59 protein-coding genes (1 of these 59 running past the window's edge) are annotated in these 57,091 nt (G+C 43.4%); 30 read left to right on the plus strand and 29 right to left on the minus strand.

Features of this window, described 5'->3' with window-relative positions; all coding sequences use genetic code 11:
- Positions 1-153, minus strand: partial view of a 4a-hydroxytetrahydrobiopterin dehydratase gene (locus ALT761_RS11370; RefSeq protein ID WP_129738787.1) — the beginning only. It extends 153 nt beyond the left edge of the window; only the first 153 of its 306 coding nucleotides appear in the window; the start codon lies at positions 151-153; its stop codon lies off the left edge, out of view.
- 197 nt (positions 154-350) lie between these two features.
- A complete protein-coding gene (locus ALT761_RS11375) occupies positions 351-3,062 on the minus strand; it encodes a TonB-dependent receptor plug domain-containing protein (protein ID WP_129738789.1) in 2,712 nt (903 codons plus the stop codon).
- 404 nt (positions 3,063-3,466) lie between these two features.
- Here ALT761_RS11375 and ALT761_RS11380 point away from each other — a divergent pair, with 404 nt between their 5' ends.
- Positions 3,467-4,441, plus strand: coding sequence for a mechanosensitive ion channel family protein (locus ALT761_RS11380; RefSeq protein WP_129738791.1), 975 nt, complete (start codon positions 3,467-3,469; stop codon positions 4,439-4,441).
- Between the two features lie 42 nt (positions 4,442-4,483).
- Positions 4,484-4,666: an entericidin A/B family lipoprotein gene (locus ALT761_RS11385; protein ID WP_013783805.1), complete on the plus strand. Its 183-nt coding sequence runs from the start codon at positions 4,484-4,486 to the stop codon at positions 4,664-4,666.
- Between the two features lie 100 nt (positions 4,667-4,766).
- Here ALT761_RS11385 and ALT761_RS11390 read toward each other — a convergent pair whose 3' ends face one another.
- On the minus strand, positions 4,767-5,075 hold the full coding sequence (locus ALT761_RS11390) for a hypothetical protein (RefSeq protein WP_129738793.1): 309 nt from the start codon (positions 5,073-5,075) through the stop codon (positions 4,767-4,769).
- Between the two features lie 239 nt (positions 5,076-5,314).
- Here ALT761_RS11390 and ALT761_RS11395 point away from each other — a divergent pair, with 239 nt between their 5' ends.
- Both ALT761_RS11395 and ALT761_RS11400 read left to right on the plus strand, forming a co-directional pair.
- Complete coding sequence (locus tag ALT761_RS11395; RefSeq protein WP_129738795.1) at positions 5,315-5,782, plus strand: hypothetical protein; 468 nt, start codon at positions 5,315-5,317, stop codon at positions 5,780-5,782.
- A gap of 357 nt (positions 5,783-6,139) precedes the next feature.
- Positions 6,140-7,258, plus strand: coding sequence for a mechanosensitive ion channel family protein (locus tag ALT761_RS11400; RefSeq protein WP_197724976.1), 1,119 nt, complete (start codon positions 6,140-6,142; stop codon positions 7,256-7,258).
- Between the two features lie 43 nt (positions 7,259-7,301).
- Here the strand turns inward: ALT761_RS11400 and ALT761_RS11405 are convergent, their stop codons facing one another.
- Positions 7,302-7,754, minus strand: a complete 453-nt coding sequence (locus ALT761_RS11405) for a MaoC family dehydratase (protein ID WP_129738797.1) — start codon at positions 7,752-7,754, stop codon at positions 7,302-7,304.
- Positions 7,755-7,944: 190 nt separating this feature from the next.
- On the opposite strand from ALT761_RS11405, the gene ALT761_RS11410 reads away from it, so the two are divergent.
- Positions 7,945-8,847, plus strand: coding sequence for a LysR family transcriptional regulator (locus ALT761_RS11410; RefSeq protein WP_013783800.1), 903 nt, complete (start codon positions 7,945-7,947; stop codon positions 8,845-8,847).
- Positions 8,848-9,038: 191 nt separating this feature from the next.
- Positions 9,039-9,431: a DUF3718 domain-containing protein gene (locus ALT761_RS11415; RefSeq protein WP_129738799.1), complete on the plus strand. Its 393-nt coding sequence runs from the start codon at positions 9,039-9,041 to the stop codon at positions 9,429-9,431.
- Between the two features lie 206 nt (positions 9,432-9,637).
- On the opposite strand, the gene ALT761_RS11420 is transcribed toward ALT761_RS11415, so the two are convergent.
- Together ALT761_RS11420 and ALT761_RS11425 are read right to left on the minus strand one after the other, a co-directional pair.
- Positions 9,638-11,152: a mannitol dehydrogenase family protein gene (locus tag ALT761_RS11420; RefSeq protein ID WP_129738801.1), complete on the minus strand. Its 1,515-nt coding sequence runs from the start codon at positions 11,150-11,152 to the stop codon at positions 9,638-9,640.
- A gap of 9 nt (positions 11,153-11,161) precedes the next feature.
- Positions 11,162-12,877, minus strand: a complete 1,716-nt coding sequence (locus ALT761_RS11425) for a purine-cytosine permease family protein (protein ID WP_129738803.1) — start codon at positions 12,875-12,877, stop codon at positions 11,162-11,164.
- Positions 12,878-13,663: 786 nt separating this feature from the next.
- Between ALT761_RS11425 and ALT761_RS11430 the strand changes: the two genes are divergently transcribed.
- The 3 genes from ALT761_RS11430 (at position 13,664) to ALT761_RS11440 (ending at position 16,165) form a co-directional block, all read left to right on the plus strand.
- The gene (locus ALT761_RS11430) at positions 13,664-14,320 is read left to right on the plus strand and encodes an HAD family hydrolase (protein ID WP_129738805.1); all 657 of its coding nucleotides are present in this window, start codon (positions 13,664-13,666) and stop codon (positions 14,318-14,320) included.
- Positions 14,321-14,334: 14 nt separating this feature from the next.
- Entirely contained in the window at positions 14,335-15,291 is a 957-nt protein-coding gene (locus tag ALT761_RS11435) for a sugar-binding transcriptional regulator (RefSeq protein ID WP_129738807.1), read from the plus strand.
- A 478-nt stretch (positions 15,292-15,769) separates the two neighbouring features.
- Positions 15,770-16,165 carry a DUF3718 domain-containing protein gene (locus tag ALT761_RS11440; protein ID WP_013783794.1) on the plus strand — a complete coding sequence of 132 codons (396 nt, stop codon included), beginning with the start codon at positions 15,770-15,772 and terminating at the stop codon, positions 16,163-16,165.
- Positions 16,166-16,300: 135 nt separating this feature from the next.
- Here ALT761_RS11440 and ALT761_RS11445 read toward each other — a convergent pair whose 3' ends face one another.
- From ALT761_RS11445 to ALT761_RS11460, 4 genes are all read right to left on the minus strand, one after another.
- Positions 16,301-17,242 carry an alpha/beta fold hydrolase gene (locus tag ALT761_RS11445; RefSeq protein ID WP_129738809.1) on the minus strand — a complete coding sequence of 314 codons (942 nt, stop codon included), beginning with the start codon at positions 17,240-17,242 and terminating at the stop codon, positions 16,301-16,303.
- A gap of 66 nt (positions 17,243-17,308) precedes the next feature.
- Positions 17,309-19,108, minus strand: coding sequence for an acyl-CoA dehydrogenase C-terminal domain-containing protein (locus tag ALT761_RS11450; RefSeq protein ID WP_129738811.1), 1,800 nt, complete (start codon positions 19,106-19,108; stop codon positions 17,309-17,311).
- Between the two features lie 9 nt (positions 19,109-19,117).
- Positions 19,118-20,299: an acetyl-CoA C-acyltransferase gene (locus ALT761_RS11455; RefSeq protein WP_129738813.1), complete on the minus strand. Its 1,182-nt coding sequence runs from the start codon at positions 20,297-20,299 to the stop codon at positions 19,118-19,120.
- A gap of 10 nt (positions 20,300-20,309) precedes the next feature.
- On the minus strand, positions 20,310-22,430 hold the full coding sequence (locus tag ALT761_RS11460; protein WP_129738815.1) for a 3-hydroxyacyl-CoA dehydrogenase NAD-binding domain-containing protein: 2,121 nt from the start codon (positions 22,428-22,430) through the stop codon (positions 20,310-20,312).
- Positions 22,431-22,675: 245 nt separating this feature from the next.
- Here ALT761_RS11460 and ALT761_RS11465 point away from each other — a divergent pair, with 245 nt between their 5' ends.
- The 4 genes from ALT761_RS11465 to ALT761_RS11480 all read left to right on the plus strand — a co-directional run bounded on the left by ALT761_RS11465 (position 22,676) and on the right by ALT761_RS11480 (position 25,494).
- Entirely contained in the window at positions 22,676-23,590 is a 915-nt protein-coding gene (locus ALT761_RS11465) for a haloalkane dehalogenase (RefSeq protein ID WP_129738817.1), read from the plus strand.
- 9 nt (positions 23,591-23,599) lie between these two features.
- The gene (locus ALT761_RS11470) at positions 23,600-24,364 is read left to right on the plus strand and encodes an SDR family NAD(P)-dependent oxidoreductase (RefSeq protein ID WP_129738819.1); all 765 of its coding nucleotides are present in this window, start codon (positions 23,600-23,602) and stop codon (positions 24,362-24,364) included.
- A 211-nt stretch (positions 24,365-24,575) separates the two neighbouring features.
- Positions 24,576-24,881 carry a hypothetical protein gene (locus tag ALT761_RS11475; RefSeq protein ID WP_129738821.1) on the plus strand — a complete coding sequence of 102 codons (306 nt, stop codon included), beginning with the start codon at positions 24,576-24,578 and terminating at the stop codon, positions 24,879-24,881.
- 265 nt (positions 24,882-25,146) lie between these two features.
- Entirely contained in the window at positions 25,147-25,494 is a 348-nt protein-coding gene (locus ALT761_RS11480) for a lactoylglutathione lyase (RefSeq protein ID WP_129738823.1), read from the plus strand.
- Between the two features lie 176 nt (positions 25,495-25,670).
- On the opposite strand, the gene ALT761_RS11485 is transcribed toward ALT761_RS11480, so the two are convergent.
- The 4 genes from ALT761_RS11485 to ALT761_RS11500 are packed head-to-tail and all read right to left on the minus strand — an operon-like array spanning position 25,671 to position 29,672.
- A complete protein-coding gene (locus ALT761_RS11485; protein ID WP_129738825.1) occupies positions 25,671-26,645 on the minus strand; it encodes an NADPH:quinone oxidoreductase family protein in 975 nt (324 codons plus the stop codon).
- Positions 26,646-26,704: 59 nt separating this feature from the next.
- Positions 26,705-27,745 (minus strand): phosphotransferase family protein, encoded by a 1,041-nt coding sequence (locus ALT761_RS11490; protein ID WP_129738827.1) that lies wholly within the window; start codon positions 27,743-27,745, stop codon positions 26,705-26,707.
- 9 nt (positions 27,746-27,754) lie between these two features.
- Entirely contained in the window at positions 27,755-28,969 is a 1,215-nt protein-coding gene (locus ALT761_RS11495; RefSeq protein ID WP_129738829.1) for an acyl-CoA dehydrogenase family protein, read from the minus strand.
- Positions 28,970-28,997: 28 nt separating this feature from the next.
- Complete coding sequence (locus tag ALT761_RS11500) at positions 28,998-29,672, minus strand: histidine phosphatase family protein (RefSeq protein WP_129738831.1); 675 nt, start codon at positions 29,670-29,672, stop codon at positions 28,998-29,000.
- A gap of 316 nt (positions 29,673-29,988) precedes the next feature.
- Between ALT761_RS11500 and ALT761_RS11505 the strand changes: the two genes are divergently transcribed.
- Entirely contained in the window at positions 29,989-32,538 is a 2,550-nt protein-coding gene (locus ALT761_RS11505; RefSeq protein WP_129738833.1) for a TonB-dependent receptor, read from the plus strand.
- Positions 32,539-32,738: 200 nt separating this feature from the next.
- On the opposite strand, the gene ALT761_RS11510 is transcribed toward ALT761_RS11505, so the two are convergent.
- From ALT761_RS11510 to ALT761_RS11520, 3 genes are all read right to left on the minus strand, one after another.
- Positions 32,739-33,779, minus strand: a complete 1,041-nt coding sequence (locus ALT761_RS11510) for an XdhC family protein (protein WP_129738835.1) — start codon at positions 33,777-33,779, stop codon at positions 32,739-32,741.
- Entirely contained in the window at positions 33,776-34,414 is a 639-nt protein-coding gene (locus ALT761_RS11515) for a DsbA family oxidoreductase (protein ID WP_129738837.1), read from the minus strand. The genes ALT761_RS11510 and ALT761_RS11515 overlap by 4 nt, the downstream gene beginning before the upstream one ends.
- An 88-nt stretch (positions 34,415-34,502) precedes the next feature.
- Complete coding sequence (locus ALT761_RS11520; RefSeq protein ID WP_129738839.1) at positions 34,503-35,225, minus strand: SGNH/GDSL hydrolase family protein; 723 nt, start codon at positions 35,223-35,225, stop codon at positions 34,503-34,505.
- A 330-nt stretch (positions 35,226-35,555) separates the two neighbouring features.
- On the opposite strand from ALT761_RS11520, the gene hemN reads away from it, so the two are divergent.
- Positions 35,556-36,923, plus strand: a complete 1,368-nt coding sequence (gene hemN, locus ALT761_RS11525) for an oxygen-independent coproporphyrinogen III oxidase (RefSeq protein WP_129738841.1) — start codon at positions 35,556-35,558, stop codon at positions 36,921-36,923.
- A gap of 132 nt (positions 36,924-37,055) precedes the next feature.
- Here the strand turns inward: hemN and ALT761_RS11530 are convergent, their stop codons facing one another.
- From ALT761_RS11530 to moaB, 7 genes are read right to left on the minus strand one after another with little or no spacing between them, the layout of a single operon-like run.
- Positions 37,056-38,225, minus strand: coding sequence for an ATP-binding cassette domain-containing protein (locus ALT761_RS11530; RefSeq protein WP_129738843.1), 1,170 nt, complete (start codon positions 38,223-38,225; stop codon positions 37,056-37,058).
- Entirely contained in the window at positions 38,204-38,896 is a 693-nt protein-coding gene (modB, locus tag ALT761_RS11535; protein ID WP_129738845.1) for a molybdate ABC transporter permease subunit, read from the minus strand. The genes ALT761_RS11530 and modB overlap by 22 nt, the downstream gene beginning before the upstream one ends.
- The gene (gene modA / locus ALT761_RS11540; protein ID WP_129738847.1) at positions 38,897-39,877 is read right to left on the minus strand and encodes a molybdate ABC transporter substrate-binding protein; all 981 of its coding nucleotides are present in this window, start codon (positions 39,875-39,877) and stop codon (positions 38,897-38,899) included. It abuts the gene before it with no gap.
- Between the two features lie 2 nt (positions 39,878-39,879).
- Positions 39,880-40,353: a molybdenum cofactor biosynthesis protein MoaE gene (locus ALT761_RS11545; protein ID WP_129738849.1), complete on the minus strand. Its 474-nt coding sequence runs from the start codon at positions 40,351-40,353 to the stop codon at positions 39,880-39,882.
- A gap of 3 nt (positions 40,354-40,356) precedes the next feature.
- Positions 40,357-40,629 carry a MoaD/ThiS family protein gene (locus tag ALT761_RS11550; protein ID WP_129738851.1) on the minus strand — a complete coding sequence of 91 codons (273 nt, stop codon included), beginning with the start codon at positions 40,627-40,629 and terminating at the stop codon, positions 40,357-40,359.
- Between the two features lie 21 nt (positions 40,630-40,650).
- On the minus strand, positions 40,651-41,175 hold the full coding sequence (gene moaC / locus ALT761_RS11555) for a cyclic pyranopterin monophosphate synthase MoaC (RefSeq protein ID WP_129738853.1): 525 nt from the start codon (positions 41,173-41,175) through the stop codon (positions 40,651-40,653).
- On the minus strand, positions 41,175-41,678 hold the full coding sequence (gene moaB / locus ALT761_RS11560) for a molybdenum cofactor biosynthesis protein B (protein ID WP_129738855.1): 504 nt from the start codon (positions 41,676-41,678) through the stop codon (positions 41,175-41,177). The genes moaC and moaB overlap by 1 nt, the downstream gene beginning before the upstream one ends.
- A gap of 413 nt (positions 41,679-42,091) precedes the next feature.
- Here moaB and ALT761_RS11565 point away from each other — a divergent pair, with 413 nt between their 5' ends.
- Both ALT761_RS11565 and ALT761_RS11570 read left to right on the plus strand, forming a co-directional pair.
- The gene (locus ALT761_RS11565; protein WP_129738857.1) at positions 42,092-42,976 is read left to right on the plus strand and encodes a HesA/MoeB/ThiF family protein; all 885 of its coding nucleotides are present in this window, start codon (positions 42,092-42,094) and stop codon (positions 42,974-42,976) included.
- A 153-nt stretch (positions 42,977-43,129) separates the two neighbouring features.
- Entirely contained in the window at positions 43,130-44,251 is a 1,122-nt protein-coding gene (locus ALT761_RS11570; RefSeq protein WP_129738859.1) for a succinylglutamate desuccinylase/aspartoacylase domain-containing protein, read from the plus strand.
- Between the two features lie 20 nt (positions 44,252-44,271).
- Here ALT761_RS11570 and ALT761_RS11575 read toward each other — a convergent pair whose 3' ends face one another.
- Genes ALT761_RS11575 through ALT761_RS11585 form a run of 3 tightly spaced genes read right to left on the minus strand, consistent with a single transcriptional unit; the run spans position 44,272 to position 46,736 of the window.
- Complete coding sequence (locus tag ALT761_RS11575; RefSeq protein ID WP_232043442.1) at positions 44,272-45,012, minus strand: lipase family alpha/beta hydrolase; 741 nt, start codon at positions 45,010-45,012, stop codon at positions 44,272-44,274.
- Between the two features lie 8 nt (positions 45,013-45,020).
- Positions 45,021-45,749: a fibrobacter succinogenes major paralogous domain-containing protein gene (locus ALT761_RS11580; protein WP_129738863.1), complete on the minus strand. Its 729-nt coding sequence runs from the start codon at positions 45,747-45,749 to the stop codon at positions 45,021-45,023.
- Between the two features lie 36 nt (positions 45,750-45,785).
- Positions 45,786-46,736 (minus strand): SDR family oxidoreductase, encoded by a 951-nt coding sequence (locus ALT761_RS11585; protein WP_129738865.1) that lies wholly within the window; start codon positions 46,734-46,736, stop codon positions 45,786-45,788.
- 473 nt (positions 46,737-47,209) lie between these two features.
- Between ALT761_RS11585 and ALT761_RS11590 the strand changes: the two genes are divergently transcribed.
- On the plus strand, positions 47,210-47,605 hold the full coding sequence (locus tag ALT761_RS11590; RefSeq protein ID WP_032096110.1) for a DUF6228 family protein: 396 nt from the start codon (positions 47,210-47,212) through the stop codon (positions 47,603-47,605).
- 306 nt (positions 47,606-47,911) lie between these two features.
- Here ALT761_RS11590 and ALT761_RS11595 read toward each other — a convergent pair whose 3' ends face one another.
- Complete coding sequence (locus ALT761_RS11595; RefSeq protein WP_129738867.1) at positions 47,912-48,130, minus strand: hypothetical protein; 219 nt, start codon at positions 48,128-48,130, stop codon at positions 47,912-47,914.
- Between the two features lie 413 nt (positions 48,131-48,543).
- Between ALT761_RS11595 and ALT761_RS11600 the strand changes: the two genes are divergently transcribed.
- Positions 48,544-48,951: a hypothetical protein gene (locus ALT761_RS11600; protein WP_129738869.1), complete on the plus strand. Its 408-nt coding sequence runs from the start codon at positions 48,544-48,546 to the stop codon at positions 48,949-48,951.
- A gap of 135 nt (positions 48,952-49,086) precedes the next feature.
- On the plus strand, positions 49,087-49,473 hold the full coding sequence (locus ALT761_RS11605) for a hypothetical protein (RefSeq protein WP_129738871.1): 387 nt from the start codon (positions 49,087-49,089) through the stop codon (positions 49,471-49,473).
- Between the two features lie 317 nt (positions 49,474-49,790).
- On the opposite strand, the gene ALT761_RS20620 is transcribed toward ALT761_RS11605, so the two are convergent.
- Positions 49,791-49,973 carry a hypothetical protein gene (locus ALT761_RS20620; RefSeq protein WP_172602879.1) on the minus strand — a complete coding sequence of 61 codons (183 nt, stop codon included), beginning with the start codon at positions 49,971-49,973 and terminating at the stop codon, positions 49,791-49,793.
- A 466-nt stretch (positions 49,974-50,439) separates the two neighbouring features.
- On the opposite strand from ALT761_RS20620, the gene ALT761_RS11620 reads away from it, so the two are divergent.
- From ALT761_RS11620 to ALT761_RS11670, 10 genes are all read left to right on the plus strand, one after another.
- On the plus strand, positions 50,440-50,946 hold the full coding sequence (locus ALT761_RS11620; protein ID WP_126874083.1) for a GNAT family N-acetyltransferase: 507 nt from the start codon (positions 50,440-50,442) through the stop codon (positions 50,944-50,946).
- 115 nt (positions 50,947-51,061) lie between these two features.
- Complete coding sequence (locus ALT761_RS11625; RefSeq protein ID WP_126872739.1) at positions 51,062-51,457, plus strand: hypothetical protein; 396 nt, start codon at positions 51,062-51,064, stop codon at positions 51,455-51,457.
- Between the two features lie 125 nt (positions 51,458-51,582).
- A complete protein-coding gene (locus ALT761_RS11630; protein WP_129738873.1) occupies positions 51,583-51,870 on the plus strand; it encodes a hypothetical protein in 288 nt (95 codons plus the stop codon).
- A 562-nt stretch (positions 51,871-52,432) separates the two neighbouring features.
- Positions 52,433-52,699: a hypothetical protein gene (locus ALT761_RS11635; protein WP_129738875.1), complete on the plus strand. Its 267-nt coding sequence runs from the start codon at positions 52,433-52,435 to the stop codon at positions 52,697-52,699.
- A gap of 150 nt (positions 52,700-52,849) precedes the next feature.
- Positions 52,850-53,365 carry a hypothetical protein gene (locus tag ALT761_RS11640; protein ID WP_129738877.1) on the plus strand — a complete coding sequence of 172 codons (516 nt, stop codon included), beginning with the start codon at positions 52,850-52,852 and terminating at the stop codon, positions 53,363-53,365.
- 541 nt (positions 53,366-53,906) lie between these two features.
- A complete protein-coding gene (locus ALT761_RS11645; protein WP_129738879.1) occupies positions 53,907-54,191 on the plus strand; it encodes a hypothetical protein in 285 nt (94 codons plus the stop codon).
- Between the two features lie 131 nt (positions 54,192-54,322).
- Positions 54,323-54,619 (plus strand): hypothetical protein, encoded by a 297-nt coding sequence (locus ALT761_RS11650; RefSeq protein ID WP_044056461.1) that lies wholly within the window; start codon positions 54,323-54,325, stop codon positions 54,617-54,619.
- Positions 54,620-54,751: 132 nt separating this feature from the next.
- Positions 54,752-55,138: a tautomerase family protein gene (locus ALT761_RS11655; protein WP_129738881.1), complete on the plus strand. Its 387-nt coding sequence runs from the start codon at positions 54,752-54,754 to the stop codon at positions 55,136-55,138.
- Positions 55,139-55,253: 115 nt separating this feature from the next.
- Positions 55,254-55,745 carry a hypothetical protein gene (locus tag ALT761_RS11660; RefSeq protein WP_129738883.1) on the plus strand — a complete coding sequence of 164 codons (492 nt, stop codon included), beginning with the start codon at positions 55,254-55,256 and terminating at the stop codon, positions 55,743-55,745.
- 546 nt (positions 55,746-56,291) lie between these two features.
- Positions 56,292-56,603 carry a hypothetical protein gene (locus ALT761_RS11670; RefSeq protein ID WP_129736221.1) on the plus strand — a complete coding sequence of 104 codons (312 nt, stop codon included), beginning with the start codon at positions 56,292-56,294 and terminating at the stop codon, positions 56,601-56,603.
- The last annotated feature ends 488 nt before the right edge of the window (positions 56,604-57,091 follow it).

The following is a 57,091-nucleotide window of genomic DNA, read 5'->3' on the forward strand; positions in this document are numbered from 1 at the left end:
TGACATCCAACCAAATGCACGAATGAAACTTTTAAAGGTAAATGTCTTTTCAATAGCATTATCGCTTAATGCCCACCGCTCGTTTTCCTCTAAACCTTCATTTAAAGTATCAAGGTTGTCTTGAATTTGTTCACCGGTTAATAGCGTACTCATATAAGCCTCCTTCATTATAAGTAAACAATGTAAACAATACGCGTTATGAATTCAGCTTTTTAGATAAGAAAGTGATGAAGTAAAATTGCAAATGTTGGCGAGAATTCTTTACATAAAAAAGCGGCCTAAGCGAATGCGCATTGTCATGAGCATTCAGCATAGGCCGCTGGGTTTATTCAGGCTAAAAAGGTTGAGTGTTAAAACTCTACCGCTAACCGAGCATAAATTTGACGCCCACGGGGGTCATGCACTTTTGAATCAAAACCGCTGTTGGTAAACAACTGAGGAGGATCTTCATCAAACAAGTTCAATCCGCCTAGGGTGACAACATAACTTTGTTCGGTCTCAAACAGCGAGCCTAAGTCGATGTTGTACTGAGCATCTACTGTGACATGGCTGTCTACTTCGTATAAACCATTTGTACATGCACCTAAGTTGGTGGTGCCATCTGCGCAGTTTTGGTCATCATCATACGAAGAAATGTAACGAACAAATAAGTTCGCTGCGTGCACGTCATTTTTCCACGCAAGACCAAAGTTCATTCTAAGTTCAGGTGAAGACACCCCGATATTGTTGAAGTTTCTGCGCCCAGCCCCGTCAATATTACCCGCTTGAGGATCCATCAGGTCATATTTCATGGTGTAAGTACCGTTTAAAGACGGCGTGAAAATACCAAACTCAGTTTCAATCTTGTAACTAGTCACAAAATCGATGCCTGATGTTTCCATCTCACTAGCATTTACGTAGGTATTGTTAACTTGCAACACAGGGCCATTTAATGGGTCACCAGCACGAATAATGCGATCGGTATCGGTTGGATCAAGATTCAACACTGCTTGCGCATTTTCCTGAATAATCAAGTCTTCAAACTTGAAGTTCCAATAGTCCAGCTCTACAGAGAAGTCTCTGAAAGGCTCGTATGAAAAACCGATATTATATGCAGTAGATTCTTCTGGTTTAAGATCTTCGTTACCTGAAGTCCTCACCGCAACAAACGCCGTAGCACCTTGTACTGGGTCGATAAGCTGCTGTAGTGACGTAGCCCCACCTTGTGCTAAGAACACGGTAGGCGCTCTAAACGACGTAGATATCGAGCCCCGTAGCGAGAATTCATCAGTTGCACGATAGGAAACCGCAAGTTTAGGGTCTACTGTACTGCCAATGCTACCACCGTAATCTTCATACCGAACGGCGAGTTGCACATCTAAATCTTCACTTAATGGTAACGCAAGTTCACCAAAGGCAGCCCATACGTCTTGGCTTCCATCAATATCTGGATTACCAATAACAAAGGTGAAGCTGTCTTGGTTAGCCAAATCGTCATAATCTTGGCTTAATTGCTCTTCACGATACTGCACACCTACTGCTAATGCGGCAAATCCACTACTCATTTCAAAAATATCAAATGAGGTAAAGGCTTCGAACACTTCAAGGTCAGCTTTTGAATCTATGATTTCCGTGCCCGTGAACGAGTCAACTACATAATCAGAGTTAGGTGCTGACGAATAAGAAGTAGCAAAAGGGTTGAAGAATTCACAATTCCCTTCGCCAGGTGTTCCCGCAATAGGATCACATGCCGAGCCACCTAAACCATACAACGCTAGCTGGAATTCAGTGTTTAATACATCAGGTACTTTGAATAAGAAATCATTCACTGCACGGGTATAACTCACCTCCCAGAAACCGCTGTCAGTCACTCCTTGTAAGTTGGTGCTGAATCTAAAGGTATCTGATTCTGTGTTTGCCGGATCACCATCGAAGCCATTTCCTTCAGCGCGGCCAAAGAAGGCAACAGACTGACCGAATGGATTTTGAGGGTGGTAATCAGGAACAATCGGTGATGTTAAAATAGGAAAACTTGGCGCCCCACCACGTTCAGCTCGGTTACGCGCCATGCTAAGTTCAGCTGTCCATGTAATATCATTAGCAAACTCATAGTCTGCTCTTACATAGGAATTTATTCGACTTTCATCGGCAACATAAGAATAGAACTTACCAAAATCGAAGCCGCAGAAGCCAACCTCTAAACCTGGAATTGTGCCACTTGGAGCAAGCAAGTTTGGTGCACCACCAAATTCCTCACACCCATAAGGGTCGATGATAGGTAATGGTCCAGCGCCTGGAATAGTCACAAAGTATGATGCAGGGTTACCTAACGCACTGGTGTCATCTTCAGGACGACTTAGACGTCGGTCACTTAGAAATAGCGGTGAACGGTTGGTGTAGCTTATTGCTGCTAGTACACTGCCCTTGTCACCTGTAGCTCCCCATAGACCTTGAAATATATATTCTTTGTTATCGCCATGGGCGCCGTCTTGATAATCAACACTGACCATCGCACCATCATAATTGCGTTTGGTGATGAAGTTAACCACCCCTGCAACCGCATCAGAACCATATAAGGCTGATGCACCGTCTTTCACGACTTCCATTCTATCAATGGCAATCATGGGCACGAGTGAGCTTGTATCTACGAAATTTAAACCTTCGTTTGTAGGTTGTGCTGTAACGACTTGGCGTTTGTTATTTAATAGTACCAAGGTAGAAGCAACCCCTAACCCGCGAAGGTTAATATTTGAGGTACCTGCGGTGGCATTTTGCGTAAAGGCATCAGGGTTGTTCTCTGCGCCAGTATTAATTGTTAATGTTTGCGTAATATCCGCAATGTTTTTTGCACCTATTGAATCGATCGCAACACTGTCTACTACCGCTAACGGTGAAGGTGACTCAAAGTTCTCACTGCGACGAACAAAGCTCCCTGTAACGAGAATTAACTCTACATCTTTTTTATTTTTAGATTCAGCTTCAACTTCTTCGTTAGCATCTTGCGCATAGGCTAAAAAAGGAGAACAAAATAAGGCAGAGCTGACTAAGGCAGCTACTGCAGTCTTACGCGTTTTAAATTTCATAGTGTGATTCCAAATCTGGGCGCATCACTACCGGTAAAACCCACACTTTCCGCTAGCAACAGGCTGGACGATTTCTCATTGTTATTGTGAAAGGTCAATGAACAATCTTTGACCTGCAACAATGATGTTAAGCGTCATCACACACTTTGTAAATTTATTGTGAATAATATATTTACATTAATTTTACACATGGTCAGACCACTCAAACTTTTGTCTAACACCTATAAAAATGCGTTTAATCACTGCGTAGTTATTTCCCACCCTTGTATTTTTTTCTTAGCGCCTTTTTGCTACAAGTGATTACTCACACACCTTTTATAAATAAATCAAGGACTTATAAAATGACAGCAAAGGAATAAATCTTGAATAGTCACTGCATATTGTTTAATAAATGAATGAGTTCTATGGATTTTCCTAATATTGATGACTTTTATCAGCTAATAAACCAGAAGCTTGAGGGTTGGATCGAGAGCGGAATTAAGCACTTACCCAACTTTGTGGTGGCGATATTAATCGCTATTGTTTTCGGAATACTGGCAAAAGTAGTAGGAAATATTGTCGGAAAGGTAATGCGAAGAGCATTTGAGTCTCGACAAATCGCTAAATTACTCACCTCTATTATCAAATCACTCATTGTTGTTTTCGGTATTTTCATTGCACTGGATTTCGTTGGACTCAAGGGCACGGTGACATCATTACTTGCCGGTGCCGGTATTGTGGGTTTAGCCATCGGCTTTGCGTTTCAAGATATGACGGAAAACCTCATTGCGGGTATTGCAATGGGTATCCGTAAACCTTTCGAGATTGGTGATGTGGTTGAAGCCGAAGGTGTTTTCGGAACGGTTGAAGAAATTAACCTGCGAAACACCTTGGTAGCTACTTTTTATGGGCAGCGTGAAATCATTCCCAATAAAATCCTCTTTAGAAATATTCTAACTAATTATTCAGTTGAAGGTGTTAGACGTATTGAGGTTCCTGTTGGCATTTCCTACGCCGATGATGTTGAAAAAGCCGCCGAACTCATTACCGACGCGATGAATAAAAAAGACTACGTAATAAAGAAAGACGAAACTGCGGTTTACGCTGCGTCATTCGGTGATTCAAGCATTAATCTTTTGCTTTGGTTTTGGATACGTTACCCAGGCGACCCTGGCTTTATGGTAGTGCGTCACGAAGCAATATGTACTGTTAAACGTGTATTAGAAGAAAACGACATCTTAATTCCCTTCCCTATTCGTACGTTGGATTTTAATTCCAAGGGAAGCGATAAGCTTAACACTATGCTTGAAAAGAAAGAGACCACTACTGAAAGCGAATCATCCCCAACGCGCAATTCTGGCGATCAAGTAAATGGGGATAGCGAAGCGAGTGATGAATAAAGTAACCAAATAACGTTAATTACTAATATCAGGAGATATGCCATGAAAAAGTCAGTTTTGTCGTCACTATTAAATTCAAAATTACTTAGGGGTAGTTTCACCGCGCTATTGTTTTCATCTGCTGTTGTAGGTATGAATGGGTGCGCGACGGTTGAAGGTGCAGGAGAAGATATACAAAGCGCTGGTGAAGCCATTGAAGAAGGTGCTGAAGACGCATCTAATTAACTTCATCACTGTGTTGTTCTGTGTAATAAGCCACGCTGTAGACTTCTATAGTCGTGGCTTACAACAGTGAGCTAAATTATGATTGCTCAAGTCTACTAGCTCAACGCCTTTCTATCGCGGGAATTGCAATATAGGCATCTGGATCAGATTCCTTTAATGCCTCCAGTTTATTTTTTCTTTTCGCTCTCTCGTCAATGGTTTCACCAAAAACCTGCAAGTGTAAGTCAGCAATAAGCATTTGCCCTTGAGCTTTACTTATTACGCCAAGTAATTCGCCTGCATGCATAAACCCTTGCACTCGGTATTTATCCGCATCTACATTTTTCCCCTCTTTACTTGCCATATACAAATTAACAAGCTGAGTAGTACAAGCCTGTAGAAACTTGTTCGTTTCTTCTGCTGCATTCATCACAGCGCTCCCTAAATTCACTTACCATTTCCTCTACATTAGCTTTTAGTTTTTTCTCAAGCCAACATCCCTACCCACGAGTTTACCTATTTAAACAATCAATGTGGATTGCCTTATTTATCTGTTTCATGTGCGTTTCAACTAAAGTTCATTGGTAAGGTTTCAATATCTTACCTACGATTAAGGGAGTGCTAGAAGATTTTTTCTAGGGATACACTATAAAAGTAAGTGAGCACATCATGCGAATACACATAGCGATAGGGTTGATTACAGCCTTGGCATTTATCCCGACGGTTGCTGCAAAAGGCAATGCTCATCATTGGCAAACATCACCTCATCATCTTTCAGCCCTTATCGGCACAACGTACACAGAAGATTACGGTAACGCGTTTACCTTAGGTATCGATTATGAATATCGTGTTAGCGAATTTTTGGGGCTTGGCTTCGTGGCCGAATACGCATTTGAAGATGTAGACGCCTACACGTATTTACTGGTTGCCGACCTTCACATTACTAACCACTTTATCGCCCAGATTGGCCCGGGGGTAGAATTTCACGGTAGCCATAAAATGGAAGTTGCACGATTAGGTTTTTTATATGAGTTCGAGATGTCTGGTATCACAGTCTCGCCACAACTGCATTACGACTATCATAGAAACCACGAAAGCGCCGTTGTTGCCGGTCTTGCCATTGGTATGTCTTTTTAGTTTTTTAAAGACAAACGACAAAATGATTTGCACTAATTTAATGCATTTGTTTAGCATCGTATCAAATGCGCTCTTTGCTTACTTCTTTTTAGCCCTAAACTTACGTTCCCATTAATTAGCATCATAAACATACCGCTACGGCGCGTTTTCAAAGGCCTGTGGCGATAATATTCAACAAGCTTACAGATACAATTTGACCCCGTTGCTCCTCATCATCCTCTTAATTCATTCGAGTAAATTTTGCTGGAACGTTAATTGCTGCACAATTAAATATTGGTATTCATGCTTTGGTTTTAAAACCTTTTTAGTGTGAATGACTTTGTTGCAAATTCGTATGTTATTGGTCAAAGGAAAGTCATGCCAGAAGTTAACTTTGCAGGCTTAATGTTAGTGCCTGAATTAGTTATCACCGTTGCTGTGATACTTGCTAACCTTTTCATGTTCTTAATTAAGCGCATCTTTCTACGAAAGTTTTTGTTGCTTACTGATCGCACTTCATATTTTTACGACTCTTTATTGGCGCACTCGTTAAACCTGCCGCTCACTATCCTTATTTTCGTTATCGATATTTGGATTTTAAATTGGCTGTTCGAGAAGTACGATATTGTCAATGAGTCCTATACGAACTCAATTACCCTAGCGTCTAAAATATTACTGATCACTGCCGCTATTCTTTTCTTAAATCGTTTTGCCGTGGGATTACTTGCTAACCAAACACAGCGCTCAGACTCACTTCGAAGTAGTACGGGTATAATCAAAGGCATAGTGAAAGGTCTTATCGTAGGTATTGGCCTATTGATTATGCTGGGTACGTTAGGCATATCAATTACCCCCATTATTGCATCGTTAGGCATTACGTCACTGGCTGTTGCCCTTGCCCTTCAACCCACCTTGGAAAACTTCTTTTCAGGGGTTCAACTGGTTATGGACAAGCCCATTAGAGTGGGCGACTTTATTGAATTAGAGAGTAAAGAACAAGGTTTTGTAGAGCGTATTGGTTGGCGCTCAACGTGGATAAAAATGTTACCCAATAACACCATTATTGTGCCAAATAGCGTATTAGCTGAATCTAAAATAATTAATTATTTTTACCCAAGCAAGGAGTTATCCGTACCGGTTGATGTAGGCGTGCATTATAATTCAGACCTTGAACACGTGGAGAGGGTTACCCTTGAGGTTGCCAGAGAAATATTGGTTTCTCACGAATGGGGCATAGACGATTACGATACCTTCGTGGTGTACCATACCTTTGATAATTCCAGCATCAATTTCACAGTGATGTTAAGAGCAAAAGAATACTTCCATCGTTTCTTTATAAAATCAGCATTTATAAAAGCATTACATAAACGATATGCCGCAGAAGGTATTATTATTCCCTACCCAATACGCGCCATTAATACCGACCAAGAGAACCCGCGTATTGATGTTCAAACTACCAACATCCCTAACAACGCAAATGAGCCTCCTAGCCGGTAGAATGCAGAGTACAACATATAGAATACTCAGCGCTAATTGCTTACTAGCTAGGTTGCATTACTGCTAACATCAGAAACGTCCCTACCAGTGCAGGTTTGCCTGACGAGGCTAGCACACAGCTTGATTCCATTTTGAATAGTTTCCCCGAAGGCTTATTAACGACTTCTACCAATTTGAAGTGATATTTGATCGCATCGCCTGATTTAACGGGCTCTAAAAAGCGTAATGAATCGATACCATAGTTAATGGTTGATGCAATTTTGTCAGAAACAGCAAGCACACCTTCAAAAGCCTTAGGCATAACCGACGCAGTGAGAAAACCATGAGCAATAGTGGTTTTAAACGGGCTCTCTTTTTCACACCGTTCAGTATCAAGATGTATCCATTGATAATCACCTGTAGCTTCAGCAAACTGATTAATCATGTCTTGTGAGATGGTGAGCCATTCAGCTTGTACAAGGGTTTCCCCAACCTCTAAGTCGATGAGTGTTTTCATAATTTTTGACCAATGGTAGTTAATTTAAGATGAACAGTACTATTGATGTATTGAATAATTCAATTAACTTTTAATAATAGGTATTTATAAATAACCTTGTTACAATAAGGTAAAAATAATATTAACCAAAGAATTCGCCAGTTACTTTTTGGTATTTTCATACTGGCACTCGCCAGACAAGGATTGCGCAATGAATCTTAATAGAATTGATTTAAACCTTTTCGCCGTATTCGACGCCATATATACAGCGGGGAGCCTAACAAAAGCAGCCGATGTGCTATGTATTACACAACCTGCGGTGAGTAATTCACTGGCTCGGTTGCGGGAAATGTTGAATGATCCTTTGTTCGTAAGAACAGGTCATAGCATGACACCCACCCCGGTTGCTCAGAATATTATTGTACCTGCGAGACAAGCCTTAGCATTGCTAAGAAAAAGCGTGCAAGAAAGTCATACGTTCGACCCTTTAACGGCAGAAAAAGCGTTTAACTTTGCCAGCAGAGATTTGCTAGAAGTTAGCATTATGCCAAGGCTAGTTTCGCGGTTACAGAACCTAGCGCCCAACATTAGCCTCACTAATTATGAAATTCCTCGTAGCCAGATAGTATCTGCGATGGCTAGCGGTACCTTGGATTTCTTTGCCGACGCATCTACATTTAGCGACCCGCATTTGTGCAAAGAAAAAATAGCGCAAGACAGATTTGTGGTATTAGCACGAAAGAATCACCCTGCTTTAAAGAACGGTTTAGATTTAGACACCTTTCTACGCCTTGGTCACATCAATGTGTCTCAACGTAAATCAGGAGCAGGCCCTATTGATGTAGCACTAGATAGAATGGGTAAACGCCGTAAAGAAGTCATGCGAAGCCAACACTTCTTGACCGTGCCAAGTACAATCGTGAAAACCGACCTTATTGCTTGTTTGCCATTTCATTTAGCTAAGCACTACGACTTAGCCATTTATGAATTACCCTTCGACTTACCTACCGTTGAATACTTCTTGTACTGGCACGTGAGTGCAGATCATGATTACGCTCATATGTGGATGCGTGAACAGATTATGGAAGTGTCGAGCCATTTTAAAAGCCACTAAGTTTGACTCGCTATTCCCGAAGGCACACCTTTTTCTGGTGTGCCTTTTTATTTGTGCGCTTCTTTTCAACTCCACTAAGATATTAAACTATATACCTTAGTATTAGACCCAGTCTTTCTAACCTCAATCATTTTGCGTTTAATAGCACCCAACGAACGAACATACTTTTAAATTAAACCGAGGAATTGACCATGTTGAAAATCGTTAAAACTTCGCTAGTTATCGCAGCAACTTTGGGTGTATCTGGCATGGCGCAAGCCAACGTAAACGAAGCATTAGCAAATATTTGTACTATCGTACAAGCAGATGATAAAGGTGAGTTACGCAAGAAAATGCGTTCTGTAGAATCAGATTATCGCCTCAAATTGAAAGATTATTACTCAGGTGTTAGCTGTAGCGGTAACAGCCTGATACGCACAGCAATGCTGAGCAACGCTGTAGAAGCTGGTTCACTTCTTGTTAAGAAAATGCCAAAGAGTGATTTATCAGCACCAGAAGCTGATGGTAAGACGTTGCAAGCCTGGGTTTCTGAAAATGGCTTGGAAGGCAACGAAATTGCCACAGTCTTGAGCGGAAGATTGTAGAAAGCCTTGAGCTAATAAGCAGCCTTGAGCTAATAAACAGCCTTGAGCGGAAGATTGTAGAAAGCCTTGAGCGGAAGATTGTAAGACGGACTTAAAAAAATTCACATACCATGTGAAAAGATTCAACATGGTTGCAGAGCAATCTGCACTTAAAGAGGCGACCATAAGGTCGCCTCTTTTCTTTGTACCTGTTAAATTTGTACCTGTTAAACGAGCGCTGGCTCGCTTGGTGCATTCGTTAACGATTTGGCTATTTCTAAAATAGACTCACCGCTATAAATACGGCTCAAGTAATCTTCATACACAGACGTAAAGCCTGACTCATCACTTAAATCACCGAAAACACTGGTCACTTGTAAGAAAGACAAAGCATCATCTTGGTAACGTGAAGCCGCTTGGTGCAATTCATCGGCAAGTTGATCTTGAATAACTAGCGGCGTACCTTTTTGCGACGTTTGTTTGTCTGAATAAAAACTCCACGCTGCAAGTATTAAGGCGCTAATATCAACTTTTCCACCATTGGCTAAGTTCTCACGAATGGTAGGTAACAAAAATACAGGAATTTTTGCTGAGCTTTCTAAACAAATTCTAGAAAGCGAATCTTTAATATACGGATTCGCAAATCGTGCTAGCAAAATATTTTTGTAGTCGTGAACATCTATACCAGCCACCGGATCTAGGGTTGGCATGACTTCATCTACCATGAAAGTTGCAAGTAAAGAACGAAGTTCAGTTTGCGCTACGCTTTCATGAATTGTATCAAGATCGGCAAGTGAACCTGTTAAGCCCAACACAGAATGACCCGCGTTTAGCATTCTGAGCTTCAATTTTTCGTAAGGCGCCACATTATCAACAAACTGAGCGCCAACATCTTCAAACGCTGGACGTTCATTACAAAATTTATCAGCAATAATCCATTGATCAAACGGTTCACATACTACAGGCCAGCTGTCTTCAATACCTGATTCAACTAATGCCGCTTTGTCTTCATCTGTTGTTGCTGGGGTAATACGATCGACCATCGAATTAGGAAAGCTTACGTTTTCCTCTACCCAATTAGCAAAATCGGTATCCGCAAGACGAATATAAGACAGCAACATGGCTTTAAGTACATCGCCATTATGTTGAATGTTGTCGCACGACATGACGGTAAAAGGTGCAATACCCATTTGTTTACGCTTTTTAAGCGCCGCCGTTAAATAACCAAAAACTAATTTCGGCGATTCTGGGTTCGCTAAGTCATGCTGTACATCAGGATTTTGTGCAATAAACTCACCGGTAGTTGGGTCGAAGTTGTACCCGCCTTCCGTGATAGTCAGCGAAACAATTTTAATTGCCTCGGACGCCATTTTATCAATGATGGCCACAGGGCTGTCGCCCGCAATCAAAAAGTCGGTTAGGGCACCAATAACACGAGCTTTGCGGTCACCATTGGCGTGCTTTTCTACCAATGTGTAAAGGTAGTCTTGCTCTTTTAATAGTGATTGCATATGGCGGTCGGCTTCACGCAGCCCTACTCCACAAATACCCCATGACGTGTCACCTGTTACGTTCATATACGCATCTACGTACATGGCTTCGTGGGCACGGTGGAAGCCGCCCACGCCAACATGAACAATACCGGCTTCTACACGAGATACATCGTACTGAGGTACAGCGATGCTCTCGTCAAGAGAAGATAACGCAGTACGGTTCAAACGCATGTTAGTTGCTGGTTGCATAAAAAACCTCTATTTCGCAAGTGCTTTGTGGCGACGCATTGACCAGTAAGCAGTAGTAAAGTAAATAATTGTGCACACGAAAGCCAAGTTAAAGAACAGCTCTCTGTTGCCTTCGTAATTCGCTACATCAGGGCTTAGCGAAAACGTATTAATGGCTAATAACGTCGTAACCAACAGGCTACCCCAAGACACAACTTGTAATAATTTCGATAACAATGATGTGTCAATTGCAGGTGCTGGAATCTCAGCGCCTTGACGCTCCTGCTGAATTTCAACTTCTTTATCGAAAGCATCCATTTCTGCTTTTTCTTCAACGTATTGACGTTTTGCACCGTATTTTGCTGCCAACAAGGTGTAGACAATGATGGTGAATATCCACGTTGGAATAAACAGGTAGTAGAATGAAATAATATCTAGTGCGTTTAGACCGAAGCCAAATACAAGCCCTAATCCCCAGGTCGCCACTGCAGGCGTACTGTGCGTTAAGTTTTGAAAATGAGCCCAATAACGGGTGTATCCAATACGCGGGAAGATAACGTGTTCAGCGAATACAATGCCGCCAACAGGAACCACTAACAATCCAGCATACGTTAATAACGGAAGTAGCTTAGTAAAGACAAAAGGGAAACACGCGATAACAACGGTAACCATACCTACGGTGGCGGTCGTTTTAATTCGAGATTTATCTTTGAAAATAGCTTGAGCTGCTAAGCCTGCTCGGTACAAGTTAGCATTTGCTGTTGTCCAACCAGCAACGATAACGATGACCAATCCAGATAAACCTAATGCGTGGAAGGCTACATCACCTGGGTCTAATTCTGTAATAGATTTCTGGACGATAATGGCAGTACCTGCCCCCATAATCCCTGCAGAAATCCATGCCACATAGTGACCGAAAAGCATACCAGCAGAAGTAGTAAGGCCGTAAACTTTACGTTTAGCAAAACGAAGCATAGCCATGTCAATCAACCCGAAGTGGGTGATTGTATTTGCAGCCCAAGAAAAACCAATAACTTCAAGTAAGCCAATGCCCTGCTCACCTGAGGGGGTTAAACCAGTCCATACCGACACAGACCCGATGTGCATGAAGTCAGCCCAACTTGTTAGGAATGTTTGACCAATTACTGCATCAGCCAATGCTGGCATTAGCACCAATGGACCACACACAAACATCGTGAATAACCATGGAGCACAAATACGAGAAAAATCAGACACCGCGTTGAAGCCGTACATGGCAACAAACACCACAATAACGCCAACCGCTGCAACAACACCGACAAAGGCAAGGTTCGTTGGATACCAATCTAGTTGCGCAGGTATATTCAATGCGAATCTAACCGCGGTAGCTGATACCGTGATCATGGCGGCAGATATAACGGTAAATATAATGACGTTAGCCCAGTTATAAAGCTTGGTCATCGAATCACCCGCAATTTTGTGCAAGTAAGTATATAAACTTAGGCGTGTATCTACGGCGATGGGCGTAGTGATTAGCGTCCAACTCAGAACCGCTAAGATGTTACCGATTAGTAAACCAAACAGAATGTCGGTCATGGTTGCGCCAAGGGCAACAAAGGTAGCACCAAACACGAACTCGGTGGCTGCAACGTGCTCACCAGCATAAAGCCCCATGAAGTGCTTCCAGCCCTTCAACTGGTGTTTAGCAACTGGGAGCTGCTCGTCACCTATCTGTGCAATATCGACATTGCGTGAATCTGTTTTCATTTTTTATCTCGCTACTTTATTCACCGCTTTGGTATGACTTACTGTGCATTTTACTGCTAGGTACCAAAGCTACACTTGTTATGAATATTATTATCAGTACGTTAACACTCATAAAAACGACGCCTTCACCCAAAATATAATTAAAAATTTTTAGGCTTGGCTTAGTAACCGTTAACTCAAATGGGCATTTGCCACACTAGTGAGTTATTTCTCAGGGGCAATACTTACATATCAATGTTTAAATGTAAACGGAATTAACAAGCCTAACGTTATAATTCGGTTAACAAGTTAATTTATATCCAATAAATGTTATTACTATTGCGCTCATTGCTTTTTAGAATCGAATGCTTCTTTTTAACTCGAACTCGGCTTACCGCGCTAACAAGAAGGTTACCGAGGGTTTGTTGACTTAAAAACACGGGAAGGGCACGATATGTTATACGTAAGTAAAATAAGCACTGTGAAGTCATTAGCCTTAATGATCTCATCAATACATCGCTCGCAGTTATCTTCTTTATGTTTATTCTAGCGATAGAGATACTGAATAAAGTGGCGTTGTTAGGGATATTTTGTCGTCGTTGCACATTCGCTTTTAAACTTCCCCCTACTTATTACTAATAGGGGCTGAATAGTTTAATCGGGTAAAATTGAAGTGGTTTATTGCTGGGCTTGTACGTAAAATTCCTTTCTCGCGGGGTCACTATGCACTCTTGAGATAATATGCCCCGACAAACTCATTCGGCAATGATTCGTTCTAGCAATATATAAGTGGGCATAAGGAATTACATGACAATAGAAAGTAGCCTTGTCATTTTCGACTGTGATGGTGTGTTAATCGATAGTGAAGTGCTATCGATGCAAAGCTGGCAGCACTTACTTGAGACCTATGAAGTCTCTATTAGCGCGGAATATTTTATCAGCAACTTTCTTGGCAAAAGTATGCAACATGTTGAACAGCAGGTTCAGCATGATTTTGGTCTGACTGTGACAGCTCAAATCAAAGATGAATTTCACATTTTGCTTAAAGAAGCTTTCGCTAAGCATTTAATGCCGACACCGGAAATTACAAACTTACTTTCCAGGCTTAAAGTCCCCTATTGTCTTGCTACTAGCAGTTCGCCCGAACGTACAGAGTACGCTTTGTCGTGTACTGGATTGAGCCAGTTTTTCACAGACAATATATTTACCCGTTCGCTTGTAAAGAATGGCAAGCCAGCGCCTGATCTTTTTTTATATGCTGCTGAAAAAATGGGTGTTACGCCTAAACAATGTATTGTTATTGAAGACTCTCCTGCGGGTATTGACGCTGGCATTGCCGCAAACATGCAGGTTATTCACTACACGGGAGGGAGTCATTTAAAGGATATGCCAACAAAACACACGACAACCTTTTCACATTGGGATAGCTTTATACAAGCCTACCCTATGTTGGTATCTGATTGATGGAACAAGAATAAATGAGCAAAAAACAACAACTAGAAAATCAACGTCTCGATGAAGCCGCGCGTGCTGGCTGGCTTTATTATGTAGGCGGCAAGACACAAGACGAAATTGCGAAACGTTTAAATACCTCTCGACAAAGTGCGCAGCGCTTAGTGGCATTGGCCATGTCTGAAGGGCTAGTAAAGGTACGACTCGAACACCCTATTGCCCGCTGTATGGAATTAGCTGAAACTATTCAACAGCGTTTTGGTCTACAATTTTGTGAGGTCGTGCCCTCAGTCATTGGCGACGAAAACTCAACCTTGGGGTTGGGACAAGCAGGTGCCAGTGCCATAGAGCGTTCGCTTAAGTCTGATTCCGCCCAAACTATTGCGTTTGGTACTGGCCGTGTATTACGCGCTTGTGCCGACGAACTGGCATTAATGAACTGCCCGCAACATAAAATCGTGTCTTTAGTGGGAAATATTGCCAACAACGGTGAAGCTACTCGCTATGATGTAGCCGTGCACATTGCCGATAGAGTGAAGGCCCAACATTACCCTATGCCATTACCTGTTATTGCTGGCTCTGAAACCGAGCGCGAACAATTACATCAGCAAGCTCACATTTCACGTATTCATAAGCTAGCTCGTCAAGCAGACATTACTTTTGTAGGCATTGGTAATCTGGGGAATACGTCGCCACTGCATGTAGACGGGTTCATTAATGATAATGAAACGCAAAGCTTGTCTTCTTTAGGTGCCACTGGAGAGATTATCGGTTGGGTTTACAATCGTGAAGGCGCTATTGTTGATTGTGAAGTGAATCAAAGAGTGACCAGTAGCAAATTAACCCTCGCGTCAGACAAGCCAGTAGTGGGTATTGCGGCAGGCATGAATAAGAAAGACGCCATATTAGGTGCTTTGCGTTCCAAGCTTATCAATTCACTCATTACCAATGAAACCACAGCTCAAGCCTTGCTTAATAGCTAAAGGACTTTTCAGTAGCGCGTAGGTGGGTAATCGGGTTGGTTATTTATCTACGCCTTTTATTACTTTGATTCAATACTGCAGTTCAATATCCCCCACTCTGCTTCATTAAAAAGTAGACTTGCCCATAACGTTGCTTGTCATCCAACAAAATTCAAATAAAGCGTGAAAAATAGTGATTTTGAGCTTCCTGAGCTGACAAAATTTTCGTTGAATTACCCTTTCAAGTTTATTTTTTCGCTTATCTGGCGATAAATTGAAGTAGTTCGACTATTTCAAATTTTTCTTATACTTTAGCTTGGCACCTTGTTAATAAAGGGCTAGACGCCCACACCACCCCTACAACTTTCGTATAAGGTATACTTTAGGATACCTTGTTATTTGCTTGCATGTTTTCTGACCTGCCCATTTGGTTTTTAATTACTCCCGAACCGAACAGACAAACTTTAAATTAAACATTAAATACGAAAGGAAATTAACCATGTTGAAAATTGTTAAAACTTCTTTAGTTATTGCAGCATCTACTCTTGCTTTCTCTAACGCAGCACAAGCCGACGTAAACGAAGCGCTAGCGAACATTTGCACTATCGTTCAAGCAGACGATAAAGGCGAGCTACGTAAAAAGATGCGTCGTGTACAATCAGATTTCAAATTAAAGTTGCATGATTACTACTCAGGTATTTCGTGTAACGGCAACAGCCTAATCCGTACTGCTATCGTAAACAACGCGGTAGATGTAGGTACACTTTTGGTTAAGAAAATGCCAAGTCGTGAACTACAAAACCCAGAAGCGGACGGTAAAACACTTCAAGCGTGGATTGCTGAGCAAGGTCTTCAATCAAGCCCTATCTCTAGCGAACTTAACGAACGTATCTAGTTTTTAAGATACTTCGCACCATGTAAAGATACAGCAGTTCAACATGGTAACGGCAGGATGCCGTGCTTGTGGCCCCGAAAGGGGCCACGCCCCTTTCCCCATATCACTTTTCTCACACTTTTGTTTCAAATAATTCTACATTAAAAAGTCAGTTATTTCTTTTGCAGCCCATTGTGCTTGCTCTCTATGAACCCAGTGCGTCGCCGTATTGTGATACACAATTCGTAGGTTGGGAACGTACGTTGCTAATCCGTTTAATATATCTTCATCAAAGGCCTCATCTAAACGCCCCCATAGTACCAGTGTTGGTAAAATGACCCGTAGAACCGGTACACGTAATCGTGACAACTCCGTTTCAGGTGCATGCTCATCGGGTGCCATTTGCGGCATTTCTCGGTAATAGGCCAGCATGGCTGACAACGTTGGCGTATTGCGCCAACTTCGAAGCAATCTTGCCCTGTAGCTATTATCACTAGCCGTTTGATTTGTACTTTCTAATCTTACGTTTGCAAACATGTCGCCTTCAAACATGGCAGAACCCAGCATATCCTTAAGCATGGCAAAATCGGTTTGCTGTAAAACTGCCTCTGCATCGTCTGCCACTAGTGCTTTTATATATTCACTTTTTTTGCGCTGAGCGCGACTTGTTTTAAGCGCTTGGGTGAAAGTGCTTGGATGCGCGGCATTTAAAATAACCAGCTTAGTAAACAAATCAGGTTGAAAAGCCGCTAGCGGCCAAGCTATCGCCCCACCCCAGTCATGACCTACTAATATCGCTTTTCGACCTTGGCTTACCGTTTGAACAAATTCCCCCATACGAGAAACCAACGAAGGTACTTGGTAATCGCTGCTATCTGCTAAAGGCTCTGATTGATGGTAACCCGGTAAATCAGGCGCTATAACATGATACTCAGTTGGCAAGGCATCTATGAGCGCTTCCCATGCATGGGCATTTTCGGGGAATCCATGGAATAAAATAAGTAACGGGCTATCTAAGGTTTGGCCTTTTCTTTCTAGATAATAAATTGCGTGGTGTTGAATAGAAATGATGTGAGATGTTACTGCGTTTAGTGGCATACCTAGCCTTTCGCAAAACAGTAAAAAGAAAAATGCCGAGCAGGTGCTCGGCATTTCATTTCGTGTTTACTCGATAGCAAACATGCTTTCTGGCATAGACATAAGATTGTCTGAGCCTGAGTGCATTGCTGATACAAGTGAACGGGTGCGCGTTAGTAAGCGGTCAAAATAGAAACCAGTGGTTAAGATTTTGCTCTTATAGAACTCGGTCTCTGTGCTACCTGCGTCAAGTTGCTCTTGTGCTTTAACGGCCATTTTCAACCAGAAATAAGCGACTGTCACATAACCTGAATACATAAGGTAATCAACCGATGCAGCACCAATCTCATCAGGATTAGACGCGGCAGCTTTACCAATATCCATGGTAAGTTGCTGCCACTCGTCTAAATGAGACGTTAATGCATTAGTCCATGCACTGAACTGCGCTTTGCCGCGAAGCGAATCGCAATATTCACGCACTTCTTGAACAAATACATTGAGCAATTCACCATTAGAGCCCATCACTTTACGGCCTAACAAATCGATAGCTTGAATACCTGTAGTACCTTCGTACATGGTACAAATACGGGTATCACGTGCTAACTGCTCCATGCCCCATTCTTTGATGAAGCCATGTCCACCATAAACTTGCATACCGTAGCTTGTGCTTTCTTGCGCTGTTTCTGTCAAGAAGGCTTTAACAATAGGTGTTAAGAAAGCAAGCTTAGTATCTGCCAGCTTCTTCTCTTGCGCATCATCACCGTAAAGGGTCACATCAACCAACTGCATGCAGTAAGCTGCTAATGCACGGTTACCTTCTGCAAACGCTTTTTGCGTAAGTAGCATGCGGCGTACATCAGGGTGCACAATAATTGGATCTGCAGGGCCATCTTGGTTCTTACGACCCGTTAAAGAACGGAATTGAATACGATCTTTAGCGTAACGCAATGCACCTTGGAAAGACGCTTCAGACGCCGCTAAGCCTTCAAGGCCAGTACCGATTCGGGCAGTGTTCATAAAGGTGAACATGCAGTTAAGCCCGCGATTAGGTTGGCCAATTAAGAAACCTTTCGCACCGTCGAAGTTGATCACACAGGTTGCACTGGCTTTAATGCCCATCTTGTGTTCAATACTGCCACACGCAACGCCGTTGCGATCTAGCTTTTCGCCTTCATCAGACACGTTGAACTTAGGTACTACAAATAACGAAATACCTTTTGTGCCTTCTGGCGCGCCAGGCAAACGAGCAAGTACAATGTGAACGATATTTTCAGACATATCGTGCTCACCGGCCGAGATGAAAATCTTCGTACCCGTTAAGCTGTAGCTGCCATCGTCTTGTGGTTCTGCGCGGCATTTAAGCATGCCCAAATCTGAGCCACAATGCGCTTCTGTTAAGCACATAGTACCTGTCCATTCACCGCTGATAAGCTTTGGTAAATATTGATTTTGTAGTGTTTCAGTACCGTGCGCTTTTATGGTTTCCATACACCCTTGGCTTAAGCCAGGGTACATAGCCCACGAGTGGTTTGCACCCGAAAACCATTCAGCAATAATAGAAGAAAGTGAATAAGGCAGTGCTTGACCGCCAAACTCTTCAGGATGCGACATACTTGGCCAGCCGCCTTCAACATATTGCTGATAAGCTTCTTTAAAGCCAGCAGGCGTAGTCACTTCACCGTCTACCCACTTACATCCTTCTTCATCACCCGACATGTTGATAGGTGCAAGGCTGTTTTCAGAAAACTTAGCCGCTTCAGAGAAGATAGCCGATACTAAATCTTCTGATGCTTCATCAAAGCCAAGCTTTTGATAATGTTCTTGATAGTTTAATAGCTCATGTGTAACAAACATGGCGTCGCGTTGTGGAGCTTTATAACCTTCCATACCAAATACCTATATAACTTCAAATAAACCAGCAGCACCCATACCGCCGCCAATACACATAGTACAAACAACGTATTTCGCACCACGTCGTTTGCCCTCGATTAATGCATGACCCACCATACGTGCGCCACTCATTCCGTAAGGGTGACCAATTGAAATTGCGCCACCGTTTACGTTTAATAATTCATCAGGAATACCCAGCTTATCGCGGCAATAAAGCACTTGCACTGCAAAGGCTTCATTCAATTCCCACAAACCAATATCGTCCATGGTTAAACCGTGTTGCTTTAATAGCTTAGGAATGGCAAACACTGGGCCGATACCCATTTCATCTGGTTCACAGCCTGCTACCGCAATACCACGGTAAATACCTAATGGTTGCACTTGGCCTTTAGCGGCAGAATGCTCATCCATAATGACAGTAGCACTTGCACCATCAGACAGTTGACTCGCATTACCCGCCGTAATACACCCGCCTTCAATCACAGGGTTCAATGAACGCAAACCTTCAAGCTGGGTTTCAGGGCGGTTACCTTCGTCTTTCGACAACGTGACTTCCTGCTCGCTTGTCTCGCCAGTTTCTTTATTGAAAATGGCTTTAGTGGCCGTAATTGGCACAATTTCGTCGTCAAACTTACCCGCTTCTTGACCAGCCGCTGTGCGCATTTGGCTTTGATAAGCGTATTCGTCTTGTACATCGCGGCTAATACCGTAACGCTGTGCCACAACCTCAGCAGTTTGCAGCATAGGCATATAAATGCTCTTATGCTTTGCCACTAATTGTGGGTCTACCGCGCGAGACATGTTCATGGCTTTGGTTTGAACCAAAGAAATAGAATCTAATCCACCAGCTACCATAATATTGGTGTCGCCAGTGCGAATACTGTTTGCGGCATTAGCAATGGCATACATACCAGAGCTACATTGTCTGTCTAACGTCATACCTGCAACAGTAACGGGCAAATCGCCTGCCAATGCAGCTAGACGGCCAATGTTCATACCGCCGCTGCCTTGTGTTAGGGCAGCGCCCATGATCACATCGTCGATACTGGCAGGATCGACACCTGCACGTTGTACGGCGTTACGAATAGCATGACCACCTAATGTAGGGGCAGGTAAATTATTAAGTGCGCCTTTGTAGGCACGGCCAATAGGCGTTCTTGCGGTACTTACTATTACTGCATCGCGCATAGCGTACTCCTTAGTTTTTAAATTTTGCGAAGCTACTGCGCTCTTGCGCTAGCTTGATTAATAGGTCGCTTGGTTGTAACCACATTTTTCCGTAGTCACCCAGTTTTTCAGCGTAAGTAGATAGCTTATCGACGATTTCCCCAAGTCCAACTTCGTCTGCGTACTGCATAGGGCCGCCACGATAAACTGGGAAGCCATAGCCATACACATAGATAACATCGATATCGCTAGACTTGGCCGCTATGCCTTCTTCAAGAATGCATGCGCCTTCATTAATTAGGGTGTATAGACAACGCACCAGAATTTCTTCATCGCTTATGTCATCGCGCTGCGTAACCCCTAGACGAGCAGCCTCTTGTTTAGCAATTTCTAGTACTTCAGGGTCTGGAATCGGAACACGACTTCCTGCTTCATAAAGATAAGCGCCACGGCCCGTCTTAAGGCCGTTACGATCTTTCTCTACTAAGCGGTCAGCTACAGCGCCGTATGTAGGGTCGTGTGAAATAAAGGCTTGGCGTGACTGGCGTACATAGTAACCAATGTCTAATCCTGCCATATCACCCATAGTGAATGGCCCCATAGGCATACCAAATTGTGTAAGCACCCGGTCTACTTGCTCAGGGCTTGCACCTTCTAGCAATAAACGGTTAGCTTCACGGCCGTAAGGTTCAATCATGCGGTTGCCAACAAAACCGAAACATACGCCAACCAATACCGCTACCTTCTTAATGCGCTTGGCTAACTTCATACAGGTTTTGATAACATCAGCCGACGTATCTTCAGCTTTAACCACTTCAAGCAACTTCATAACGTTAGCTGGCGAGAAGAAGTGAAGACCGATAACATCTTGTGGACGTGAGGTACACGCGGCAATTTCATTCACATCAAGGGTAGACGTGTTAGACGCTAAAATAGCCCCTGGCTTACAAACTTTATCTAAGGTAGTGAAAACGGTTTTCTTCACTTCCATTTTTTCAAATACAGCTTCAATAACAAGATCTACATCAGCTAGGTCGTCATACGTTGTGGTGCCGCTTAACAGCGCCATGCGTGTTTCCACTTGCTCTTGGGTTAACTTGCCTTTTTTGGCTGAGTTTTCATAGTTTTTACGAATAAGCGCCAAGCCTTTATCTAGCGCCTCTTGCTTAAGCTCTAGCATAGTGACTGGAATACCGGCGTTCGCAAAGTTCATGGCGATACCGCCACCCATGGTGCCAGCACCAATAACCGCGACTTTTTCAATACTGCGCTCTGGCGTGCTCTTGTCGAAATCACTCACGTGACCCGCTGCTCGCTCGGCAAAGAAGAAATGTTGCTGTGCACGGGCTTGTGGAGTGTTCATACATTCCATGAACAATTTACCTTCGTGCTTAAGGCCATCTTCAAAGGCTAATGTATATGCGCCTTTAACCGCTTCAATACATTTCAATGGAGCAAAAAAGCCGCGGGCTGCTTTTTTCGTTTGTGCGGTAACGGCATCAAATACGCCCTGCACTTCTTCAGACATAGTCAGGGTAATGTCACTGGTACGTTTAATACCATTTTCAGCATTAAGTGACGCTAAGTATTGTTTCGTGTCTTCCAGCAAATGTTCAGGCTTGTCGGAAATTTTATCGAACACACCTGGAAGCTTTACTACCGAAGTAGGCTTACCTGTAACAATCATAGTTAGCGCGGTAGCAGGATCGGCTAAACGCGGTAAACGCTGCGTTCCACCCGCGCCTGGCAATATACCTAAGTTAACTTCTGGAAGGCCCACTTGGTTTCCAGCAAAAGTAATTCTGTGATGACACGCTAGCGCGACTTCTAATCCGCCACCAAACGCAGGCCCTGGCAAAACAGCCACTACTGGTTTAGTCGCATTTTCAATTTTATCGAGTACTTCAGGAAGGTTTGGCGATAAATCGCCACCGGAGAATTCACTAATATCAGCGCCGCCTGAAAATAAAGCGAGTGAAGAAGTGATTACAATAGCACTAACGCTGTCGTCGCTTAATGCGCTTTCGATGCCATCTATCAGCCCAACTCGTACTGCGCGAGAAAGCGCGTTTACTGGCGCACTTTGCATGGTAATAGTTGCTACGCCCTGTTGGACTGTGTAGTCCACTGCCTTGTTTTCCATCTCTGTCATAACGGTATCCTGTTATTCACGTTAACTGGATGTTATTGCAGTGTTGTCAATCATCCAAGTTTATTGGTGTTATAGACATTCATCACAATATTTAATATGGACAGCAACCCCTTTATTTGTGCCCAACTCCCCTTGAGCGCATATTAAATAGGGCATAAGGAAGATTTGACAGATTACCTCACTAGTGTTTTTGTTAACTAACACAATAATTAGTTACATGTTATTTACATTTGAGGTGGGCAAGTATGCAAGTCTTAAAAACCCCTGAAAGTGCATTCTCTTCTATTACAGATTTTCCCTATAAGCCGAGGTACGTAAACGTTACCGATACGGTAAGTGGCGAAATTGCCATGGCTTACTATCAGTGCGGTCCTGAAGATGGCCACACTCTTCTTCTTCTACACGGCGAGCCTTCTTGGGGCTACCTGTATCGCACCATGATTCCGATATTAGCTGATGCAGGTTTTAATGTGCTTGTACCTGATCTCATCGGCTTTGGCCGTTCAGACAAGCCCACCAGACGAGAAGATTACACCTATGCCCGCCACCTTATCTGGCTTAAAGACTGGTTTAATCAAACCGTTGAAGGAAAGGTAACGCTTTTCTGCCAAGACTGGGGGGGATTGCTAGGCTTAAGGCTGGTAGCCGACATGCCCGACCGCTTTGCCGGCGTCATGGCATCTAATACCTTTTTACCTACCGGTGAGCACAAGCCCTCTGAGGCATTCTTGAACTGGCGACGCTTCTCGCAAGATGTCCCTGTATTTCCAGTTTCTGGTGTGATTAAAGGCGGAACGGTAACTACGCTTTCTCAGGAAGTATTAGATGCATACGACGCCCCCTTCCCCTTTGAAGAATATAAAGAAGGGGCCCGACAGTTTCCGTTATTAGTGCCCGCCACACCTGATGATCCACAAACCCAAGCAAACCGAGATGCCTGGGAAAGGTTAAAACAATTTAATACGCCATTTATGACCGCATTCAGTGACAGCGACCCAGTAACCGCTGGAGGTGACAAGCTAATGCAGTCGTTGATACCTGGCTGTCGTGGCGTGCAGCACACCACGGTAGTGAAAGGCGGACATTTCGTACAAGAAGATAAAGGCCCTGAATTGGCCGATCTTCTTATCACTTTTATTAATGCAACTGGACAAGCTTAAGGAACCACCATGGATACATTGTTAGATTTTAGCGACAAAGTGATATTGATCACCGGCGCGGGCAGCGGTTTTGGCCGCTTATTAGCAGAAGGCTTAGGAAGCCGAGGTGCCAAGCTGGTGCTATCGGATATTAACGAAGAAAACTTAGCGTCATGTCGCGCTGACGTTGCAAGCTATACCGATGTAGTAACGAAAGCAGGCGATATTGCCAGCGAGGCATTAAACAAAGCTTTGGTGGAGTTGGCAAAAGACACGTTTGGTCGTTTAGATATTGCTATCAACAATGCGGGCATTGCTCATGTGCCTGCCCCTATGCATGAGATGACTGAAGAGATAATAGATCTACAGTTTGCTGTGAATGTAAAAGGCGTGATGTTTGGTATGAAGTACCAATTGCCGCAAATGTTATCGCAGAAGCAAGGGCATATTTTAAACGTGAGTTCACTTGCTGGATTAGGCGGGGCTCCAAAAGGTGGCGCGTATGCTGCTGCTAAACATGCGGTTGCCGGCGTGACTCGAACCGCTGCTGTTGAATATGGACGTAAGAATGTACGGGTAAATGCAGTGTGCCCTTTTTATAGCCCTACCAACATTTTAAATGTGGATGGTTACAACACTAAAGAGGCACAAGCCCAACTTGGTATGGGTAGCCCGATGAAACGGTTAGGCGACCCGCAAGAAATTGTGAATGCCATGATCCTCATGTTGTCCCCCGGTAATAGCTATATGAATGGACAAACTATTGCGGTAGATGGCGGGGTAACTGCATGGTAAGCGCTTGGTAGATGTCTGTTGATAGTTTGGATGGGCATCCAAAGGTATTAGGTTTCATACCTTAGTATAAAGGGTGATGTTTTGTTTTAGTGCGACTTTAGTTGTAATGAAGGGGAACAAACAAAACCTTCGGACGAAGCGACTTATTGGTCGCTTCTGACTTTTTCCCCAACCACAGTATACGTTAATAGACTATACACTGAGAGCACTTATGAAAATGACACTGAGACACCTCATTACCGTAAGCAGCATTGTTGTTGGTTTGGGCCTATCTTCGAACGGTTTCGCTAACGAACTGTCAACGCAATACGCAACGTCTTCGTCAGTACAAACATCTGGCTTTCAACAGGTAAACTCTGCTCAAAATTCGCCAGTAATGGTAAAAAAAGTACGAAGCCAGTCTTCTTCTTTTGCGCTTAAACGTTTGATCTCTGTTTCAACACAAAAGTCCTCTGCGTCTAACGCTACGCGCTTACTTCATACTGCATTGCCACAGGGTATTGTTGTAGCCCAGTAATTGCCTGTTAATACCAGACATTGCCAGTAAATACTGACATGTCAGTAAGTATTAGCCGCCTGGTTTCTAGCTCTAGCTACCCTACTTCTACCCTACTTCTACGCTAGCTTATTCAAGCCTATTAACATGTGCCTTTTATAGCCAACCACTCAATGCGTTGCCAAATAAACGTCGTTCACTTGTCTGCACTAACCCGCTTATACTCTATGTCATAAGTATGCCACAATACTGCTAAAAGTCAGCTAGACATTGGTTGGAGATAGGCATGGACGTTGACCACATTAAAGTATTCATTCCAAGTAAAGATTACGAAGTATCGAAACGCTTTTACTCCCAAATTGGCTTTAAAGGTGAATTTGTTTCCGATGCGTTAACCTTATTTGAAAATGGCGATTGCCAATTATTTTTACAGAACTTCTACAGTGAAGATTTGGCGAAAAACTTCATGCTGCAGGTTTGTGTACTGGATATTGAAACGGCACATTCATTATGTAAAAAAGCTACCGATAAGCTGAAGATTTCGGATGTTTCTATAGAAACGTGGGGGAAGGTATTTTATCTATGGGGGCCAAGCGGCGAACTATTACATATTACTGAGCTTAGAAAAGCTTAGGCAATAAAAAAGCATGGCACCTAGTGGAAAAATCCCCTTTGGTTAGCCATGCTTTTCCGCTTTAAGTATTAGTGCCTTTTGGGCTGTGCTCTGAAGTGGTTAATTTAAGAGCTTATCTTAAGAGCTTATTTTAAGAGCTTATTTTAAGAGCTTTTTTCAAGATGCTTTTTTAAAAGCTATGGCGTAATAACCATTTTACCTTTTACTTCACGGTTCATCACTTTGGCCATGGCTTCAGTGGCACGCTCCATAGGTAAGGCTTCATCTACCACTACTTTCACTTTACCTTGCACATACCAGGTTAAAAGCTCTTGCATGTTAGCAGCAAACCCTTTTGGATCGTGCTGCGTAAACGAGCCCCAAAATACGCCTACCACCGAGTAGCCTTTTACTAACGATAAGTTCACAGGGAATTGAGGAATTTCGCCGCCTGCAAAGCCCACTACAAGCAATCGCCCTTCCCACGCCATACTGCGGCTACAAGCATGGAATGTGTCGCCACCAACGCATTCGTAAACCACATCGGCGCCTTTGCCATCAGTAGCTTCTTTAATGGCATCTTTTAGGTTCTTTTCTTTGTAATTAATAAGTATATCTGCGCCATGCTCTTTGGCTAACGCAAGCTTTTCTTCTGTAGAGCAAACGGCTATAACCGTTGCCCCCATTTCTTTACCTATTTGCACTGCCGCTAAGCCAGTACCGCCAGCCGCGCCCGTTACCACAAGCGTTTCACCCGGTTGAATTTTTGCACGCTGTTTTAGTGCATGATGGGCAGTAGCATGGGCAGTCACTAATGCTGCACCTTCTTTTACATCGATAGGATCCGGTAGTGGCATCACATGCGTAGCAGGTACCAGTACTTTTTCGGCAAAGCCACCTAGATTAGATAATGCAATAACGCGCTGGCCTACACTAATATGCTTTACGCCTTCACCTACTTCGGCTACCACACCAGCCACTTCATTTCCTGGCACAAAGGGGCATGGCGGTTTCATTTGATATAAACCTTGTACAAGTAGCCCATCAGGGAAATTTACACCAGCCGCTTCTACGTTAACGACTACGTGACCTGGCTTAACTACTGGGTCATCAATTTCTTTGCATTTTAAATCGTCTATTGGTCCGAATGCTTCACATACAATCGCTTTCATAGCCACTCCTAATAATTCGTTTCTTTGCCTACCGCTCGCTTATTAATGAGCGCGGTGGTTTAGCTGTTTTGATGAATCGTTTTATTCGCAATTTGTGCCAGAGGGCGCACCATAGCGCCTAACTGCATTGCTTTGTCGCTTGATGCGTTTCCATCGTGTGCACGTTTCACTACCCCTTGCAGGATGGCTGCTAAACGGAAAAAACTAAACGCGAGGTAAAACGTCCAGTTGTCTATTTTGTCGATACCCCGTCGCTTGCAATATGCATCGACGTATTCTTCTTCACTAGGAATACCTAACGCGTCTCGGTCTAATCCACCCAAACCGGATGCGTGGGCAATGTCACTCGGTAAACGCAGCTGCATGCATTGATAGGCTAAATCGGCATACGGGTGCCCTAAGGTAGACAGCTCCCAATCAAGCACCGCAATGACTTTAGGTGCATCAAGATTAGACATATCAAACATCATATTATCTAACCTGAAATCACCATGAACCAAGGCTATTTGCCCATCATCTTCAGGCAAATTTTCTTCTAAATAAGTAATAAGATGCTCAATGTCTTCTACATGCTCAAGCTCAGAAGCACGGTATTGCTGAGTCCACCGGCTTAACTGGCGAGAAAAGTAACTTCCTGGCTTGCCGTAACTTGTTAACCCAGCGGCTTCAATATCAACACTGTGCATCACTGCCAGTACGCGGTTCATTTCATCGTACATAGCACCCCGAGTTTTCGGACTCTCAACTTCCGGTAAAGCGCTGTTCCAATAAATGGTGCCTTCAACATAGGCCATAATGTAAAACATACTGCCAATGATGTCGGCATCTTCACACAAGTGGTAAACCTTAGGCACAGGTACTTCTGTATTACTTAGCGCATTGATAACGCGATACTCTCGGTCAACTGCATGGGCAGACTTAAGCAGTTTCCCCGGCGGTTGGCGACGCAGCACGTAAACGCCAGAATCAGCATTTAGTTTAAACGTAGGGTTAGATTGCCCACCTGAGAATTTCTCTGCCGACAACACCGTGCCTATTTCTGGGCACGCCTTATTTAGGTAGTTATTTAGCGTTTCTATATCTAGCGTGTGCGTAGCCACAGATACTCCTTAAGCGTTCTTTTCGGCAATCAGATTGCGTCCTAGTTGCATCATATGCACTTGGTCAGGCCCATCGGCTAAGCGAATGGTTCTGGCATACGCGTACATAGCAGACAATGCATAGTCTTGACTTGTACCGGCAGCGCCATGCATTTGAATAGCTTCGTCAATAACCTTACAGGCCATTTTGGGTGCAACAATTTTAATAGCAGCAATAATATCTCGAGAGACTTTATTACCGTATCTGTCCATCTTGTCGGCAGCCTTCAGCGTTAGTAAGCGCGCTTGCTCAATATCACAATGCATTTGTGCAATACTTTCGCGCACTGACTGTTGTTTGCTAAGTGGCTTACCAAACGCTATGCGCTGTTCTACTCGCTCGCAGGCTAAATCTAAGGCGCGTTGGGCACAGCCAATTAAACGCATGCAATGGTGAATACGGCCAGGGCCTAAGCGACCTTGCGCAATTTCAAAACCGCGACCTTCACCGAGTAGTAAATTACTTACAGGAACACGCACGTTATCGAACAATACTTCAGCATGCCCTACAGGCTCATCAAAATAGCCCATTGCCGCCATTGGGCGCACAATGGTGACCCCTTTCGTATCCATTGGCACTAAAATTTGTGACTGTTGCTGGTGACGAGCAGCTTCAAAGTCGGTTTTACCCATTACCACCATGATTTTGCAATTTTCGTTCATGGCACCACTGGTGTACCATTTTCGCCCGTTGATGACGTATTCATCGCCATCTCGGGTAATTGAGGTTTCAATGTTAGTCGCATCACTTGAAGCAACTGCTGGCTCGGTCATGGCAAAGGCAGAACGAATTTCGCCATTAAGCAGTGGCTCTAACCATTGCTTTTTCTGCTCTTCATTTCCGTATTTCGCCAATACTTCCATGTTGCCTGTATCTGGCGCGCTGCAATTGAAAATTTCTGAGCTAAACAACACCCGCCCCATCTCTTCACACAAAGGGGCATATTCAGCATTTGATAACCCAGCACCATAAGGCTTGTATTCCTCAGGTAGGAAGAGGTTCCATAGGCCCGCGTCTTTAGCGCGTTGCTTGAGGGTTTGCATCATATCGGGGGTTTGCCAACGATTTTCACCATTTTCTACCGCGTGAACATATTCCTTTTCAATTGGATACACTTCTTCTTGCATGAAGGCTCTTAATTGCTTTAAAAGCGTTTGTGTTCTTTCATTATATTCAAAGTTCATAACTGTCCTTATCCGCTAATAGCGCTGTTTAGCTGTATGTCACAGCGTGCAATCTATCCACAACATCTAAATGTGGTACGCTGTTGAAATTGTTCAAATGCACGCCACGAGTATTCGCGAAGCACTGAGAAAAACTCGCATTTCTGATCTGCAAGTTCATGTTAATAACCGTTGGAGCGTCGTATCCGAGTATGTGTTTTAACATCATGGCAATTGCACCACCTGAACTCACTACTAATACTCGCTTAGCGTCTGTGGCTTGAAGCGCGCCCAGCATAGTGGCCACTCTGTCTTCGAAGCCTGCCCAACTCTCATCCAATAAGTTATGGTCAAGTTCATTGGCTGCCCATGCCAGCATGGCTTTCTTTAGCAACCGATAATATTCTGCCCGAGACGCGCCCTCAGGTACTTTTTGATCTGGGTATCGGGTCAAGAACGCTGTTGCCACAGCTTGAAAATTAAATTCGTTCAGTTCGCTGTTGATGTTCGCTTGCGGTAAAGAACCTATTCCTTTGGCAATACCTTCGGTGGTTTCTCTGTGGCGCACCATGTCACCCATGAAAACGCTATCGAAAGTAATATCACGCTGCTTGAAATAGTGCCCAAGCCACTGTGACTGCTGCGCGCCTAAATCGCTGAGCTTGTCGTAGTTTGCTGCGCCAAAAGATGCTTGTCCGTGGCGTACTAGGTAGATGTCAGTCATACTACTCTCTGATGTTATCAATATGTTAACCATGGTAAGAAAAGTAGCACCATAAGTTTAATTGATATTTTGAATGGGAATACATCATGTTAGGCTATGGGGAAATAAGGCGACTACACACGCCCCAATGACGTTGAAGCGGTTGGTTTTTAGGTTATTTCTACCAGCGTTATAGCGACATAAAATTTCTGCAACACTAGGTTGTTACGTTCTTTTTTGCACAATGATGCAAAGCGTAAAATTACTGCTATGGTTCTAGCTGTAGTCAAACGACGCCATTCGTTTGAAATGGGTTAGATGTTAGGTAAAAATAAAAATGAAAAAATTGCTGCCCAAGCACACACTCGTCGCACTAGGTGTCTCACTAGGTATTGCGGCGAGTTGCACATCTTCACTTGCTTATAGCCAAGATAGTGTCTTAGAACATATCACCGTTCAGGCACAAAAAACGTCACAAAATTTACAGGAAGTCCCTGTTGCCTTGACCGCCCTTTCCGGCGACGATTTAATTGAAACCGTGGTGAAAGACGTCTTTGATTTGCAAAACTATGTGCCTGCATTTGGTGCGTTTCAAAATCAAAGCGTGACTAATTCAGGGTTTTCTATTCGCGGTATTGGCACATCATCACAAAATTTCGGTTTTGAATCTTCTGTGGGCTTATATGTAGATGGGGTTTACCGTTCCCGACAAAATGCCCTTATCAACGACTTAGTTGATATTGCTGCTATCGAAGTATTGCGCGGCCCCCAAGGCACCCTTTTTGGTAAAAATACTGCAGCAGGTGCAATGACGCTTACCTCTGTGGCGCCAAGTCATAGTGATACTGATGGATTTGTAGAAGTACTGGCGGGTAATGATTCATTATTAAGAGTAAGCGCTGGTGCTTCGTTCTCGTTAATTGATGATGTATTAGCCATGCGTATTTCAGGCTTTAAAACCGATGGTGATGGTTATATTACCGATGCCACTTCTGGGAAAAGTTTAAACAACAAAAACCGCTCAGCCATAAAGGCCCAATGGCTTTATACGCCGACAGAGAACGTAAGCGTTCGTTTTATTGCCGATTACGGTGAATTAGATGAGCGTTGTTGCGGTGCACTTACTTGGCAAAATAATTTCCAGGCAAATGAAATCCCTGATAAATTTGGCACCGATGCCTTGTTATCTCAGCCCCCCTTTAACGCCACCATTTACAGTAATGACGATTTCTACGATTTCACCACGTCGTTGTCCCAACCCCCTATTTCAAAAATGGAAGATAAAGGGGTTTCGGCTCAAATTGATGTAGCCCTTAATAAGCAATGGTCTTTGGTAGGTATTACGGCTTATCGCGCCTTTGACAGCATAGATATTGTAGATACTGATTTTTCAGATGCGGATCTGTTAACTGCCACCAACGACGCAAGACAACAGTCTTTCTCTCAAGAATTAAGACTACACTACAAAAGTGATAAAATTCGTGGCCTTGTGGGTGCCTATTACTTTAGTCAAAATTTAGATTTAACCTTTAACACCACGACACAGTCGGCTTTTGATAGCTTTTTTAGCATTGCAGGTGCCCAATTACTTCCTTTAGCAAACGCGATTGATAGGCTCAGTACGGCCACAGGCGGGCTCATTTCCCCTTCTGGGGTGGCAGCACCAAGCAATACCGTATTTAAGCATACGGCAAATCAAGAACAAGACAGTATTGCCCTTTTTGCCCAAACTGACTGGCTACTTTCAGACACGCTTACGTTGACTACCGGCCTACGTTTTACTGATGAAAAGAAGACGATAGAAGGTCGTTATACCGAACAAAGCGCTGACTTTAATGGCTTAAGTAGTGCCGCTGAAAGTAGGCCTAACATAAGAGCTGCGGTTACGGCGCTAAATGAAATAGGCGTAGCGCTAAGTACCGGTAATGCTATTAGTTCAACCTCGTTAAATGCTCTAGCACCCTTTCAGCAGGCCGGATGGGGTTATTTTTTCTTGGGTTCATCTGCTGTGCTACCTCGACCTGACTTAAACGAAGAAATAGATGATAGCCAGTTAACGGGCACGTTAAAGCTTGCCTATCAGCCCAGTAAAAACCAACTGATTTATGCCAGTTTGGCCACAGGTTATAAGGCAGGCGGTACAAATACCGATCGTATTTCACCGTCGTTAGATGCCACTTTTGAAGCCGAAAAAGCACGGAGTGCAGAAATAGGATTAAAACAGGACTGGCCTGATTATGGTGTACGGGTAAACGTAGCGGCGCATTATTCAACCATTAAAGACTTTCAAGCCACCACTTTCACAGGGACCGGATTTAACCTGCAAAACGCAGGCGATATTCATGTGAAAGGGCTGGAGCTTGAAACCACTTGGTTAATGACTGCAAACACCGAACTTCAGCTCAACGCTTCACGTACGTTAGCCAATTTTGATACCTTCAAACAAGGCACATGTTGGGTAGCCTATTCATGGCATACGCATATTGACGATCCGGGCAGAGCGGCACCTAACGACCCGTATTGTGCACGAGATGGTGACAGAGTGGGTTTTGAGCCTCAAAACAGCTTTTCGATTATGCTGAACCATCATTTTTCAATAACGAGTTACGACGCTTCAATAAGCGCAGATTATCAGTATACAGGGGATGTATATTTGGATGATTCCAACGATCCCTATAAACGGTCTGGCTCATACGAGATTATTAATGCACGACTTGCACTTCATCTTGATGAGTGGGACAGCGAACTTATTGTATGGGCTCGAAACCTTTTAGATGAAGAGTATATCGCCAGAAGCGGTTTCGATGTACCAGTGCAAGAAGGAAAAATTATGGCCTACGCAGGTGCACCTCGCTCCTATGGTGTCTCGGTAAGAAAGCGTTTTTGACGATTGCGTTTGTTAAAGCAAAAGCGATATGACCTTTAATAAAAAGCCCCATTTATTCATCTGCTTTGGGGCTATTTATTTACTTTCTGGCAATTATGAACGCTTTTATGGGGCTAGCACGGGGCTTGCTCGAAGCTTTTACTTAAGCCATGTATAAGACTTTTAACGAGCGGTGTACATACACGGCGTGTCGCACATAACTACTTTACTGTCGGTAATTTGTTTGCCAGTACTGCATGGCACTGAGCAATAATCGACAACGCGATACTTTCTGGTAAGTCGCCGCCGATATCAAACCCTGCAGGGCTGGCCAAGAAGCCTTTAAAATCACTTTCTTTAACCCCAGCTAACGCGAACATTTCTTCTTTACGATGAATAGGTCCCAACATGGCCACGTACTTCAGCGGGTGCCGAGATAACGTTGCTAAGGCATTACTGTCTATTTGTCGGTGATGAGACATCAACACCGCTGCATCTATATTGTGTTCTGCGACATGCAAATTCAGTGCTTCGGCTTTTGTCGACTCGACAATAAAGTTAGCATCACTGAAGTGCTCTACCCTTGCCTGTGCAGGCCTAGGATCCCAAACGCTCACCGACCACCCTTGCTGCACCGCCATCTTCACCACAAAAGTGGCATCGTATCCACCGCCAACAATAAGTAGATGTGGAGGCGGTTCACAAGGTACTGTTAGAAAGCACTTACCGTTTTGGCTATCAAGTACAGCAGCCGTTTTTTTAGCTTCACACTTTGCAAGAGCGGTGTTGTCAGCCTGTTCGCTTTTACTAGCGTGCTGGTTGTCGCAAACGCTAACAGAAGAGGAAAGTTCGCCATTAACTTCTTGCTTCCATAAACAAGGCTTACCAGTTACTAAATGAGAATAAACAGTATGTAACTGTAAGTAGTGATTATCGCTAGTTACAGGTAACAGCGCTAAATGTACAACCCCGCCGCAGCCTACACCTAGCTTAAAGGCAATGTCTTCTTCATCGTTATCATCATAAACGGCTGTACGATGCTTCCCATCTTGCATTACCCGCTGGGCTTGTTTGTTAATGTCTGATTCAAGGCAGCCACCACTTAACACACCTAGTTGATGCCCAGCATTGCTGAACAACATGACAGCCCCCGCTTTTCTGTAACAAGAACCTTCCGTCTTATAAATAAGCCCCAGTACCCACTGGTGGGCATCCTTTAGTGGATGCCACTGGGCTAAAAGGTGTATTAGCTGGTTACTCATTGCTCAGTAGATGCCTGAACAATAAATTGCGCTAACGTATCTGGGTCTTGTGCACCTGCAACACCGCTATTACCAATCACAAAAGTAGGTACGCTTTGAATACCACGTTGCAACCATAAGTTCTCGTGCTCTCGAACCACATCTGCATAAGTTTGATTGGCAAGAAGTTCAACGACCTCTTGCTTGTTTAACCCCACAGATACCGCTTCGTTGACTAACACGTCTATATCATTCACGTTTTTTCTTTCACTGAAATAGGCGGCAAACAAACGTAACTTTAGCGCTTCTTGCTTACCGTTTTCCCCTGCATAGTGCAGTACTTGGTGTGCATTGAAGGTATTCGCCATACGCATGCCGTCGAAGTAATCAAACTTAAAACCAACCGATGCACCTGCATCAATAAGTTGTTTTCGGTTTTGATCACTTTGTGCTGGTGTAAGCCCGTATTTTTCCATTATATGTTCACGAACATCTTGCCCTTCTTGCGGCATGTTCGGGTTAAGTTCAAACGGATGAAATTGAATAGTTACTTCAATATCGTCTAATTGCGCGATGGCTTGTTGTAGACGTTCGTAACCAATAATGCACCACGGGCAAACTACGTCTGACACCATATCTATCGTTACTTTTTTCATTGCACCTCCAGCGCGAAGCCGTTAAATATTGTTGGTTTTTAAACACCTACTAAATGAATAATGTATTGTAGGGGTGAACCTTTCAGCTTCAACCAACATCGCTATTTTTACCGACCAATTCATCAAGTTCTTCGTTCACTAACTTCACAATAGCGTTAGACCACAATTGATAGCCTGCAACTTGCGGATGAAAGCCATCTTCAGCCATGTATTTAAGCGTGTTGTTTAATGGACTATTGTCTATTGGATTTAGCTTTATTGTGAGTACGTTTACCCCATGATATTTGTTCACCAGCGTCAGCAAGGCGGTATTGAGGTACTTCGCTCTTTGCCCTAACACCCAACGTAACGGTTGGGGTAGTGCGGGAAATTCGTGCATAGGAGGCAGTGCCGTAAATACCACAAACCTGCATTGGTATCGCGCTTTTAGTATTTCAATTATTTGCGTGACATTACTACGCCACCGGCGCAGGGACGTAAAACCTGTTACATCATTTACCCCTATTGAAATAACCGCTACGTCGAACGGTCTGCACTGAAGAGTCGTGTCGAAACTATGTGTAGATGTGATTATTGAAAAGGACGGTGAATTAGCATCAGACGTAGGATCAAGGTTGGGTTTAGCCTGCTGCAACATCGATAACAAACCCGTACTGTTTACCCCTGTTTTAGCTTTTAGTTCCCAATTAATACAATAGTTGGCTGACAAGCCTTCAGTTAACCAGCCAGACAGTGCTTGTTTTTGAGTTGATACTCCCACGCCAGCGGCAGCGGAATCACCCAAAATCAGCAACGCCAAGGGAGCCTTCATTTGCTGACAACTTACCGAAACGCCGCTTTGCGCACCGCCTTTGAGCTGCGCCTTGTTGGGAACATTGCTAGCGCACTGGCAACAACCCACTCTTTTACCGGTAGGTTCCGGTAATTTGAGCGTTTTTTTCCTTACTAGCAGCCCTTGCGCTAGCAAAATTGGAAAACTGACTATAATGAGTATGTTTAAAAGCAAAACCTTGAACGAGATCAATAAACACCTAACTGGTTTGCATTACTATCAATAATGAAATGGGTTTAACAACAAAAGAAAGACTCCCTGTATATAAGTCTTTCGCTACCTTACTAGCAAACTAAGCAGAAAATAACTATGAATTCGCCAATTGAACAAGCCACAAGTACAATTACAAAGTATGCACAACAGGCGCCACGTTACACTTCTTACCCTACTGCACTTAAGTTTGAAGCGGTAAATGACGGCTTATTAGAGAGCGCGTCTGAAAACTGCGGTGCCGATACCATAAGCTTATATATTCACATCCCTTTCTGCGAAGAACTTTGCTATTACTGTGGCTGCAATAAAATTGTGACTCGCCATAATGAAAAAGCCGACCATTACCTTAGCTATATTGAAAAAGAGATGGTAGCGAAAAAGTCGCTTTATAAAGATAAAAAAGTAGTCGCGCTTCATTTAGGTGGAGGATCTCCCAGTTTTCTTTCAGCAATACAACATACTTATTTAATGTATTTGATTAAGAAACACTTTCTTATTTCAAGCGAAGCAGAGTTTTCGATTGAGTTAGATCCTAGAAATGTAGCGAGTGAGTACTTAGAAGATTTATATGAGTTAGGTTACACCCGCGTTAGCTTCGGTGTGCAAGATATTAATGTGGATGTTCAGCAGTCTATCAATCGGGTTCAAAGTACGGCGCACATTGCCAGTTTGGTGTTTGATGCAAAAAATATAGGCTACACCTCGGTCAATTTGGACTTAATTTATGGTTTGCCCAAACAGACCATGGAGAAGTTTCGTACCACGGTAGTAGCAGTAAAAGCCATGTCACCCGACAGAATCTCTCTTTTTAGTTATGCCCATTTACCCGACAGATTCGCAGCTCAACGAAAAATACCGCTAGATTCCTTACCTACCCCTGATGAAAAAGCAGCACTGCACCAAATGGCAGTAGAAAGCTTCACTAAAACAGGTTTTGAGATGATTGGTTTAGATCATTTCGCGAAGCCCAGCGATACCCTAGCCATGGCTAAGCACAACCATGTATTGCACCGAAATTTTCAAGGTTACACCACGCATAAAAACAGTGATTTGCTTGGCTTAGGGGTATCGGCTATTAGTACAATAGGCAATGCATATGGTCAGAATCCTAAGCACCTTAAAGACTATTACAACAGATTGGATAACGACATCCCCCTAACCGCCAATGGCATTGCGTTAAGTCTAGACGATCGCATTCGCCGAGACGTTATTATGTCTTTAATGTGCAATTTGTATTTAGATAAAAAAGACATTGAAGATAAATATGACATTAAATTCAATGGCTATTTTTGTATTGAATTAACGAGCCTTAAATCGTTAGTGACCGACGGTATTATTGAGCTGAGTGACCGATATATTAATGTGCCCGATAAGTCTCGTATTTACATAAGAGCAATATGTGCAAGGTTTGATGCTTACCTAAATAAAGATCATCATATCTCTCGCTATTCAGCGGCAATTTAGAAAGTGGGAATATAAGGCTGGGAATTTAGGCCTAGAAAACTTAGATCTAGGAAACTTAGATCTAGAGAACTTAGCGCTAGCAAGTTAGTACCTAGGAATAGTAAACGCAGCACTTTAAAACGCTTTACAAACCTACTGAAGTTTGAACCTGGCCACCACGGATAAACCAGGTTCAAGTTTCAACCTTTCAATCGACAAGGTGCTTACTCTGGCATACAACGCTTGATTACCATGGGATAGCATCACGATTGCGGTTTGTAGTTGCTGGTTTTCAGATTGCGGTGTTTCAGGGTGGTAAATTTCCACCACTTCACACGGTAACGCGTTTAAGATACTGCTAGAGGGCACGTTCACTTGTGTATTGGTATCGATACTTACCTCGCTGGCAAAAACGGCTATTTTTCCTCGCTGGTGATGCTGGTCAGTGCTTAACCCTTGCTCATCTTTATTATTCGTATTCAGTTTACTATCACATTGCACGGTAGCTTTGGCGTACAATATATTGCCGCTTACATTCAAACGCGTAAACGGGTGAGGAAAATCATCCGAGTTCTTAATTATCTCACCTTCTAAAATGGCACAGGGGTTTTCTATGCTTCCTTGGCTAGCGATTTTCGCCATAACGTAAGCAACTGAACCCGTCGCCTCTACCGCGCCATCAACTACAGATATCAGCCCATCACAGAATAGAGCCAAGTCTTGAACATCGTGAGACACCATGATCAATTTTATATTTAACTGACCACAAGTTTTTACTAGAAATCGTAAGATTTTGCTGCGTAACGTTGCATCTAATGCGCTTAACGACTCATCAAGCATCAGCACATCTGGCCCATTAACCAGTGCGCGCGCTAGCGCCACCCGCTGCGCTTCTCCACCTGAAAGGCTGTCTATTGATTTGTGCAGCAAATGTTTGCACTCACAACCAGCAATAGCATGTTCAACTGTTAACGCCTTTGAGCCAGCATGACGTTCGGCCAGTGCTAAATTGCCTTTTACATTTACATGAGGAAATAGCATAGGCTGCTGAAATACCAAACCCACCCGCCCCCTGATGGGCGCGCTATTTACCTTCATTTCCTCGGTTTCTGAATGCGCGTTAACTGTTGCGCTAGCAATAGGTTTAGCGTCTTCAGCAAACCAATTAACACTTACTGATGCTTCTTGTTCAAACCCAGCTAGCGCACGAAGTAAGCTGCTTTTACCTGCACCTGATGGCCCGGTAATACCCAGTACCTGCATGGAATATGGCAATGCGGCTTTCGCACTAATGCGATTTTCTAACGAGACATTGAACTCCAACCTTGCCCTCCTTTTCCATTAAAGCGATACAGCAGCGTAAGCAGTAAAAATGAAAACAATAGTAGCCCCAACGAAAGTGCATGTGCTTGGCCATATTCTAAGGCTTCAACATGTTCATACAATGCAATTGAGAGCACTTGGGTTTCGCCTGGAATATTCCCCCCAATCATTAGCACCACACCAAATTCACCAATGGTATGGGCAAAGCTAAGGCCGAATGCCACTATAAATGGGGCTTTGCACAAAGGAAGTATGATGCTGAAAAACGTCTCTATTTTTCCAAAGCCTAATGAATGCGCCACTTCAATATAGCGTTTATCGAGTTGAGTAAAGCCGCTATACAAGGGCTGCAGCGCAAAGGGTAATGAGTAAATAAAAGAGCCTACCACCAAGCCTTCAAAACTAAACGCAAGTTGATGACCGGTGAGCCATTGCCACCCTTCCCCAACGGGACTTTGTGGCGAAAAAGCCACTAACAAGTAAAAGCCAAGCACGGTGGGCGGAAGCACCAAAGGCAATGCAAGCACCGACATGAATACGGGTTTTAATTTATGTTGCCAATTTGCCAACTTCCACGCCAGAGGAGTAACCAATACCATTAACAGCACGCTGGTTAAAAAGGCCAGTTTTAGGGTTAACCCTACTGCGGCAAAGGCGCTATTTTCTAACATTTATGGTAAGCCCCTAGTGGCACGGTTATCTACTCGCGTGTTCTCATTAATACTGGAAGTTACGCTAACCGATAATGAATCATCAGCGGGTTGATAACCCCATTTGGGCAAATTCCCCTGTACGTCTAATGACAATAAGTAACGAGCAAATGCAGATGCTGCGGCTTTTCTATCGGCTGCGGCGGTAACTGCAAGGCTTTGTAATATTGGTTGATGTAGGGTGTCGGGAATGAGTATTGCCCCAGCCTCATCCACATCGCGCTCATTAGCCTCATTAATTCGCTTATCAGCCAGGGCGAGGGAGTATGCCACCAAGGCATAATCGGCGTTACCTGTAGTAAAAAACTGATAGGTTTGAAGTACGTTTTTACCCATCACAATATGGGGGGAAACAGCATTCCACTGATTGGTATTAACAAGATACTGCTTTGCTGCGTTGCCATAAGGAGCGAGTTTAGGGTTAGCGATAGCCAGCTTTTTCCCAGCCAATGCCCCAGCAGTAAAGTGTGGTGTTGAAGCTGTAGTATGAGAAGACAGAAAGGCCAACCTACCTTTAGCGTAAACATGCACATCTTCAGCGTTTACACGCCCTGCCTTTATCAACGCATTAGGCCTGGCAGTATCGGCAGAGAGGAATACGTCAAATTGTGCACCATGGGTAAGCTGCGCAAATAGAGTTCCACTGGAAGAAACAGTTACGCTTACTTCTTGCCCGCTTTTCTTGAAATAATCATTGGCGATGGTGCGTAAAGGTTTAGCAAAATTTGCAGCTACTGCAATTTGTAATGGCGAAGACAATATGGGCACTGCCGTGTCATAAGTGGCGGCATCTTCATATGAAGAGAGAGTAGTGTTTGATTCTGCCGCATTACAGACAAGACACAGAGTAAAAAAAACAACAGATAGGAACGTACCTGCGCGGCCTCTAGGGTTACCATTTTGCGCGCTTGAACACGCGGAAAACATTGCGCTAACCGCCATTGCTATTTTTCTCGCAACCAGGCCAAAGCGGCCTTGTCGTCTGAGGCTTTTACGTCAACCCAACGTGAATCATCTCGGGTGAACTCTTTTTTCCATAGCGGTACAGATTGCTTAAGCATATCCATTAAAAAGTTTGCGCCTTCAAATGCTGCGGCGCGATGGGGTGCGGCAGTGCCAACCCAGACTATTTGCTCGTCGTTATATAATCGACCCACACGGTGAACCGCGCCTGCCGAGGTTAGCGAAAATCGAGTGATGGCTTCTTGCACTAAGTTGGTTAGGGCTTGTTCTGTCATGCCAGGGTAATGTTCAAGCTCAATGCCTAAAATATTGCCATCGACATTGTTGTCTCGTACCAAGCCGGTAAAAGTAACAATAGCGCCTACATTGCCTTTGGCTTTTTTGCTAGCTTCTTGGCGTAAGCGATTGTATAACCACTGTTGATCGAAGTCGGCGTCGCCAATTAATGCGAACATGGTTTACCCCCCCGTTACCGGTGGAAAAAAAGCGAGTTCATCACCGGCTTGCACATGAGTTTGTATGTCGCACAGTTGCTGGTTTCGCGCCATTAATACACTGCCATTCTCGCTACCAGCAGAGGCACCAAGAGCTTGCACCCATTTGTCACTTCGACTTTGTAGCAAGGTAATAACGTCACCCATGGTGATGGCGCTATCAGGCAGCGTTAACGTAAAGCTACCTTCTTGGGTAATTTCACGTAATTGCGCAAAGGTTTTCACGGTTACATTCATGTTGATTCCTATGAAGGTAATTTACTCACCTAGTGATTTATTGTCGTTGATGTGGCTGCTAGCCGGCTCATTGATGCTCTGCCAATGACCCGTTTTACCCCCTTTTTTATCGAGTACCTGAATGCCTTCTAAGCGCATACCCGGATCGATAGCTTTACACATATCAAACAAGGTAAGCAGCGCCACGTTCACACCGGTAAGAGCTTCCATCTCTACCCCTGTTTTGCCACTTAGTTTACAAAAACAGGTGGTTTTTATGCGGTTATTTTCGGGCTCGATGGCAAAGTTTACATCTACTTTCGAGAGCGCAAGAGGATGGCACAACGGAATGAGATCGGCGCATCGCTTTGCCCCCTGAATACCTGCAATACGCGCAACGGCAAATACGTCGCCCTTGGCAATAGTAGCATTACTTATTTGGGCGATTACCTCTGGACTGGTATATAAATACCCTTGGGCAGTGGCTTCTCTGACGGTTACTGCTTTATCGCTAACATCCACCATGTTAGCTTCGCCGCCTGCATTTAAATGACTAAATGTGGCCATTACGACACCAAGTGTTTAACGAAATTACAGGGTTTAAAATCGACATCTAGCTGGCTAGCAATAATTTTTTCCCAACCGGTTTTACAGGCGCCTGTAGAGCCTGGTAAGCAAAAGATCACGGTATTGTTGGCAAAACCAGCAATAGCGCGAGACTGAATGGTAGAAGTACCAATTTCTTCGTAGCTTACCTGGCGAAACAATTCACCAAAGCCATCGACCTGTTTATCGAACAACACACTGATAGCTTCTGGCGTAGAGTCTCTGTGGGTGAAGCCCGTGCCACCGGTAATTAATATACCGTGAATATCGGGGTTTGCTATCCACGCCGACACTATAGCGCGCTGCTGATAGATATCGTCTTTTACTAAGGCTCTGTCGCCTAAGTTATGCCCCGCAGTATTTAATGCGTTAGTTAAATAATCCCCTGACTTATCATTTTCAAGTGTGCGGGTGTCAGAAATGGTAAGTACCGCCAAATTAAGCGGCTGACTAACTACAGACATAAGAAATCCTAAATTGATATGCGACATTTATTCAGGCTTTGATAAAGTACGCCTAAATTAATACATCATGTTACGTTCAGCTTACCACATTGATGTATGTGGCAACATATACTGCGCCAGCGGCGCTCCGGTTTTTTAGTCAGACGCTGAGCTGTTATAAAGAGTCGATTTTATAACATGCTGCGCCCAACTTGAAAATTGTTGTGGATTGGGAGCATGACTCATTGCCTTGTACCAATATGAATTAAAAATAGTGGTAAAGCTAAAAAGCACAACGTAAATAATACAATTTATCTATGAGGGTAAAAGCATTGTATTCAATAGCTTGGATGTCAATTACTTGGGCAACCAGTTTCCTTTTTGCTACTGTGCCTTACTTGCTCACTTATTTTTACACTAAGGTTAATGCGTAAATGAAAACCCCGCTATCTACTAAGCAGGTAATGCGATACAACCGGCAAATTGTACTGCCTCAAGTTGATATTGATGGTCAGGAATTGTTGGCGTCGTCTCGCATTCTAATAATTGGCGTAGGCGGTTTAGGTAATGCGGCGGCCACGAGCTTATGTGGCAGTGGTGTGGGCAAAATTACGCTGATAGACAACGATATTGTTGAGCATACCAACCTCCCCCGCCAAACCTTGTTCGATGAAAGCCAAGTTGGACAGTCAAAAGTGATGGCAGCGAAAGTCAGACTATCGCAAATAAATAGCGATTGTGAAATTGTCAGTATTGAAGCGAGTTTGCTTCAAGACAATATGCCACTTACTGCTGGAAACCGCGCGGGAGAAGAACGCACTGAGTCAGACAGCGCAGAGGGAGGGGCTACTATGAGAGGTGCTTCTGCGTTAGAGAAAGCTGAAATCAATACCCACAAACTGTTTAGCGAGCACGACATTGTGCTTGATTGCACCGATAATACTCAAAGCCGCGACCTTATAAACCGCTTGTGTTATAAACACGGCGTTCCTTTAATTTCTGGGGCAGCCATTCGCTTTGAAGGTCAATTATTCGTAGCTAAACCCGGCGAAAGCCAATGCTATGCGTGTTTACGCAGGTTATTTAGCGCGCCTGAATTAAGCTGTACCGAAGCAGGGATTTTTTCGCCCATCGTGAACATTGTAGGGACCTACCAAGCACTGCTTGCCATGCAGGTATTAATGGGAGTAGGTTCAGTGCCGGTAAATACCTTGTTGACCTTCGATGGTTTGCAGCATGAATGGCAACAATGGACGCTACCCGCCACCCTACAGTGTGATGTTTGTGGTAATCAGAATAAAGAGGTTAATGAAGGTTAGCGCATATGAGTAAAACAAGTATTAGCATGGGCATTTTATAAGTTCCTGCATAAGTACTTATATAAGCACTAATATAAGTACTAGCATTAGCGCTAACGAGAGCATCAATAACTAACAACGACATGAATAACAACGAACCAAAAAGAGAGAGTTATGACAACTGAGGTTGTTAAGCAGCATATTGTCGTGGCGCAAAACGCCTCTGGCAGAAACATGAATGTGCCCATTTATAGAATGCGAGGCGCAAGACCCGGCCCTACCGTATACATTCAAAGTTCGATACATGGCGCCGAAGTGCAAGGTAACGTAGTGATATACCACCTGATCCAACGCTTAAAAGACATGGATATTTGTGGTGAAGTTATCTTGGTACCCAATTGCAACCCCGTGGGCACTAATATAAAAGCCGGCGAATACACCATGGGCCGCTTCGACCCTGTCAACGGCACCAATTGGAACCGAGGCTATCATTTTGACAAAGACAGTGTTGAGCAATTTGCTAACACCGTTACCCCAGAAGAGTCGATACAAGGCATAAAGCAGCGTTTCAGAACGTTTTTATCAAACGCGATAGATACCAAGCTTGCCACACCTTGGGGTTTGGGCTTAGCACAGCAGCTAAACTTAAAACTACAGCAATTAGCGGTGAACGCTGATTTTGTACTGGATTTGCATAACGGCCCTGTTTCAACACGCCATATTTATGTGCCTGAATATGCTAAGCCTAGCGCTAGTTTGTTTAACATACCCCATTGTATTTTTATTCCCAACGTTTTTGCTGGTGCGTTAGATGAAGCTACTTTTTGCCCATGGTGGACGCTACAAGAAAGTATTGAGGCAAACCTGCAGCGAAATATTGAGTTTAACGTTGAAGCTTTTACGCTTGAAATGGGTAGCCAAGAGGTGATTAATTTCACCGAGGGCGATGTGGATGCACTTAGTATACTCAGTTACCTAAATGCAAAAAGCGCACTGCACAATTGTGATGTTAAGCCTAATGATATGACTCGGTTAGGGGTAATGCTAAAAGACTATAAAACCCTGTTTACTGACTGGGGCGGCATGGTGGAATACCTGGCAAAACCGGGGGAAAGCATTAAGGCTGGTGAGCCCCTTGCGAAAATTCTAAATATTGACGAGCTTGATAACGATAATGGCAGCCGCTTATTAAACGCTCCTTGCGATTTAATCCCTATTTTGCACTTTCCGTCTGCATCGGTATTAAGTGGCACACAGCTTTATAAAGTATTTACTAATTACGAAACGCTCACCTAACAAAGGTGAGCAGCATGGCGCTAGTGGTCAAATGCGCCTTTTTGTAAAAAATGAACAGTTTGCTTTGCCACTTCTTCGCTATATCGCATTTGAGAATGGCCAACGTCGATGGTGATAAAATCAGTCATGCCTTCCAATTTAGTAGACTCTACTGATACCAGACCATCGTTTGGCCCGTTGAACCTGTCGTTCGTTAAGCCTAACGGCTTAGTGCCCGCAATAATGCCAATAGTGAAATCTACCACATCAAGGTTATTGCCCAAGCTTCTAGTGCCAGTGACTAATGCACGGCTAATTCCCCCACCTAGGTTCATTAACCAGCTGTCATTATAATGATCGGCTAATTCACTGCCTTTGTTCGGTGTACCTACCAGTACTACCTTTCCCACGTTCACGACTTCTAAGGCTTCTTCATGATTTTGCAAGTATGCTCTAATGACTAAACCACCAAGCGAGTGCCCTACAAAATGTACTTTGGGGGCATTTTGTAGGCACACATCTATTTGGCTGGCTGTTTCATCTAATACCGAAGCCACACTGACCCCGATGGTAGCGTAGTCTAATAGACATACTTTATAGTTCGCGTTCTCCAACCGCTTAGCAAAACGCCACATTGCCCAATCACTTCTACCCAACCCGTGGGCTAGCACAACAATCTCATCATCGACTTGGTAATTAAGCGGCTTCGCTTCAGAGGTAGCACAACCCGTAGTTAGAAAAAGCACTAGCAATAAAACCGTTAAAACAACTGTTCGGAGCATCATTTAACCTAAATTTTTACGCACCTAACCGATAACATATAACTCTTTTTGAGTTTAGTTCGGCGAATTTCTCCCTTATGAGAGTTCCACCACGAATAGGCAAGTGTTCTTGCAAAAGCCTCTTTTTCAGTGGCATTACTGCTTGTCCAAAACTCAGTATACATGCCTTGGGTTATATACCAATTACCAAGCTTTACACCCGCTGGCGTAGCAGAAAATTTATACTTATTGACTTGCGACTGGTCAAAACGCTTAAACAAAGTATTTGGCTGCGCAGCTTTAAGTGTAATAGCCACGTCTTTCTCGCCTCTCCATCCTTCTTTATCAAGATCAGATTCGGCAATACCAATAGCTGCCTCTAGCGATTTCCAGTCTTCATCTGATGCCACACGCCATCCCGCAGGACAAATATTTCGCGAGTTGGAAACATCATTCCAATCATAAAGCCTGCCATAGCTTGATAAATTTTTGTCGTTATCATCCGGGACGAAACCCGTATTAACCGGGGTACCGTCCTGAAATTTAGTCGACCTTAAATTCTCAGCCAGCCAGACTCTATCGCCAATTTTCACAGTGCGATAAATATTACCCTCAATATCTTGTATTAAGATTTGAGCGGAGTTTTGTTCAAAGCTTTGAGCAGCCTGTTGAGTATTGCTTAACTGACTACTATTGTTAGCCGATGAATTCATTGTTATTAACATACTGATACCCACACCAAAAATTAATTTTTTCATCTTTGAGCCCAAGTATAAAGCGCCTTTCTTATTAAATTAAAGTGGCCAGTTAATAGCAGTTTCTTTCTCAGAAAGCGCCCATAACCGAGTTAACGCGTCTTTCTGCACAACAAATGATTCAAGCTTACCCTCACCTACCGGGCCACCAAAATTCATTAGCCCCGTTGGGCCATAATAAGCACGCTCTTTTAAGTTTTCTTCGGTGGCACACATTACCTCTGGGTACGCGCCCTTTTCAGCCGTTTGCGCCAGGCCGATCTTAACCATAAATGCCCACGAAATTCGGGTCATTAAACTCGCGCTTTCCCTAATAAGAGAAGTATTAGAAGCCCCAGGGTGACAAACGTATACCTTCACATTTTTTCCAGCCGCTTTGATTTTGTCTTGGAGTTCATAGGCAAACATCATTTGAGCTAGCTTACTTTGGCTGTACACTTTATTTGGATGGTAGTTCTTATCCCAATTCATGTCATCGAACTGAATGGCTCTTAATCCCATTTTGTGGCCTTCACTAGACACCACAACAATTCTGCCTTTTGATGCTTCAATTCTTTCAAAGAGCAAACCACATAATAAAAAATGACCGTAATGGTTTACCCCTAACTGACTTTCAAACCCATCGACAGTTAGCTGTTGTGTGGAGATTTGAGCAATTGCACCATTACACATAAGCGCATCGATTTTAGGCACCTTTTCTAATATTTCTTGCGACGCGCGCCTTACTGACGCCAATTCCGCTAAATCTAAAGGTATAAAGCTGACTTTAGCTTCATCACCAAACTCGGTTTGTAGCTTGGCGATGGCCGCTTCTGATTTGCTAGGGTTACGATTTAGCATTACCACGCTTCCCCCTTTTGACAACAAGATTCGCGTAGCCTGAAACCCCGCCCCACTATTTGCGCCAGTGATGAGAAACGTTTTCCCCGAAAGAGACCCCAAACGCTCGGGAGTCCAACCTTTAGGGCCAAATGGGTTATTAGTCGCCATAAAATTACCTGCCAATGTTAATTACGCAGTCACCGCCTTGCTTGTGGTAACCGGTGTTAGTCTTTGTGACGTGCTTTACATTCAAACCGCACCATAAAGTGCATTATAGTGCTTGAAAGCTAGATTTATCAGGCGTAATAATCGCTAAAAAATGCCTATTTGTATCAACATGATTATTTTTAGGTTTACTTACAGCAAAAGAATTACTACTGCGGAATTTGAGATTAATCAGACAAAAATAACTTTGCGAAAACACTGTTTATTTATACAAATAAATGCTTAGTTGCATAAGTCCGATTTATTACGGAATTTTTCCGCCTTTCTTTTGGTGTGCTTTAGGAGTTATTAATAATGACTTGCCAATCAGGAGCTTAAAAAATAGACTGAGACAATAAATCAATGAAATATGGAAATTTTCCACCTTGCATAAAGGATTTTTTCCGTACACTAAATTGTTAGGTGCTTCAGGGTAAATGGAATTTTCAATAGTCTCATCAATATCAAATAACTCATTAAGGTTCTCTTCCCTTGAGCCTGAGTACGTTACTGTCGATTTGTCTGGTGTTGTTTCAGCATCAGTGCGAGTTTGCACCTATACCGATGAAAACGGCATTTCTAACTGGTTAAATAAACTCGCTTCATTTTCTAAACCGTGGAAATCAGTAATCGAATGGCAGTCGCTAGAAAGCCAGTTTAGTATTTCTGCTACTTGTTCGTCTTTGGGCGAGGTTCGGCTTTCATTTCAGCTCAGCGATATGCATGGACACCCTGAGGAGTGGCACGTAACTTCAAGTATCTTAACTGATTTTGGTCAGTTGCCAGTTTTAGCAAAGCAAGCGGAGCGTTTTTTCAATCATGCACGCACCTAACAAAAAAATTATGTCGCCCGCAGGCGGGCTGGGACACAAACAAGCAGGCGGCTTCGCCATTGTAGCCTGCCTGTTTGTGCCCCATATTTAAAAGTTAGAAGGCGTCAGCCTAAACTGCATTTGGCTTAATACAAATATCAGTTCAACCGCCCTCACCTGTTGTTCGCAACATCGCTCTGGCTTTAGGTGCTTTTAACTTCGCCGCTTTAAATTCAAAGGTCGCGCAATAGGCGCTTTATCGCCAAATTCTTATTTTACTCGGTAAGCGCCATTGCGTTTGCTAGTTCAAATGGCGGCTTGCTTCAGTCAGATCAGCAACATCACTGCGCTGGCATTTTGCTTGTTTGCTTTAACAATCAATCGTATGCTGGCTTTATTAGTTTTTAATAAGGCCAAAGGTACAGGCTCTGCTTCTAACAAAGCGCTTAAGCCACTCCCTTCGGTCGCTGGGACGCCTATACGCGGGGCGGCTTCGCCAATTATGCCCCACGTATCTGCGCCCCTTAGCTTAAAGTTAGGCGTCATTTACTTACAGCATTAAAATGTTGGTTCAGTTATGACATTCCAGCATCAAGGTTATTTCGCTAGGTTGTCTTTACGGCTTACTTTCTCATTAGTTTCAACGGCTTTAGCAACGCGCTTTTCATCAACTCAGCAACGCCAGCATTCTGCATCTCCAGTTGTTTAAACTCGCTCTTTTTTCCAGCATTACCGTTAACATCTAGCTTTTCGCACAGGGTTGTTTTATCTTAAATTCAATAATTTAAACGCGCGGCCTAATTGGCTAGTGGTGGCAGCAAAGCTGCGTACTTGCAGTTGTACGCCTAACAAAACGCTGTTGGCACTCCCTCCGGTCGCTGGGACGCTAACACGGGGCCGCTTCGCGATTATAGCCCCATGTTAGCGCCCCAAAGCTTAGTGTTAGCTGCAGGTGAAACATGGATGAACAAACCAATACAATTGTAGGATTAATACTTGGTGTAATTATGGCGATAATTACATGGGCGACAATTTCCAAACGTGAACAGCAGCTTGACGATCCGAATGACGACAGTGTCGTCTACCTCGACCAACTAGTTGCAACATCAACACTTCAGAGTGGTGGAAAATACCTTTTACGAGTGCTACGACAAAGTGGAAATTTACAAAAAGATGATCAGGTATTTGATACACATGAGGCTGCTATAAAAGCTGCGATTTCTACTTTTAAGCGTGCAAAAATTGAATACGCATTTATCACAAAAAATACAAACGTAGAGTTCTTTTTTCGTCGTCCATACCATCACCACGGTGGTAGCGCGGAAGGAAAAAAAGTAGGTAGTATAGAAATTTATAAAATCGAGTAGCCTGCAGCTAACAAACGCATAAACTCTCGCTGCGCTCGCAAGGGACAAAAACACGTAGGCTCCCTGCGCTTCGCTTGGTATTGTAGCCTACGTATTTTTGCCTGTTATGCGGGCGTTAGGCCTACATGGTGAAGAATGAATAAAACAGAGCTGGTAATCGAAAAATACAAGTTACTTATTAATTACGGGAAATCAGTTTCTACGCTGTTTTTGGCGGCACTGGGAGCACAGGTGACTCTCCTGGGGTCGGTGTTTAAAGAAGTCTTTGAGAAACATCAGTATCTATCAATGGCTAGTTTGTTGCTTATGCTCTTTGCTGCGATGACGGCTCTAAGTATGTCGGAAGCAAGTGTCAGAAGACTTGTTGGTCCTCCTCAGTTTAAGTTTGGTTTGCTAAACACACTGTTAGGAGGTCTCCCAACGCGTAAAAACTGGATATACCTAAGATCTCTTATTGCAGCCTTGTGTTTCGCTAGCTCTATGCTGTGTTTTTTCCTGCTGCTCACTAAAATCAATGCCTAACAAGCGCATAAACACTCGCTTCGCTCGCATGGGACAAATATATGTAGGCCCCCTGCGCTTCGCTTGGTATTTTAGCCTACATATATTTGCCCGTTATGCGGGAAGTTAGAAGGCGTCAGCCTAAACTGCATTTGGCTTAATACAAATATCAGTTCAACCGCCCTCACCTGTTGTTCGCAACATCGCTCTGGCTTTAGGTGCTTTTAACTTCGCCGCTTTAAATTCAAAGGTCGCGCAATAGGCGCTTTATCGCCAAATTCTTATTTTACTCGGTAAGCGCCATTGCGTTTGCTAGTTCAAATGGCGGCTTGCTTCAGTCAGACCAGCAACATCACTGCGCTGGCATTTTGCTTGTTTGCTTTAACAATCAATCGTATGCTGGCTTTATTAGTTTTTAATAAGGCCAAAGGAACAGGCTCTGCTTCTAACAAAGCGCTTAAGCCTCTCCCTTCGGTCGCTGGGACGCCTATACGCGGGGCGGCTTCGCCATTATGCCCCACGTATCTGCGCCCCTTAGCTTAAAGTTAGAAGGCGTCAGCCTAAACTGCGTTTGGCTTTATAAAAATTCCAGTTCAACCGCCCTCACCTGTTGTTCCCAACATCGCCCTGGCTTTCGGTGGTTTTAACTTCGCCGCTTTAAATTCAAAGGTTGCGCAATAGGCGCTTTACCGCCAAGTTCTCATTTTCATCCAGCAAGCACCATTGCACTTGGTAGCTCAAATGGCGGCTTGCTCCAGTCAAATCACCAACATTACTCCATTGGCATTTTACTTGTTTGCTTTAACAATCAATCGTATGCTGGCTTTATTAGTTTTTAAAACGTCCAAAGGTAAAGGCTCTGCTTCTAACAAAGCGCTTAAGCCTCTCCCTTCGGTCGCTGGGACGCCTATACGCGGGGCGGCTTCGCCATTATGCCCCACGTATCTGCGCCCCTTAGCTTAAAGTTAGGTGCTTCTCGGATATTGAATGCTCATTAATCCTTTAGTTGAATTCGAAAATAGTTATTTGGACTACATCAAGGAATTGGGTAGCGAAGAACGCTATCCCTATCCAATGGATTTAGATTGTTCAAACTTTCCTGCTTTCGTTCAGTTGTTAAGCAATTATTCAAAGGGTATCAACTTACCCAATCATATGGTGCCTAATACCACTTTCTGGCTCATCGAAAATCAAGAAATCGTTGGCTGCTCCCATTTACGCCACACACTAAACGACTCATTAAAACATGCTGGCGGACATATAGGTTTAGGTATCAGGCCCAGTTATCGAGGCAAGGGCGTTGGAAAACGCCTGCTATCTCAAACCATCGAACAGGCAAATAAAATAGATATTACAGCCGTGCATATTCACTGCTACAAAAGTAATATTGCTTCTGCAAAGCTCATAGAATCCTCTGGTGCAACACTAGATTCAACTGTAGATTTAGAGGATGGCTCGGAAAAGGTGCTTAGGTTTATTTATGACCACACCTAACAAAAAAATAAAGTCACTCACTTCGTTCGCTGGGACGCATACACGTGGGCTGCTTCGCATTATAGCCCACATGTCTGCGCCCCTTATTTAAAAGTTATATGCCAGTAAGCATCTCATGATTTTAAATAAAGAATTAAAACAACTAGAAGAAAAACTAACTCTTCAAAGTTCTTCAGATATAAATCAGGAAGCCAATGAAAACCTGGTTTCATTCGGTTTTAGTAAGCAGGATACTACTCTAACCACTAAAAGGGATATTGAGTTGTTTTTATCCCGTGTTTTGTCGATATACAGTTCAAGTAATGTTGGTAACGATAAATTGTTTTACGCATGGCTCGATGAAATGTCGTCACAAATTCGCGTAAGTGCAGTCTCAACAAATCACAATACATTACCATTTCGAACTGAACTAGAGTGTTGTACTTTGGAAGAACTCGCTACTTCTATAAAACGATACGACAGTGGTGCGTTTACTAGTGGTAGTATTAAGATTTTTAAGAGTAGCATATAACAAAACACTAAAGGCGCTCGCGCTGCTCGCTGGGACGCTAACACATAGGCTGCGTCACTTCGTTCCTAATTTTAGCCTATGTGTTATCGCCCCTTAGTGGGGTGTTATACGAACAGGGATGTTTAGTGATAGAAGCTCTTTTTGCTTTAGTAATAATGATTGTTGAAGCTGCCATAGCTGCCTGCACATTTATTATTGAATTAGTCTCGGGTGTTTTTGTCGCAGCAGGCTCAACTATTGGCGTATTTGATTTTTTTCTACTTGTTTTTGTTCTACTAGCAGAGCTTGTTGTATGGTTATTGCTATGGTTCAAGCAGCTTTTAACATCTGCAATCAAGCTAGAAAAGCCAGCGGCAGTCCGAAAGCCTGTCTTTTGGCGGCCTAAAGCAAAACCCAAAAACAAAGAGAAATAACACTCGTGGTTGTTTTGGGTGGTTCGTATAACAAAAAAATTAAGTCACTCACTTCGTTCGCTGGGACGCATACACGCGGGGCGGCTTCGCCATTATGCCCCACATGTCTGCGCCCCTTATTTAAAAGTTAGGCGTCATTTACTTACAGCATTAAAATGTGGGTTCAAACGTGACATTCCAGCATCAAGGTTGTTCCGCTAGGTCGTGTTCGCGGCTAGCTTTCTCGGTTGTTTCAACGGCTTTAGCAACGGGCTTTTCATCAACATCGCAACGCCAACATTCAACATCACCAGCTTTCTAAACTCGCTCTTTTATCCAGCAATGCCGTTAACATCTGGCTTTTCGCACAGGGTTGTTTTATCTTATTTTCAATAATTTAAACAAGCTGGCTAATCGGCTAGTGGTGGCAGCAAAGCTGCGTACTTTCAGTTGTACGCCTAACAAAACGCTCAAGCCACTCCCTTCGGTCGCTGGGACGCTAACATGTGGGCTGACTCACTTCGTTCGGATTTTAGCCCACATGCTAGCGCCCCTTAGCTTAAAGTTATGTGCTTGGAGTAACATGCAAAAAGAAAACGGCGATACTGAGATTGCTTTTTTGGCAGCTCTCTTTTATTGGGTAGTAACTGTTGCAACTGGCTGGATGTCAAAATCTGTTTTCCAAGCATGGCAAAACGGAACAGCTTTCGAGCTAGTGAGCAGAAAGGCCAGATTCCTAAATTTTTTTCCTACCTGGTTCGTGTTTATAGTTTCTATAGTAGCTGTAGTATTTATGGCTTTTTTTGCGGTCAAGCAAACGCTTAAGTTTGTCCGTTATATGCGTGGTTAATGTGCTGCTGTTTTTAAACGCACATAACAAACCACTCAAGGCTCTCGCTTCGCTCGCTGGGACGCTAACACATGGGCTGCGTCACTTCGTTCCTAATTTTAGCCCATGTGTTATCGCCCCTTAGTGGGGTGTTAAGTTACCAGAGAAGATATGCGTAAATTTCTAGCATTGGATAAAAAAGGTCAAACAGACTTGCGAGATAAATTTCCAGATCTTGATAAATTGTGTGCTGTCGAAGAAACACATGCATACACTTACATGGCGGTTTCAGTTTTCGACCGCTGGCTGGGAGCGGAAGACTCAATCAAATACTTATCCGATGTTCCTGAAAAGGAGCAACAAAGTAGAGATTCAAAATTCGTTAAATTTGCGAAAAAACTAATAGAAAACACCGAAGTTTTAAACTTTACATTCAAAGGTCGTTGGAGTTCAGCCAAACCGCAGTTTCGCAAATTCACCTCAGCTACAGCTAAAGAAAGTTATCTAATGTGCGCTCAGCACAATGTAGATAGTAGCCGCTTTTATAAATTGGTGTTGCCTGAGCTGGAAGCAGTGTATTTTGAAAGCTGGGACGACACCAATATTTTCTATTTACGTAATCCTAAGCACGCAGAAAAAATAGAAAAATGGGCTAATGAATGTGGCTTATACCGTCTAAATAGGTAACTTAACAAGTCGTTTAAAAGGACAAAAAACAGTTGGCTTTTGCTCCTTCGTCGCTAATTTTAGCCAACAATTTTTTGCCTCTTAACGAGGCGTTAGAAGGCGTCAGCCTAAACTACATTTGGCTTTATAAAAATATCAGTTCAACCACCCTATTCTGTTGTTTCCAACATCGCCCAAGCTTTGGTAGTTTTAATGTCACCGCGCTTACTTCAAAGGTTGCGCAATAGGCGCTTTACCAACAAGTTCTTATTTTACTCGGCAAGCGCCATTGCACTCGGCAACTCATAGGGCGGTTTGCTTCAGTCAAATCAATACCATCACTGCGCTGTTGTTTTACTTGTTTGTGTTAATAATCAATCGTATGCTGACTTTATTAGTTTTTAACTAGGCCAAGGGAACAGGCTCTGCTTCTAACAAAGCGCTCAAGTCACTCCCTTCGGTCGTTCGGACGCAATTACGCGGGGCGGCTTCGCCATTATGCCCCACGCAACTGCGCCGCTTAGCTTAAAGTTATGTGGCTTGAAGGAAAGAGACATTCTCTATGCAAAATAAACTAGCGCTGGCCTTAGGCAGTTTTTCAAAGTATCTAGCGGTTCAACTTTTCTTCTTCTCTTATGTACTATCTATTTTTATTCAAGCTAAGGCCCCATCAGAAAAGATATACCTTACTGGTATGTTCTTTTATCTTTTACCATTAGTGATGGCCATGGTATTTGTTCACTTTGGTTATACGTCTACCAAAAGTGACAAAATTAATAGATTAGAATTCTTCAAAGCTATCGGCGTTTTAATCTTTTATTGTTTTATCTGGTATGCTCTTTTTTAACACGCAACATAACAAAAAAATTAAGTTCGCCCGCTACGCGGGCTGGGACAATAACATGGGGCCGCTTCGCGATTGTAGCCCCATGTTATTGCCCGTTAAGTGAAAGTTAGAAGTGCCAGAAGGATCTGCAAATGTCTTATTACAACTCAACTATTTTAAAGACCGCTGCAAAAGTTTCTTTTCTACATATTTCGTGGCTTGTTGCCCTAATTGGAATTCCGATTGTATTTTTTAGAGATGGCCTAGATTTAGTAGAGAAAGCACTATTGTTTAGTGGGTTATTGTTCTTTTTCTGGTTTGTATATTTACTTTTTTGCATTACATTTCATAGGCTAAGCATGCGAAATGAGCATAACAAGTTTGGCTACCTGGCAAAGGATGACCTCGAAAAAGGTAAAGAAGTTGGTACACATTTGGAGGGTTGGTAGCATGACACTTCTAACAAAATGCTTAAGTACACTCCCTCCGGTCGCTGGGACGCCTATACGCGGGGCGGCTTCGCCATTATGCCCCACGTATCTGCGCCCCTTAGCTTAAAGTTATACATCAAGGAAACATCAGTGGTTGTAATATATGGAATAAACCAACACCTCAATCCAATCAAAGCTGCACTTTCAGATGCCATACATTATTGCATGCAATCAGTTCTCGGTATGCCCGAAGACAAACGAGCACATAGATTTGTACCTCTCGAAAAAGAAGACTTTTATTATCCTGGTGGCAGAAGCGATGCTTACACAGTAATCGAAATCAATTTGATGAAAGGTCGCAAGCCAGATACGCAAAAGCAGCTTATTAAAACACTTTTCAAAGAAATAGAGTCCGCCATTGGCATTGAGCCAATCGACATAGAAATCACCATCAAAGAGCAGGAAAAATATCAGTGGGGTTTTAGAGGAATTACAGGCGACGAGGCGGTTGATTTAAAGTACAAAGTAAATGTATAACAAAAAAATTAAGTTCGCCCGCTGCGCGGGCTGGGACGCAAACACGCAGGGCGGCTTCGCCATTATGCCCTACGTGCCTGCGCCCCTTATTTAAAAGTTATGCGATTGGTGGAACATGGATAAAAAATTAGAACGTTCCAATGCAGACAAAGCCTTGAGGAGACTCACGAACCAAATTAAGCCACTTGGTTTTGTGCGAACCAAACCAACGTTTTGGGTTAGAGAACGAGAGCATTTGGTTCAATTCATTCATATACACAAATACACTTTCGGCCCGCTTTTTAGAATTCATACGTGTGTTAGGCCATTAAACTCTAATTTGGAATTTGTTGCATTATTTGGTCCTATCGAGCAAGAACTCAATGCTGCAGCCAAATTTGAATACACTGAAGAAACAAGCTCAGTAGAAAGCTGTGCATCGGCTATGTCTCAATTTATATCGACATTTTCGGAAGAGTGGTATTCAACTCTTGGTACCACAACAGCATTACTGAGTTCGGAGTCAGTCCTAGACGCACAAGAAAAAATGTCCCTCCGGCAGTCCTTGGATGGCAAAGCAAAAACATCCAACAATGAGAGAACGAGGCTGTTATTAAAAATCGCATAACAAAAAAATCAAGTCGCCTGCTAACGCAGGCTGGGACGCTAACACGCAGGGCCGCTTCGCTATTATGCCCTACGCGTCCGCGCCCCTTATTTAAAAGTTAGAAGGCGTCAGCCTAAACTACGTTTGGCTGTATAAAAATATCAATTCAACCGCCCTCACCTGTTGTTCCCAACATCGCCCTGGCTTTCGGTGGTTTTAACTTCGCCGCTTTAAATTCAAAGGTTGCGCAATAGGCGCTTTACCGCCAAGTTCTCATTTTCATCCAGCAAGCACCATTGCACTTGGTAGCTCAAATGGCGGCTTGCTCCAGTCAAATCACCAACATTACTCCATTGGCATTTTACTTGTTTGCTTTAACAATCAATCGTATGCTGGCTTTATTAGTTTTTAAAACGTCCAAAGGTAAAGGCTCTGCTTCTAACAAAGCGCTTAAGCCTCTCCCTTCGGTCGCTGGGACGCCTATACGCGGGGCGGCTTCGCCATTATGCCCCACGTATCTGCGCCCCTTAGCTTAAAGTTAGCAGTCAAATAGAAATAGGAGAAATCATGGAGCAAGTTGAAGTTAAGAAAGTTAGTGCAGGGACTGTGTATAAATTGTTTGCAATTGGGTTAACCGTAGGCTTTCTCCCATTGTTCGTGTTGTTTGGCATCTTAGGCGCTTTTGGCATGGAAGCATTAACCTGGAACGAGCAGCCGGTAACAGGTATCAAAGCAATATTTGTTGGTCCTTTAATGGCCGTATTTATGTCATTAATTTTTACAGCAATAATCGGTAGTGTATGTGCGTTTGGTCTATGGATTTTCTCTTTTTTTAAGCCATTGAAAATCGAGTTTACTATAAATGAAGTGTCACAATAAAACTGCTAACAAACGGCTCAAACCGACCTCCACTGCGTTGCTCGTTTTGTGCTTTTCCGCTACGCTCGCACAAAACAATCTACTCAGTTCCGGCGGCTTAGCCGAGCGTTAGAAGGCGTCAGCCTAAACTACATTTGGCTTTATAAAAATATCAGTTCAACCACCCTATTCTGTTGTTTCCAACATCGCCCAAGCTTTGGTAGTTTTAATGTCACCGCGCTTACTTCAAAGGTTGCGCAATAGGCGCTTTACCAACAAGTTCTTATTTTACTCGGCAAGCGCCATTGCACTCGGCAACTCATAGGGCGGTTTGCTTCAGTCAAATCAATACCATCACTGCGCTGTTGTTTTACTTGTTTGTGTTAATAATCAATCGTATGCTGACTTTATTAGTTTTTAACTAGGCCAAGGGAACAGGCTCTGCTTCTAACAAAGCGCTCAAGTCACTCCCTTCGGTCGTTCGGACGCAATTACGCGGGGCGGCTTCG

The organism is Alteromonas sp. 76-1, from assembly GCF_900654235.1.
In the GTDB taxonomy this organism is placed as follows: domain Bacteria; phylum Pseudomonadota; class Gammaproteobacteria; order Enterobacterales; family Alteromonadaceae; genus Alteromonas; species Alteromonas naphthalenivorans.

Excerpts from the sequence above, each read along its gene's own strand:
- ALT761_RS11515 (WP_129738837.1), bottom strand. The coding sequence starts at position 34,414 with ATGAAAAAAGTAACGATAGATATGGTGTCAGACGTAGTTTGCCCGTGG.
- ALT761_RS11390 (WP_129738793.1), bottom strand. The coding sequence starts at position 5,075 with ATGAATGCAGCAGAAGAAACGAACAAGTTTCTACAGGCTTGTACTACT.
- moaC (WP_129738853.1), bottom strand. The coding sequence starts at position 41,175 with ATGGCCACATTTAGTCATTTAAATGCAGGCGGCGAAGCTAACATGGTG.
- ALT761_RS11590 (WP_032096110.1), top strand. The coding sequence starts at position 47,210 with ATGGAATTTTCAATAGTCTCATCAATATCAAATAACTCATTAAGGTTC.
- ALT761_RS11450 (WP_129738811.1), bottom strand. The coding sequence starts at position 19,108 with ATGGAAGGTTATAAAGCTCCACAACGCGACGCCATGTTTGTTACACAT.
- ALT761_RS11670 (WP_129736221.1), top strand. The coding sequence starts at position 56,292 with ATGGAGCAAGTTGAAGTTAAGAAAGTTAGTGCAGGGACTGTGTATAAA.
- ALT761_RS11545 (WP_129738849.1), bottom strand. The coding sequence starts at position 40,353 with ATGTTCGCATTAATTGGCGACGCCGACTTCGATCAACAGTGGTTATAC.
- ALT761_RS11575 (WP_232043442.1), bottom strand. The coding sequence starts at position 45,012 with ATGCTCCGAACAGTTGTTTTAACGGTTTTATTGCTAGTGCTTTTTCTA.
- ALT761_RS11395 (WP_129738795.1), top strand. The coding sequence starts at position 5,315 with ATGCGAATACACATAGCGATAGGGTTGATTACAGCCTTGGCATTTATC.
- modA (WP_129738847.1), bottom strand. The coding sequence starts at position 39,877 with ATGGCGGTTAGCGCAATGTTTTCCGCGTGTTCAAGCGCGCAAAATGGT.
- ALT761_RS11380 (WP_129738791.1), top strand. The coding sequence starts at position 3,467 with ATGGATTTTCCTAATATTGATGACTTTTATCAGCTAATAAACCAGAAG.
- ALT761_RS11500 (WP_129738831.1), bottom strand. The coding sequence starts at position 29,672 with ATGACTGACATCTACCTAGTACGCCACGGACAAGCATCTTTTGGCGCA.
- ALT761_RS11620 (WP_126874083.1), top strand. The coding sequence starts at position 50,440 with ATGCTCATTAATCCTTTAGTTGAATTCGAAAATAGTTATTTGGACTAC.
- ALT761_RS11445 (WP_129738809.1), bottom strand. The coding sequence starts at position 17,242 with ATGCCACTAAACGCAGTAACATCTCACATCATTTCTATTCAACACCAC.
- ALT761_RS11660 (WP_129738883.1), top strand. The coding sequence starts at position 55,254 with ATGGATAAAAAATTAGAACGTTCCAATGCAGACAAAGCCTTGAGGAGA.
- ALT761_RS11550 (WP_129738851.1), bottom strand. The coding sequence starts at position 40,629 with ATGAATGTAACCGTGAAAACCTTTGCGCAATTACGTGAAATTACCCAA.
- ALT761_RS11520 (WP_129738839.1), bottom strand. The coding sequence starts at position 35,225 with ATGAAGGCTCCCTTGGCGTTGCTGATTTTGGGTGATTCCGCTGCCGCT.
- ALT761_RS11485 (WP_129738825.1), bottom strand. The coding sequence starts at position 26,645 with ATGAAAGCGATTGTATGTGAAGCATTCGGACCAATAGACGATTTAAAA.
- ALT761_RS11650 (WP_044056461.1), top strand. The coding sequence starts at position 54,323 with ATGTCTTATTACAACTCAACTATTTTAAAGACCGCTGCAAAAGTTTCT.
- ALT761_RS11585 (WP_129738865.1), bottom strand. The coding sequence starts at position 46,736 with ATGGCGACTAATAACCCATTTGGCCCTAAAGGTTGGACTCCCGAGCGT.
- ALT761_RS11495 (WP_129738829.1), bottom strand. The coding sequence starts at position 28,969 with ATGAACTTTGAATATAATGAAAGAACACAAACGCTTTTAAAGCAATTA.
- ALT761_RS11440 (WP_013783794.1), top strand. The coding sequence starts at position 15,770 with ATGTTGAAAATTGTTAAAACTTCTTTAGTTATTGCAGCATCTACTCTT.
- ALT761_RS11605 (WP_129738871.1), top strand. The coding sequence starts at position 49,087 with ATGAATAAAACAGAGCTGGTAATCGAAAAATACAAGTTACTTATTAAT.
- ALT761_RS11375 (WP_129738789.1), bottom strand. The coding sequence starts at position 3,062 with ATGAAATTTAAAACGCGTAAGACTGCAGTAGCTGCCTTAGTCAGCTCT.
- ALT761_RS11430 (WP_129738805.1), top strand. The coding sequence starts at position 13,664 with ATGACAATAGAAAGTAGCCTTGTCATTTTCGACTGTGATGGTGTGTTA.
- ALT761_RS11385 (WP_013783805.1), top strand. The coding sequence starts at position 4,484 with ATGAAAAAGTCAGTTTTGTCGTCACTATTAAATTCAAAATTACTTAGG.
- ALT761_RS11435 (WP_129738807.1), top strand. The coding sequence starts at position 14,335 with ATGAGCAAAAAACAACAACTAGAAAATCAACGTCTCGATGAAGCCGCG.
- ALT761_RS11455 (WP_129738813.1), bottom strand. The coding sequence starts at position 20,299 with ATGCGCGATGCAGTAATAGTAAGTACCGCAAGAACGCCTATTGGCCGT.
- ALT761_RS11480 (WP_129738823.1), top strand. The coding sequence starts at position 25,147 with ATGGACGTTGACCACATTAAAGTATTCATTCCAAGTAAAGATTACGAA.
- ALT761_RS11570 (WP_129738859.1), top strand. The coding sequence starts at position 43,130 with ATGACAACTGAGGTTGTTAAGCAGCATATTGTCGTGGCGCAAAACGCC.
- modB (WP_129738845.1), bottom strand. The coding sequence starts at position 38,896 with ATGTTAGAAAATAGCGCCTTTGCCGCAGTAGGGTTAACCCTAAAACTG.
- hemN (WP_129738841.1), top strand. The coding sequence starts at position 35,556 with ATGAATTCGCCAATTGAACAAGCCACAAGTACAATTACAAAGTATGCA.
- ALT761_RS11415 (WP_129738799.1), top strand. The coding sequence starts at position 9,039 with ATGTTGAAAATCGTTAAAACTTCGCTAGTTATCGCAGCAACTTTGGGT.
- ALT761_RS11505 (WP_129738833.1), top strand. The coding sequence starts at position 29,989 with ATGAAAAAATTGCTGCCCAAGCACACACTCGTCGCACTAGGTGTCTCA.
- ALT761_RS11420 (WP_129738801.1), bottom strand. The coding sequence starts at position 11,152 with ATGCAACCAGCAACTAACATGCGTTTGAACCGTACTGCGTTATCTTCT.
- ALT761_RS11470 (WP_129738819.1), top strand. The coding sequence starts at position 23,600 with ATGGATACATTGTTAGATTTTAGCGACAAAGTGATATTGATCACCGGC.
- ALT761_RS11600 (WP_129738869.1), top strand. The coding sequence starts at position 48,544 with ATGGATGAACAAACCAATACAATTGTAGGATTAATACTTGGTGTAATT.
- ALT761_RS11595 (WP_129738867.1), bottom strand. The coding sequence starts at position 48,130 with ATGACGCCTAACTTTAAGCTAAGGGGCGCAGATACGTGGGGCATAATT.
- moaB (WP_129738855.1), bottom strand. The coding sequence starts at position 41,678 with ATGTCTGTAGTTAGTCAGCCGCTTAATTTGGCGGTACTTACCATTTCT.
- ALT761_RS11510 (WP_129738835.1), bottom strand. The coding sequence starts at position 33,779 with ATGAGTAACCAGCTAATACACCTTTTAGCCCAGTGGCATCCACTAAAG.
- ALT761_RS11565 (WP_129738857.1), top strand. The coding sequence starts at position 42,092 with ATGAAAACCCCGCTATCTACTAAGCAGGTAATGCGATACAACCGGCAA.
- ALT761_RS11475 (WP_129738821.1), top strand. The coding sequence starts at position 24,576 with ATGAAAATGACACTGAGACACCTCATTACCGTAAGCAGCATTGTTGTT.
- ALT761_RS11625 (WP_126872739.1), top strand. The coding sequence starts at position 51,062 with ATGATTTTAAATAAAGAATTAAAACAACTAGAAGAAAAACTAACTCTT.
- ALT761_RS11425 (WP_129738803.1), bottom strand. The coding sequence starts at position 12,877 with ATGAAAACAGATTCACGCAATGTCGATATTGCACAGATAGGTGACGAG.
- ALT761_RS11405 (WP_129738797.1), bottom strand. The coding sequence starts at position 7,754 with ATGAAAACACTCATCGACTTAGAGGTTGGGGAAACCCTTGTACAAGCT.
- ALT761_RS11410 (WP_013783800.1), top strand. The coding sequence starts at position 7,945 with ATGAATCTTAATAGAATTGATTTAAACCTTTTCGCCGTATTCGACGCC.
- ALT761_RS11460 (WP_129738815.1), bottom strand. The coding sequence starts at position 22,430 with ATGACAGAGATGGAAAACAAGGCAGTGGACTACACAGTCCAACAGGGC.
- ALT761_RS11465 (WP_129738817.1), top strand. The coding sequence starts at position 22,676 with ATGCAAGTCTTAAAAACCCCTGAAAGTGCATTCTCTTCTATTACAGAT.
- ALT761_RS11640 (WP_129738877.1), top strand. The coding sequence starts at position 52,850 with ATGCGTAAATTTCTAGCATTGGATAAAAAAGGTCAAACAGACTTGCGA.
- ALT761_RS11645 (WP_129738879.1), top strand. The coding sequence starts at position 53,907 with ATGCAAAATAAACTAGCGCTGGCCTTAGGCAGTTTTTCAAAGTATCTA.
- ALT761_RS11400 (WP_197724976.1), top strand. The coding sequence starts at position 6,140 with ATGCCAGAAGTTAACTTTGCAGGCTTAATGTTAGTGCCTGAATTAGTT.
- ALT761_RS11580 (WP_129738863.1), bottom strand. The coding sequence starts at position 45,749 with ATGAAAAAATTAATTTTTGGTGTGGGTATCAGTATGTTAATAACAATG.
- ALT761_RS11635 (WP_129738875.1), top strand. The coding sequence starts at position 52,433 with ATGCAAAAAGAAAACGGCGATACTGAGATTGCTTTTTTGGCAGCTCTC.